This window comes from Pseudomonas sp. BMS12, assembly GCF_001592875.1.
Lineage (GTDB): Bacteria > Pseudomonadota > Gammaproteobacteria > Pseudomonadales > Pseudomonadaceae > Aquipseudomonas.
On the sequence record NZ_LSOF01000030.1, the window covers coordinates 1 to 55,926 of the forward strand.

General features: G+C 62.9%; 59 protein-coding genes (1 of these 59 only partly in view). 31 read left to right on the plus strand and 28 right to left on the minus strand.

Annotated features, from left to right (window positions below; genetic code table 11):
• The 5 genes from hutG to hutC form a co-directional block, all read left to right on the plus strand.
• A partial coding sequence (gene hutG, locus AYB31_RS20275) for a formimidoylglutamase (RefSeq protein ID WP_068830816.1) occupies positions 1–786 on the plus strand: 786 nt, incomplete at its 5' end.
• Between the two features lie 47 nt (positions 787–833).
• Positions 834–2,162, plus strand: coding sequence for a YjiH family protein (locus AYB31_RS20280; RefSeq protein ID WP_068830817.1), 1,329 nt, complete (start codon positions 834–836; stop codon positions 2,160–2,162).
• A gap of 42 nt (positions 2,163–2,204) precedes the next feature.
• Positions 2,205–3,875 carry a urocanate hydratase gene (gene hutU / locus AYB31_RS20285; protein ID WP_068830818.1) on the plus strand — a complete coding sequence of 557 codons (1,671 nt, stop codon included), beginning with the start codon at positions 2,205–2,207 and terminating at the stop codon, positions 3,873–3,875.
• Complete coding sequence (gene hutH / locus AYB31_RS20290) at positions 3,872–5,413, plus strand: histidine ammonia-lyase (protein ID WP_068830819.1); 1,542 nt, start codon at positions 3,872–3,874, stop codon at positions 5,411–5,413. Before hutU ends, hutH begins: the two co-directional genes overlap by 4 nt.
• Positions 5,414–5,501: 88 nt before the next feature.
• The gene (gene hutC, locus AYB31_RS20295) at positions 5,502–6,212 is read left to right on the plus strand and encodes a histidine utilization repressor (RefSeq protein WP_068830820.1); all 711 of its coding nucleotides are present in this window, start codon (positions 5,502–5,504) and stop codon (positions 6,210–6,212) included.
• Positions 6,213–6,423: 211 nt separating this feature from the next.
• On the opposite strand, the gene AYB31_RS20300 is transcribed toward hutC, so the two are convergent.
• Complete coding sequence (locus AYB31_RS20300; protein WP_068830821.1) at positions 6,424–7,605, minus strand: alpha/beta hydrolase; 1,182 nt, start codon at positions 7,603–7,605, stop codon at positions 6,424–6,426.
• A gap of 597 nt (positions 7,606–8,202) precedes the next feature.
• Here AYB31_RS20300 and AYB31_RS20310 point away from each other — a divergent pair.
• The 4 genes from AYB31_RS20310 (at position 8,203) to argE (ending at position 11,905) form a co-directional block, all read left to right on the plus strand.
• Positions 8,203–9,558: a flavin-containing monooxygenase gene (locus tag AYB31_RS20310; RefSeq protein WP_068830823.1), complete on the plus strand. Its 1,356-nt coding sequence runs from the start codon at positions 8,203–8,205 to the stop codon at positions 9,556–9,558.
• On the plus strand, positions 9,558–9,980 hold the full coding sequence (locus AYB31_RS20315; protein WP_068830824.1) for a RidA family protein: 423 nt from the start codon (positions 9,558–9,560) through the stop codon (positions 9,978–9,980). Before AYB31_RS20310 ends, AYB31_RS20315 begins: the two co-directional genes overlap by 1 nt.
• 9 nt (positions 9,981–9,989) lie before the next feature.
• On the plus strand, positions 9,990–10,664 hold the full coding sequence (locus AYB31_RS20320) for a DUF1028 domain-containing protein (protein WP_068830825.1): 675 nt from the start codon (positions 9,990–9,992) through the stop codon (positions 10,662–10,664).
• Positions 10,665–10,741: 77 nt separating this feature from the next.
• Complete coding sequence (gene argE, locus AYB31_RS20325) at positions 10,742–11,905, plus strand: acetylornithine deacetylase (RefSeq protein ID WP_068830826.1); 1,164 nt, start codon at positions 10,742–10,744, stop codon at positions 11,903–11,905.
• 321 nt (positions 11,906–12,226) lie between these two features.
• Here argE and AYB31_RS20330 read toward each other — a convergent pair whose 3' ends face one another.
• From AYB31_RS20330 to AYB31_RS20350, 5 genes are all read right to left on the minus strand, one after another.
• Positions 12,227–12,520, minus strand: a complete 294-nt coding sequence (locus tag AYB31_RS20330; RefSeq protein WP_068830827.1) for a GIY-YIG nuclease family protein — start codon at positions 12,518–12,520, stop codon at positions 12,227–12,229.
• 392 nt (positions 12,521–12,912) lie between these two features.
• Positions 12,913–13,314 carry an MAPEG family protein gene (locus tag AYB31_RS20335; protein WP_068830828.1) on the minus strand — a complete coding sequence of 134 codons (402 nt, stop codon included), beginning with the start codon at positions 13,312–13,314 and terminating at the stop codon, positions 12,913–12,915.
• Positions 13,315–13,497: 183 nt separating this feature from the next.
• Positions 13,498–13,719 carry a transmembrane sensor/regulator PpyR gene (locus AYB31_RS20340; RefSeq protein WP_068830829.1) on the minus strand — a complete coding sequence of 74 codons (222 nt, stop codon included), beginning with the start codon at positions 13,717–13,719 and terminating at the stop codon, positions 13,498–13,500.
• 30 nt (positions 13,720–13,749) lie between these two features.
• Positions 13,750–14,952: an NAD(P)/FAD-dependent oxidoreductase gene (locus AYB31_RS20345; RefSeq protein ID WP_068830830.1), complete on the minus strand. Its 1,203-nt coding sequence runs from the start codon at positions 14,950–14,952 to the stop codon at positions 13,750–13,752.
• 60 nt (positions 14,953–15,012) lie between these two features.
• Positions 15,013–15,372: a hypothetical protein gene (locus AYB31_RS20350; protein ID WP_068830831.1), complete on the minus strand. Its 360-nt coding sequence runs from the start codon at positions 15,370–15,372 to the stop codon at positions 15,013–15,015.
• 245 nt (positions 15,373–15,617) lie between these two features.
• On the opposite strand from AYB31_RS20350, the gene AYB31_RS20355 reads away from it, so the two are divergent.
• A complete protein-coding gene (locus tag AYB31_RS20355) occupies positions 15,618–16,526 on the plus strand; it encodes a LysR family transcriptional regulator (RefSeq protein ID WP_068830832.1) in 909 nt (302 codons plus the stop codon).
• Here AYB31_RS20355 and AYB31_RS20360 read toward each other — a convergent pair.
• Complete coding sequence (locus AYB31_RS20360; protein WP_068830833.1) at positions 16,523–17,029, minus strand: DinB family protein; 507 nt, start codon at positions 17,027–17,029, stop codon at positions 16,523–16,525. The two genes, AYB31_RS20355 and AYB31_RS20360, sit on opposite strands and share 4 nt — an antisense overlap.
• Positions 17,030–17,276: 247 nt before the next feature.
• Between AYB31_RS20360 and AYB31_RS20365 the strand changes: the two genes are divergently transcribed.
• Positions 17,277–18,203, plus strand: coding sequence for an autotransporter outer membrane beta-barrel domain-containing protein (locus tag AYB31_RS20365; RefSeq protein WP_068830834.1), 927 nt, complete (start codon positions 17,277–17,279; stop codon positions 18,201–18,203).
• A gap of 182 nt (positions 18,204–18,385) precedes the next feature.
• The gene (locus AYB31_RS20370; protein ID WP_068830835.1) at positions 18,386–19,933 is read left to right on the plus strand and encodes an arylsulfatase; all 1,548 of its coding nucleotides are present in this window, start codon (positions 18,386–18,388) and stop codon (positions 19,931–19,933) included.
• A 132-nt stretch (positions 19,934–20,065) separates the two neighbouring features.
• Here AYB31_RS20370 and AYB31_RS20375 read toward each other — a convergent pair whose 3' ends face one another.
• On the minus strand, positions 20,066–20,980 hold the full coding sequence (locus tag AYB31_RS20375) for a LysR family transcriptional regulator (protein ID WP_068830836.1): 915 nt from the start codon (positions 20,978–20,980) through the stop codon (positions 20,066–20,068).
• A gap of 412 nt (positions 20,981–21,392) precedes the next feature.
• Between AYB31_RS20375 and AYB31_RS20380 the strand changes: the two genes are divergently transcribed.
• From AYB31_RS20380 to AYB31_RS20405, 6 genes are all read left to right on the plus strand, one after another.
• Positions 21,393–22,886, plus strand: a complete 1,494-nt coding sequence (locus AYB31_RS20380; protein WP_068830899.1) for an aldehyde dehydrogenase — start codon at positions 21,393–21,395, stop codon at positions 22,884–22,886.
• A 67-nt stretch (positions 22,887–22,953) separates the two neighbouring features.
• Entirely contained in the window at positions 22,954–24,378 is a 1,425-nt protein-coding gene (locus tag AYB31_RS20385) for an APC family permease (RefSeq protein ID WP_068830837.1), read from the plus strand.
• A 61-nt stretch (positions 24,379–24,439) separates the two neighbouring features.
• On the plus strand, positions 24,440–25,822 hold the full coding sequence (locus AYB31_RS20390; RefSeq protein ID WP_068830838.1) for an aspartate aminotransferase family protein: 1,383 nt from the start codon (positions 24,440–24,442) through the stop codon (positions 25,820–25,822).
• A gap of 170 nt (positions 25,823–25,992) precedes the next feature.
• Positions 25,993–26,982: an ABC transporter substrate-binding protein gene (locus tag AYB31_RS20395; RefSeq protein WP_068830839.1), complete on the plus strand. Its 990-nt coding sequence runs from the start codon at positions 25,993–25,995 to the stop codon at positions 26,980–26,982.
• A gap of 248 nt (positions 26,983–27,230) precedes the next feature.
• Positions 27,231–28,034, plus strand: a complete 804-nt coding sequence (locus AYB31_RS20400) for an ABC transporter permease (protein WP_068830840.1) — start codon at positions 27,231–27,233, stop codon at positions 28,032–28,034.
• Positions 28,022–28,855, plus strand: a complete 834-nt coding sequence (locus AYB31_RS20405) for an ABC transporter ATP-binding protein (RefSeq protein WP_068830841.1) — start codon at positions 28,022–28,024, stop codon at positions 28,853–28,855. Before AYB31_RS20400 ends, AYB31_RS20405 begins: the two co-directional genes overlap by 13 nt.
• Before the next feature lie 46 nt (positions 28,856–28,901).
• Here AYB31_RS20405 and AYB31_RS20410 read toward each other — a convergent pair whose 3' ends face one another.
• Both AYB31_RS20410 and AYB31_RS20415 read right to left on the minus strand, forming a co-directional pair.
• Positions 28,902–30,017 carry a DmpA family aminopeptidase gene (locus tag AYB31_RS20410; RefSeq protein ID WP_068830842.1) on the minus strand — a complete coding sequence of 372 codons (1,116 nt, stop codon included), beginning with the start codon at positions 30,015–30,017 and terminating at the stop codon, positions 28,902–28,904.
• A 70-nt stretch (positions 30,018–30,087) separates the two neighbouring features.
• Positions 30,088–31,188, minus strand: a complete 1,101-nt coding sequence (locus AYB31_RS20415) for a polyamine ABC transporter substrate-binding protein (protein ID WP_068830843.1) — start codon at positions 31,186–31,188, stop codon at positions 30,088–30,090.
• A 107-nt stretch (positions 31,189–31,295) separates the two neighbouring features.
• Between AYB31_RS20415 and AYB31_RS20420 the strand changes: the two genes are divergently transcribed.
• The 9 genes from AYB31_RS20420 to AYB31_RS20455 all read left to right on the plus strand — a co-directional run bounded on the left by AYB31_RS20420 (position 31,296) and on the right by AYB31_RS20455 (position 37,858).
• On the plus strand, positions 31,296–32,078 hold the full coding sequence (locus tag AYB31_RS20420; protein WP_068830844.1) for a helix-turn-helix transcriptional regulator: 783 nt from the start codon (positions 31,296–31,298) through the stop codon (positions 32,076–32,078).
• Positions 32,079–32,198: 120 nt separating this feature from the next.
• Positions 32,199–33,434, plus strand: coding sequence for an RNA polymerase sigma factor (locus tag AYB31_RS20425; protein ID WP_068830845.1), 1,236 nt, complete (start codon positions 32,199–32,201; stop codon positions 33,432–33,434).
• A gap of 87 nt (positions 33,435–33,521) precedes the next feature.
• Positions 33,522–33,872, plus strand: a complete 351-nt coding sequence (locus tag AYB31_RS20430; RefSeq protein ID WP_068830846.1) for a YciI family protein — start codon at positions 33,522–33,524, stop codon at positions 33,870–33,872.
• 4 nt (positions 33,873–33,876) lie between these two features.
• Positions 33,877–33,999 carry a hypothetical protein gene (locus AYB31_RS22135; RefSeq protein WP_269085737.1) on the plus strand — a complete coding sequence of 41 codons (123 nt, stop codon included), beginning with the start codon at positions 33,877–33,879 and terminating at the stop codon, positions 33,997–33,999.
• Complete coding sequence (locus AYB31_RS20435; RefSeq protein WP_068830847.1) at positions 33,989–34,762, plus strand: DUF899 domain-containing protein; 774 nt, start codon at positions 33,989–33,991, stop codon at positions 34,760–34,762. Before AYB31_RS22135 ends, AYB31_RS20435 begins: the two co-directional genes overlap by 11 nt.
• 17 nt (positions 34,763–34,779) lie before the next feature.
• Complete coding sequence (locus AYB31_RS20440; RefSeq protein WP_068830848.1) at positions 34,780–35,208, plus strand: YybH family protein; 429 nt, start codon at positions 34,780–34,782, stop codon at positions 35,206–35,208.
• A 230-nt stretch (positions 35,209–35,438) separates the two neighbouring features.
• On the plus strand, positions 35,439–35,963 hold the full coding sequence (locus AYB31_RS20445) for an SRPBCC family protein (protein ID WP_068830849.1): 525 nt from the start codon (positions 35,439–35,441) through the stop codon (positions 35,961–35,963).
• A 204-nt stretch (positions 35,964–36,167) separates the two neighbouring features.
• Positions 36,168–37,100: an ABC transporter ATP-binding protein gene (locus tag AYB31_RS20450; RefSeq protein WP_068830850.1), complete on the plus strand. Its 933-nt coding sequence runs from the start codon at positions 36,168–36,170 to the stop codon at positions 37,098–37,100.
• On the plus strand, positions 37,097–37,858 hold the full coding sequence (locus tag AYB31_RS20455; protein WP_068830851.1) for an ABC transporter permease: 762 nt from the start codon (positions 37,097–37,099) through the stop codon (positions 37,856–37,858). The genes AYB31_RS20450 and AYB31_RS20455 overlap by 4 nt, the downstream gene beginning before the upstream one ends.
• Before the next feature lie 57 nt (positions 37,859–37,915).
• Here AYB31_RS20455 and AYB31_RS20460 read toward each other — a convergent pair whose 3' ends face one another.
• Entirely contained in the window at positions 37,916–38,335 is a 420-nt protein-coding gene (locus AYB31_RS20460) for a VOC family protein (protein WP_068830852.1), read from the minus strand.
• Positions 38,336–38,393: 58 nt separating this feature from the next.
• On the opposite strand from AYB31_RS20460, the gene AYB31_RS20465 reads away from it, so the two are divergent.
• Positions 38,394–38,696 carry a putative quinol monooxygenase gene (locus tag AYB31_RS20465; RefSeq protein WP_068830853.1) on the plus strand — a complete coding sequence of 101 codons (303 nt, stop codon included), beginning with the start codon at positions 38,394–38,396 and terminating at the stop codon, positions 38,694–38,696.
• A gap of 7 nt (positions 38,697–38,703) precedes the next feature.
• Here the strand turns inward: AYB31_RS20465 and AYB31_RS20470 are convergent, their stop codons facing one another.
• Together AYB31_RS20470 and AYB31_RS20475 are read right to left on the minus strand one after the other, a co-directional pair.
• Entirely contained in the window at positions 38,704–39,960 is a 1,257-nt protein-coding gene (locus AYB31_RS20470) for a Zn-dependent hydrolase (protein ID WP_068830854.1), read from the minus strand.
• A 47-nt stretch (positions 39,961–40,007) separates the two neighbouring features.
• Entirely contained in the window at positions 40,008–41,498 is a 1,491-nt protein-coding gene (locus tag AYB31_RS20475; RefSeq protein WP_068830855.1) for an NCS1 family nucleobase:cation symporter-1, read from the minus strand.
• Between the two features lie 519 nt (positions 41,499–42,017).
• On the opposite strand from AYB31_RS20475, the gene hydA reads away from it, so the two are divergent.
• The 3 genes from hydA (at position 42,018) to preA (ending at position 46,208) form a co-directional block, all read left to right on the plus strand.
• Positions 42,018–43,457, plus strand: coding sequence for a dihydropyrimidinase (hydA, locus tag AYB31_RS20480; protein ID WP_068830856.1), 1,440 nt, complete (start codon positions 42,018–42,020; stop codon positions 43,455–43,457).
• 112 nt (positions 43,458–43,569) lie between these two features.
• Complete coding sequence (locus AYB31_RS20485) at positions 43,570–44,934, plus strand: NAD(P)-dependent oxidoreductase (protein WP_068830857.1); 1,365 nt, start codon at positions 43,570–43,572, stop codon at positions 44,932–44,934.
• Positions 44,931–46,208 carry an NAD-dependent dihydropyrimidine dehydrogenase subunit PreA gene (gene preA, locus AYB31_RS20490; protein ID WP_153020762.1) on the plus strand — a complete coding sequence of 426 codons (1,278 nt, stop codon included), beginning with the start codon at positions 44,931–44,933 and terminating at the stop codon, positions 46,206–46,208. The genes AYB31_RS20485 and preA overlap by 4 nt, the downstream gene beginning before the upstream one ends.
• A gap of 206 nt (positions 46,209–46,414) precedes the next feature.
• Here the strand turns inward: preA and AYB31_RS21595 are convergent, their stop codons facing one another.
• The 15 genes from AYB31_RS21595 to AYB31_RS20520 form a co-directional block, all read right to left on the minus strand.
• The gene (locus tag AYB31_RS21595) at positions 46,415–46,723 is read right to left on the minus strand and encodes a hypothetical protein (RefSeq protein ID WP_153020763.1); all 309 of its coding nucleotides are present in this window, start codon (positions 46,721–46,723) and stop codon (positions 46,415–46,417) included.
• A gap of 205 nt (positions 46,724–46,928) precedes the next feature.
• Positions 46,929–47,294 (minus strand): hypothetical protein, encoded by a 366-nt coding sequence (locus tag AYB31_RS21600; RefSeq protein WP_153020764.1) that lies wholly within the window; start codon positions 47,292–47,294, stop codon positions 46,929–46,931.
• Positions 47,295–47,387: 93 nt separating this feature from the next.
• The gene (locus AYB31_RS20495) at positions 47,388–48,158 is read right to left on the minus strand and encodes a hypothetical protein (RefSeq protein ID WP_068830859.1); all 771 of its coding nucleotides are present in this window, start codon (positions 48,156–48,158) and stop codon (positions 47,388–47,390) included.
• Between the two features lie 101 nt (positions 48,159–48,259).
• A complete protein-coding gene (locus tag AYB31_RS21605; RefSeq protein ID WP_153020765.1) occupies positions 48,260–48,595 on the minus strand; it encodes a hypothetical protein in 336 nt (111 codons plus the stop codon).
• The gene (locus AYB31_RS21610) at positions 48,585–48,893 is read right to left on the minus strand and encodes a hypothetical protein (protein WP_153020766.1); all 309 of its coding nucleotides are present in this window, start codon (positions 48,891–48,893) and stop codon (positions 48,585–48,587) included. Before AYB31_RS21610 ends, AYB31_RS21605 begins: the two co-directional genes overlap by 11 nt.
• 99 nt (positions 48,894–48,992) lie before the next feature.
• The gene (locus tag AYB31_RS20500; RefSeq protein WP_068830860.1) at positions 48,993–49,640 is read right to left on the minus strand and encodes a response regulator; all 648 of its coding nucleotides are present in this window, start codon (positions 49,638–49,640) and stop codon (positions 48,993–48,995) included.
• 482 nt (positions 49,641–50,122) lie between these two features.
• Positions 50,123–50,512, minus strand: coding sequence for a hypothetical protein (locus AYB31_RS21615; protein ID WP_153020767.1), 390 nt, complete (start codon positions 50,510–50,512; stop codon positions 50,123–50,125).
• Between the two features lie 71 nt (positions 50,513–50,583).
• Complete coding sequence (locus tag AYB31_RS21620) at positions 50,584–51,060, minus strand: hypothetical protein (protein ID WP_153020768.1); 477 nt, start codon at positions 51,058–51,060, stop codon at positions 50,584–50,586.
• An 82-nt stretch (positions 51,061–51,142) separates the two neighbouring features.
• Entirely contained in the window at positions 51,143–51,565 is a 423-nt protein-coding gene (locus tag AYB31_RS21625) for a hypothetical protein (protein ID WP_153020769.1), read from the minus strand.
• Positions 51,566–51,669: 104 nt separating this feature from the next.
• Positions 51,670–52,182, minus strand: a complete 513-nt coding sequence (locus AYB31_RS20505) for an MltR family transcriptional regulator (RefSeq protein ID WP_068830861.1) — start codon at positions 52,180–52,182, stop codon at positions 51,670–51,672.
• 86 nt (positions 52,183–52,268) lie between these two features.
• Positions 52,269–52,757 (minus strand): HEPN domain-containing protein, encoded by a 489-nt coding sequence (locus AYB31_RS21310; RefSeq protein ID WP_082805383.1) that lies wholly within the window; start codon positions 52,755–52,757, stop codon positions 52,269–52,271.
• A gap of 595 nt (positions 52,758–53,352) precedes the next feature.
• Positions 53,353–53,805, minus strand: coding sequence for a hypothetical protein (locus AYB31_RS21630; RefSeq protein ID WP_153020770.1), 453 nt, complete (start codon positions 53,803–53,805; stop codon positions 53,353–53,355).
• A gap of 115 nt (positions 53,806–53,920) precedes the next feature.
• Positions 53,921–54,541, minus strand: a complete 621-nt coding sequence (locus tag AYB31_RS20510; RefSeq protein WP_068830862.1) for a TetR/AcrR family transcriptional regulator — start codon at positions 54,539–54,541, stop codon at positions 53,921–53,923.
• A gap of 157 nt (positions 54,542–54,698) precedes the next feature.
• Positions 54,699–55,490: an outer membrane protein OmpK gene (locus AYB31_RS20515; protein ID WP_068830863.1), complete on the minus strand. Its 792-nt coding sequence runs from the start codon at positions 55,488–55,490 to the stop codon at positions 54,699–54,701.
• A gap of 422 nt (positions 55,491–55,912) precedes the next feature.
• Positions 55,913–55,926 carry the 3' end of an adenosine deaminase gene (locus AYB31_RS20520; RefSeq protein WP_068830864.1) on the minus strand. The gene runs 937 nt beyond the window's last position, so the window shows 14 of its 951 coding nt (coding positions 938–951); its start codon lies beyond the right edge, outside the window; its stop codon occupies positions 55,913–55,915.

Genomic DNA, 55,926 nt, shown 5'->3' on the forward strand with positions numbered 1-55,926 from the left:
GGCGCCGCGCAAGGCCCGCTGGCCCTGCGCAAGGCCCTGGCCAACCTGGCCTGGCACCGCGAGGCGCCGGCCTATGACGCCGGTGACGTGACCTGCGAGGACGGCGACCTGGCCGCCGCCCAGGCGCGCCTGGCGCGTGGCGTCTGTGCGCTGCTGGATGCCGGTCACCTGCCGCTGGTGCTCGGTGGCGGCCACGAAGTGGCGTTCGGCAGCTGGTCAGGGTTGGCCGAGCATTTCTCGGGTAGCTCCGCCCCACGGATGGCCGTCCCAAAGATTGGCATCGTCAATTTCGACGCCCACTTCGACCTGCGCGACCCGGCCCATGTGCAGTCCTCCGGCACCCCCTTCGCGCAGATCGCCGAGCAGTGCCAGGCCCGTGGCTGGCCGTTCCGCTACGCCTGCCTGGGCGTCAGCCGCGCCAGCAACACCCGTGCGCTGTTCAACCGCGCCGCTGAACTGGGCGTGCTGGTGCGCGAGGACCGCGAGATGCGCGAGGCCGGTCTGGACGCCATCGCCGCTGAGCTGGACGCCTTCCTCGCCGACTGCGATGCGCTGTACCTGACCATCGACATCGACGTGCTGCCGGCCTGCGAGGCGCCCGGTGTCAGCGCTCCGGCCGCGCGTGGCGTGCCCTTGGCACTGCTCGAACCACTGCTCGAACGCCTGAAGGGCAGCGGCAAGCTGCGCCTGGTGGATTTCGCCGAGCTCAACCCGACCCATGACATCGACAACCGTACTGCCAGGGCGGCGGCGCGCCTGATCCACCTGCTGTCCCTGAACGGCTGAAGCCCAAGGGCATTTCCCGCACAACAACAAGTACCGAGGAAACCCGCATGACCGATGAAACCCTGGCCGTGGTCGCCGGCCACTCGCGCACCCGGGCCCTGGCCCGTCTGTTCGGCTACAGCCTGATCGGGCTGGTGCTGTTCTTCGTGCCGTTCGAGATCGGCGGCCGCTCGACCATCCTCATCGACCACGCCGCCAGCGCCCTGCAGACCCATGCCCGTCCGCTGGTGATCGGTCTGGCCCTGCTGTTCATGCTCTACGGCGCCGTTGCCCCCTGGCTCGATGGCAGCTGGCGCAAGGGCGCCACCCACCTGGTGTTCAGCGTGCTCAAGGGGTTCGGCCTGCTGGTCGGCGTCGCCTACCTGCTCGAACTCGGCCCGCAGGCGCTGTACCAGCCGGGCATGCTGCCCTTCCTGTTCGACAAGCTGGTGCTCAGCCTGGCGCTGATCGTGCCGCTGGGCTCGCTGGCCCTGGTGTTCCTCATCGGCTATGGCCTGCTGGAACTGGTCGGCGTGCTGATGCAGCCGGTGATGCGGCCGATCTGGCGCACCCCGGGCAAGTCGGCCATCGATGCCGTGGCCAGCTTCGTCGGCAGCTATTCGGTCGGTCTGCTGATAACCGACCGCATGTACCAGCAGGGCCACTACAGCCTGCGCGAGGCGGCGATCATCGCCACCGGCTTCTCCACCGTGTCGGCGCCGTTCATGGTGATCATCGCCAAGACCCTGGGCCTGATGCCGGTGTGGAACCTGTATTTCTGGAGCGCCATGGCCGTGACCTTCGCCGTCACCGCGCTCAGCGCCCGCATCTACCCGCTTTCGCGCCTGCCCTCCGAGACCCGTGAGGAGGCGCCGCTACAGGCCGGCGAGAGCCGCCTGGGCAATGCCTGGCGCACCGGCCTGCAGCAGGCGGGCAGTGCCCCGGCGCTGCACCTGGCGCTGCTGGACACCTTCCGCGACGGCCTGCGCATGACCGCGGCGATCCTGCCGAGCATCCTCGCCGTGGGCCTGCTCGGCCTGCTGGCGGCCAAGTACACCCCGCTGTTCGACGCCATCGGCGCGCTGTTCTACCCGATCACCGCGCTGTTCGGCCTGGAGCAGCCGATGGAGGTGGCCCGCGCTCTGGCCTCCGGCCTGGCCGAGATGTTCCTGCCGGCGATGCTGTTGAAGGATGCCGATGTGCTGGTCAAGTTCGTCACCGCCATCGTCTCCGTGAGCAGCGTGCTGTTCCTCTCCGCTTCCATTCCCTGCGTGCTGGCCACGCGAATTCCCCTGAGCCTGGGCCAACTGCTGCTGATCTGGCTGCAGCGCACCCTGCTCAGCCTGGTGCTCAGCATTCCGCTGGCCTACCTGGCGCAATCCTTGGGCTGGCTGTAAGCGCCGCTCGCCTTTACCGATTCGATCGAGGAGACCCCGACCATGACCAAGTTCCGTGACGTCGAAATCCGCGCCCCGCGCGGCACCCAACTGAATGCCAAGAGCTGGCTGACCGAAGCGCCGCTGCGCATGCTGATGAACAACCTCGACCCGGACGTGGCCGAGAACCCCAAGGAACTGGTGGTATACGGCGGCATCGGCCGCGCTGCGCGCAACTGGGAGTGCTACGACAAGATCGTCGAGACCCTGAAGGAACTGAACGACGATGAGACCCTGCTGGTGCAGTCCGGCAAGCCGGTCGGCGTGTTCAAGACCCACAGCAACGCCCCGCGTGTGCTGATCGCCAACTCCAACCTGGTACCGCACTGGGCCAGCTGGGAACACTTCAACGAGCTGGATGCCAAGGGCCTGGCCATGTACGGCCAGATGACCGCCGGCAGCTGGATCTACATCGGCAGCCAGGGCATCGTCCAGGGCACCTACGAGACCTTCGTCGAGGCCGGTCGCCAGCACTACGCCGGCAACCTCAAGGGCCGCTGGGTGCTGACCGCAGGCCTGGGTGGCATGGGTGGCGCCCAGCCGCTGGCCGCGACACTGGCCGGCGCCTGTTCGCTGAACATCGAATGCCAGCAGACCAGCATCGATTTCCGCCTGCGCAGCCGCTACGTCGACGAGCAGGCCACCGACCTCGACGACGCCCTGGCGCGCATCGCCAAGTACACCGGCGAAGGCAAGGCCATCTCCATCGCCCTGCTGGGCAACGCCGCCGAAATCCTGCCGGAGCTGGTCAAGCGTGGCGTGCGTCCGGACATGGTCACCGACCAGACCAGCGCCCACGACCCGCTCAATGGCTACCTGCCGATCGGCTGGACCTGGGCCGAGTACAAGGACCGCGCCATCACCGACCCGCAAGCGGTGGTCAAGGCCGCCAAGCAGTCCATGGCCGTGCACGTGCAGGCCATGCTCGACTTCCAGAAGATGGGCGTACCGACCTTCGACTACGGCAACAACATCCGCCAGATGGCCCAGGAAGAGGGCGTGGCCAACGCCTTCGACTTCCCCGGCTTCGTCCCTGCGTACATCCGTCCGCTGTTCTGCCGCGGTGTCGGCCCGTTCCGCTGGGCGGCGCTGTCCGGCAACCCGGAAGACATCTACAAGACCGACGCCAAGGTCAAGGAACTGATCCCGGACGACGCCCACCTGCACCGCTGGCTGGACATGGCCCGCGAGCGCATCAGCTTCCAGGGTCTGCCGGCGCGTATCTGCTGGGTCGGCCTGGGCCTGCGCGCCAAGCTGGGCCTGGCCTTCAACGAGATGGTTCGCTCCGGTGAGCTGAGCGCGCCCATCGTCATCGGCCGCGACCACCTCGACAGCGGCTCGGTGTCCAGCCCCAACCGCGAGACCGAAGCCATGCAGGACGGCTCCGACGCCGTGTCCGACTGGCCGCTGCTCAACGCCCTGCTCAATACCGCCAGCGGCGCCACCTGGGTTTCCCTGCACCATGGCGGCGGCGTGGGCATGGGCTTCTCCCAGCATTCCGGTATGGTCATCGTCTGCGATGGCACCGATGAAGCCGCCGCGCGCATCGCCCGCGTGCTGACCAACGACCCGGGCACCGGCGTCATGCGCCACGCCGACGCCGGCTACCAGATCGCCATCGATTGCGCCAAAGAGCAGGGCCTGAACCTGCCGATGATTGGCAAAGGAGAATGAAAGTGACTGCCCTGAATCTGCACCCCGGCCAGCTGACCCTGGCCCACCTGCGCGCCGCCTACCAGGCACCCGTGCGCCTGACCCTGAACGCCGCGGCCTATCCGGCCATCGACGCCAGCGTCGCCTGCGTCAACCAGATCATCGCCGAGGGCCGCACCGCCTACGGAATCAACACCGGTTTCGGCCTGCTGGCCTCGACCCGCATCGCCACCGACGACCTGGAAAAGCTGCAGCGTTCGCTGGTGCTGTCGCACGCCGCCGGCATCGGCGAGCCGCTGGACGACGCCATGGTGCGCCTGATCATGTTGCTGAAGATCAACAGCCTGGCGCGTGGCTTCTCCGGCATCCGCCGCCAGGTGATCGAGGCGCTGATCGCCCTGGTCAACGCCGAGGTCTACCCGCATATCCCGCTCAAGGGCTCGGTCGGCGCGTCCGGCGACCTGGCGCCGCTGGCGCACATGTCCCTGGTACTGCTGGGCGAGAGCCAGGCGCGCCATAAAGGCCAGTGGCTGCCGGCCAGCGAGGCCCTGGCCGTTGCCGGCCTGGAGCCGATGACCCTGGCCGCCAAGGAGGGCCTAGCCCTGCTCAACGGTACCCAGGTCTCCACCGCCTACGCCTTGCGCGGGTTGTTCGAGGCCGAGGACCTGTTCGCCGCCGCCAGCGTGTGCGGCAGTCTGACGGTCGAGGCCGCGCTGGGCTCGCGCGCGCCCTTCGATGCACGTATCCATGCCGCCCGTGGGCAGAAAGGCCAGATCGATGCCGCCGCCACCTACCGTCACCTGCTCGGCGCCAGCAGCGAAGTCGGTCGCTCCCACGAGGCCTGCGACAAGGTGCAGGACCCCTACTCCCTGCGCTGCCAGCCGCAGGTCATGGGCGCCTGCCTGACCCAGCTGCGCCAGGCTGCCGAAGTGCTGGCGGTGGAGGCCAACGCGGTGTCGGACAACCCGCTGGTGTTCGCCGCCGAAGGCGACGTGATTTCCGGCGGCAACTTCCACGCCGAGCCGGTGGCCATGGCCGCCGACAACATCGCCCTGGCCATCGCCGAGATCGGCTCGCTGTCCGAGCGGCGCATCTCGCTGATGATGGACAAGCACATGTCGCAGCTGCCGCCGTTCCTGGTGGCCAACGGTGGCGTCAACTCCGGCTTCATGATCGCCCAGGTCACGGCCGCGGCCCTGGCCAGCGACAACAAGGCCCTGGCTCACCCGCACAGCGTCGACAGCCTGCCGACCTCGGCCAATCAGGAAGACCACGTGTCGATGGCGCCCAATGCCGGCAAGCGCCTGTGGGACATGGCCGCCAACACCCGTGGCGTGCTCGCCGTGGAATGGCTGGGCGCCTGCCAGGGCCTGGACTTCCGCGAGGGCCTGAAGAGTTCGCCGGTGCTGGAACAGGCCCGTGAGATCCTGCGGGCCGAGGTGCCGTACTACGTCGAGGACCGCTTCTTCGCCCCGGACATCGCTGCGGCCGATGCGCTGCTCGCCGAGCGGGTGCTGACCCCGCTGCTGCCGGCCGGCCTGTTGCCGTCGGTAGGCTGAGGCTGGCGACGCCGCGCTCCCCAGGCTGGGAGTGCGGCGTCGTGCTCGGCTATCATCCGTGGCAACCGGGTCATCCCAAGGAGCTGTCGTGACCAGCAACACCCCACGCTACAAGGCGATCGAGGATTTCCTCCTCGAGCGCATCCACGACGGCACCTACCCGGTCAATCACCAGATTCCCCCCGAAGAACAACTGGCGCGTGATTTCGGCGTCAGCCGCATGACCGCCAACAAGGCCATCCAGCATCTGGTGCAGCAGGGCTACCTGCTGCGTCAGGCCGGGCTCGGCACCTTCGTCACCGACCGCAAGGCCGAGTCCTCGCTGCACGACGTGCTCAACATCGCCACCGAGGTGCGTGCCCGTGGCCATGTCTACAGCAACGACGTGCTGCGCTGCGAGGCCGTTGCCGCCGACGACGAAGTGGCCCTGCGCCTCGGCCTGCGCCTGGGCGCCGAGGTGTTCCACAGCATCCTGGTGCACCGCGAGAACGGCGTGCCGATCCAGCTGGAAGACCGCTTCGTCAATCCGCGCTGGGTGCCGCACTACCTGGATGCCGACTTCAGCCGGCAGACGCCCAACGAGGTGCTGGTCGCCAGTTGCCCGATCTCCGACGTGGAGCATGTGGTCGAGGCCGTGCTGGTCGATGCGCAGACCGCCGCCTGGCTGGACATGCAGCCGAGCATGCCGTGCCTGTCGATGATCCGGCGCACCTGGTCGGACGAGCATCTGATCAGCTACGCCCGCCTGATCCACCCCGGCGAGCGTTACAAGCTGCGTTCCAACACCAAGCGTCGCTAGTGGCCTGTTTGGCTAATTCAAATACGCAACTTCGGCGCCAGGCTTCACCATGCGTCGTTGCCACTCCTCGCCGTAGCCCTGCTACGACTCGTCGCGGCGCCTAACCTGGCAAACCCTGACACTCGAATTTGAGTGCATGAATTAACCGCACAAGCCACTAGCCACGGCGAACCATTGTGCGTGGCGACCCCGCCGCAGCGGGGCGCGCGTGCTACCTGAGCTTGCGCAGGATGAAGTCGGTCATGCTCTCGTTGCTGTCGGCCAGCTTCAGCGCCGGCACGTTGGCGCTGGCCTTGAGGCCCACGGCGCGGGCTTTGTCGCGCAGCGTGCGTACATGGTAGGGGTGGTGGTAGAGGATGCCGGTGCTGCTCGGTGCCTTCACCGGCACGCCATCGGTGGCCAGCCAGATTTCCGGGTCGCTGGCGTCCATCATGCCGAGGAAGTCGACTTCCTGGCGGTAGGCGACGGTCGCGGCCGTATACAGGTCGGCGCTGCTGCTGGCGCCGTAGAAGTTCGGCGCACCGCTGCCCATGTCGTCGACCGACCAGTTGTATTCGGCGAACACCGGTTCCCAGCCGACCACGTCGAGCGTCGCTTGCGTCTGGGTTGCCGCAACACCCTGCACACGAGTGGACTGCTGCGCCACCGGATCGCTGCTGCCGAGGTCGGCCATGTCGTCATGGAAGGCCAGCCATAGCGCGGTGCTGGCGCCGGCAGAAGAGCCCAGCAGCACCACGCGGTTCGGGTCGATGTTGTAGCGCGGCTCGTACTTCAGGTACTGCAGGGCGCGCTGCGAGCCCCTGAGCGACTTGAGCAGGCCGTCTTTCTCGTTCTTCTTGCTGATCAGCGGGTAGTTGATGGTGGCGAATGCCACGCCCTGCGCCAGCAGGGCCTTGATCATCTTCTGGTTGCTGCTGCTATAGGCCTTTTCCTTCTCGCCGGAGGAGAAGCCGCCGCCATGGATGAAGATCGCCAGGGGCAGGCGAGTCTGGCGGTCGTAGCTGTTCTTGGGCAGGAAGATGTCGAAACGGTGGCGCTGGTCCGGCCCGTAGGCGGCGTCCTTCACGAAGTAGGCGTTGTCGCCGTCCAGCGTGAACGGCGGCTTCGCCAGTTGCAGGGCCGAGCTGTTGGCATCGGGGTTCCAGTCGCCTGGGCTGGTCGGCTGCGCGGGCGTGCTCGGAGTGCTCGGCGCGGTGGGATGGGTGGTGTCAGTGTTGGCGCCGGAGCCGTTCAGGCGCGCCTCGAGTAGTGCGCGCAGGCGCTGGGACAGGGCGGACTCGGCCTCGGCCGCCGGCGCGACCAGCGTGGCCCCGATTAGGGCGATCAGTGCGGCGCAGGTGATGCGGCGGGGCAGTGGCAAGCGGGTGGTGCGCGAAGCGGGGGCAGTTTTCATAACGGGTCTCGGTACGCTGAGAACCGCTCAGTCGAAGCACATCTCGTCCACGAGTTGGTACGGCATCCAGGCTGGTACATCGAAGCGGTGGGTTGTCGGGAAGCCCGGTGCAAGCCGGGCGGGGCGGATTGTGTGGGCGAGCCTGGCTGGCGTGGTAGAGCGCTACTTCACAGTTTTTTCGCGTCAGAATTCAGTGATTTCGCCACACCTCGCCCGGCCTGGAGGGGGCATGGCGCATGGCTAGCACGGCCAAGTGGCTGCCCTTTCTGCTTATTCCGAATGGCTATTGGATATTTGGCGCCGAAAATTTGGCGAAATCGGAATTCCGAGTCCATTTTGCGCAGCTTTTGCACGATTCGGCTTCGGACGAACGGTCGGGCTTTCTTGGCCGAGGCGTGTCGTGCAGGAGGTTCCAGCGGGTCGTCCGGCTGCAGGGCGCGCTGCGCGGCCCATGCCCGGGGCGCGTGCAGCTTTTTCCTAGCCAGCAACTACAAAAAACATAATTTCGCTAATCCCCGGTGCTGAACAGAATGCGGCCAACACCTTAGATGGTCGCACTAGAAGAACCGCAATGTTTCGAGCCCGAGGAAGCAAGCCATGACCGACCTGAATCAAGCCGCCTTGCAGCAGCGCATGGGCAGCAAGGTTGTCCCTACCGAGATTGATACGCTGGTAATCGGCGCTGGCCAGGCCGGCGTCGCCATGAGCGAGCACCTGAGCAAGCTCGGCGTGCCGCACCTGGTGCTGGAGAAGAACCGCATCGCCGAAGCCTGGCGCAGCGGGCGCTGGGATTCGCTGGTTGCCAACGGCCCGGCCTGGCATGACCGCTTCCCCGGCATGGAATTCGACCTCGATCCGGATGCGTTCGCCCCGAAAGATATGGTGGCGAACTACTTCGAGGCTTACGCCAAGCAGTTCAACGCGCCGATCCGCACCGGGGTCGAGGTCAGGAAGGTCACCCGCAACAGTGATCGTCCGGGCTTCACCGTGGAGACTTCCGTCGGCGTGATCCAGGCCAACCGCGTGGTGTCGGCGACCGGCCCGTTCCAGCGCCCGGTCATCCCGGCCATCGCGCCGCAGGACGGAGCTCTGTACCAGATCCACTCCGCCGCCTATTTCAACCCGCAGCAGCTGCCCGAAGGTGGCGTGCTGGTGGTCGGTGCCGGTTCTTCCGGGGTGCAGATCGCCGACGAGCTGAACCGCTCGGGCCGCCAGGTCTACCTCTCCGTGGGGGCGCATGACCGTCCGCCGCGCAGCTACCGCAACCGCGACTTCTGCTGGTGGTTGGGAGTGCTCGGCCTGTGGGACATGGAAGCCGCCCAGCCGGGCAAGGAGCACGTGACCATCGCCGTCAGCGGGGCACGTGGCGGCGAGACCATCGACTTCCGCCGCCTGGCCGGCGAAGGCATCACCCTGGTGGGGCTGACCAAGGCCTTCCACAACGGTGGCGTCAGCTTCCAGAACGATCTGGCCGATAACCTGGCCCGTGGCGACGAGAACTACCTGTCGCTGCTTGATGCCGCCGATGCCTATATCGCCCGCAATGGTCTGGATCTGCCGGAAGAGCCGGAGGCGCGCCGGGTGTACGAGGATGCCGAGTGCATTCGCCAGCCGATTCTCGAATTGGACCTGGCCGCAGCCGGCATCCGCTCGATCATCTGGGCTACCGGCTATGCCGTGGACTTCAGCTGGCTGCAGGTCGACGCCTTCGACGCACAGGGCAAGCCGCAGCACCAGCGCGGCGTGTCCAGCGAGCCCGGGGTGTACTTCGTCGGCCTGCCGTGGCTGTCGCGCCGGGGCTCCACCTTTATCTGGGGGGTATGGCACGACGCCAAGCACGTCGCCGACCACATCGCCACCCAGCGCAAATATGCCGAATACCGTGACGCGTCGCAGCGCCAGGCCGAGGCCGTCGAGCCGGCCCAGAAAGTCAGTCTTCCAGGAGTACGTTGATGCCTACCCACACCCGCATCCGCATGTTCAACACCAAGGACACCTATCCCAACCAGTCCCTGGACAATGACCTGTGCCAGGCCGTGCGCGCCGGCAACACCGTGTACGTGCGCGGCCAGGTCGGCACCGACTTCAACGGCAACCTGGTCGGCCTCGGTGACCCGGCTGCCCAGGCCGAGCAGGCCATGAAGAACGTCAAGCAGCTGCTCGAAGAGGCGGGCAGCGACCTGTCGCACATCGTCAAGACCACCACCTACCTGATCGATCCGCGCTACCGTGAGCCGGTCTACCGCGAGGTCGGCAAATGGCTCAAGGGCGTGTTCCCGATCTCCACCGGGCTGGTGGTGTCGGCCCTCGGCCAGCCGCAATGGCTGATGGAGATCGACGTGATCGCGGTGATCCCCGATGACTGGAACCAGTAAGGAGCGCGTATGACCTTTTCCATCGTCGGCCGCTGTGCCGAGACCGGGCAGCTGGGCATCGCCATCAGTTCCTCCAGCATCGCCGTCGGCGCCCGCTGCCCCTGGCTGCGGGCCGGCGTTGGCGCTGTGTCGACGCAGAACATCACCCTGCCGGCGCTCGGGCCGCAGATCCTCGACCTGCTGGAGGCCGGGCTCGCGCCCGGCGCCGCACTGGACAAGGCCCTGGGCAGCAACGGCCATGGCCGCTTCCGCCAGGTCAGCGTGCTCGACAGCCACGGCGCCACGGCCCTGTTCACCGGCAGCGAGGCGCTTGGTGTGCATCACGCCAGGGCCGGCGAGCAATGCGTGGCAGCTGGCAACCTGTTGTCCGCGCCGACGGTGATCGACGCCATGGTGGCGGCCTTCGAGACGGCCGGCGGTTGCCTGGCCGAGCGTCTGCTGGCTGCCATGCAGGCGGCGATGGTCGCCGGTGGCGAAGCCGGGCCGGTGCATTCGGCGGCGCTCAAGGTGGTGGGCGAGCTGGTCTGGCCGATCATCGACCTGCGCGTCGACTGGGCCGACGAGGACCCCATCGGCGAGCTGGCCGGGCTGTGGCAGGCCTACCAGCCGCAGATGCAGGACTACATCACCCGAGCCCTCGACCCGACCGCCGCGCCGAGTTATGGCGTGCCGGGCGATGAATGAACTCGTGGGAGCGGCTTTCGCCGCGATGATCCTAATCGCGGCTGAAGCCGCTCCCACTTATCCGAGGAAACCCTGCAATGCCTGATAGCCGCGCCATCCTCGCCGACCTGATCGCCTTCGACACCACCAGCCGCGAATCGAACCTGGCACTGATCGAGTTCGTGCGCGACTACCTGGGCGCTTTCGGTATCGCCAGCGAGCTGATCTTCAATAGCGAGCGAAGCAAGGCCAATCTGCACGCGCGCCTCGGCCCGGCGGGGCCGGGCGGCGTGATGCTGTCCGGCCACAGCGACGTGGTGCCGGCCGATGGCCAGGCCTGGAGCGTGCCGCCGTTCAGCCTGAGCGAGCGCGACGGCAAGCTGTACGGCCGTGGCACCGCGGACATGAAGGGCTACATCGCCTGCGTGCTGGCCGCCGTGCCGCGCTTTGTCGAGCAACCCTTGCGCCTGCCGCTGCACATCGCCATCTCCTACGACGAGGAAGTCGGCTGCCTGGGCGTGCGCAGTCTGGTCGAGCAATTGCGTGCCAGTCCGGAGCGCCCGGCCATCTGCATCATCGGCGAGCCGACCGAGATGCGCCCGGTGCTCGGCCACAAGGGCAAGCTGGCGATGCGCTGCGAGGTACACGGCGCGGCCTGCCATTCGGCCTATGCGCCGCAGGGGGTCAACGCCATCGAATACGCGGCGCGGCTGATCGGCAAGCTGGGTGAGATAGGTGCCCGGCTGGCCGCACCGGAGCGTCACGACGCCCGTTTCGATCCGCCGTACTCCACCGTGCAGACCGGGGTGATCCAGGGCGGCCGCGCACTCAACATCGTGCCGGCCGAATGCCGGTTCGACTTCGAGGTGCGCGCCTTGCCGGCGGACGACCCGCAACAGGTGGCGGCTGAACTGCAGGGCTACGCCGAGCGCGAACTGCTGCCACGCATGCGCGCGGTGCAGGCCGACACGGCGATCCGCTTCACTCCGCTGAGCGCCTACCCCGGCCTGTTCACCGACGCCCGCAGCGAAGCCGCCGAGCTGCTGGCGCTGCTCAGTGGCTCGCGGGATTTTTCGACGGTGGCCTTCGGTACCGAGGGCGGCCTGTTCGACGAAGCCGGCATCGCCACCGTGATCTGCGGCCCTGGCAGCATGGACCAGGGGCACAAGCCGGACGAGTTCGTCAGCCTCGATCAGCTCGCCCAGTGCGATGCCATGTTGGCGCGGCTGTGCGACTGGCTGCAGGTGTCGGCAGGGCGGTAGGCGGCAGCTTTGGGTGAGCCGGCGGCGGACTGGAGTCGCACTGTCCTGTGCCTGGATCGGTCCCCTTCGGCGCAGTGGCAGTGCTGTTGCCTGTGGGGTGCCTCTGGTTGATGCGAGTACGTTCGCTAGCGTATCTGGGGGACCAAATCTACATTTGCATCGCCTGCCTGGATTCCCGCCTGCGCGGGAATGACGAGGTAGGGGATGCAGCACCGTGTTTACCGCCCACTCCGTCATTCCCGCGCAGGCGGGAATCCAGTGCTGCCAGCACCAGACCCGCAGGGGCGCAATTCAGATGCGCCAAGCCCCTGCTTCCAAGATCTACCCGACTATATCCACCCACAAATCCCGCCACTGGGGATTCCCCGCTTCGATCAATCTCAACTTCCACTCGCGCCGCCACTTCTTCAGCTGCTTTTCCCGCGCGATGGCGGCCAGCATGCTCTCGTGCATTTCATAGTGAACCAGCTGGTGCACGCCATAGCGTCGCGTGAAGCCCTCGATACAGTCGTTACGGTGCTCCCAGATGCGTTTGGCTAGGTCGGAAGTGACGCCGATGTAGAGGGTGCCATTGCGCTGACTGGCGAGGATATAGACGGCGGGTTGCCTGAGCATTGCGTGTCCTTCCTGGACCTTGTTGTTCCCTTGAGCACGAGTTTAGTGGCTGGCGGGTGAAGTGCGGGTTGCGCTGCTGCCCAGGGCGCCGTTGTTAAGGCAAGTCTGGTCGCAGCGATTCTGGTTTACCTCACGGGCTCAGGTCGGTGCAGGAGCTGCCTGCCTGGATTCCTGCCTGCGCGGGAATGACGGAGTGGGTGGGACGACTTTGTTCCACACCTTCAGTCCACCACGCCTGCTGCCTGTACGACGACCAAGGAGTCGCTGAGATGACGCTGCGCTACTCCTTCAACCCCATCATTCCCGCGCAGGCGGGAATCCAGCGGTGCCACGGCCAGCGCGGCAGGCCTGCCCAGGGTTGCCGCCGCTCTTGCCGTAGCGGGGGCGCAGCGTTACCCGGTATGTGCCTGCAGCAGCACACCCCACAGCCCGAGCGTGGCCAGGAAATTGATGGTGAACACCAGCCCGCGCAGGCGGATGTTGTGGGTGAAGATCTGCACGCCGCTGTGGATCAGGCGTCCGCCGATGAAGACCCAGGCCAGCACGAGCGCCGCGGGATTCTGCACCTGGCCCTGGATCAGCAGCAGGCAGGCTGCATAAAAGAACAGCGGCCACTCGAACTGGTTGGACAGGTTGGCACTGATGCGCGGTTCGATGGCGGCCCAGGGATTGGAGCCATCCGCCCGTTGGCCGATGCCCCAGATTTTGGGTGCCCGGGCGACGGTGAGCAGTGCGTAGAGCAGCGTGGCGAGTGCCACATGGGCAGCCATTGGCAGAAGCAGGGATTGCGGCATGTGCTCTCCATGAGCCGGTACTGGTGCGTCCGGCACGACAGGCCGGACGCTACTGTTTCGTCTGCAGGCTGTCCACCGCTGCAACCGGGCAAGCGCCTCGATAGCCGGGAAGGAGAACGACCCGCCAGCGCAAGAGCGGGGCGGGTCGCGAGCTTGTTAGCCGGTGAGCTTCTGCGCTGCCGGCTAGCGTCGGCTGAGTACCTGCAGGCGCAGCACGTAGCCGAGCTTGATGGCGGTCGGGCCGAGTATGGTCAGCAGGTGCGCAGCCAGTAGCACCGGCAGCGTCAGGTAGCTGTCCAGACCGTAGGCCAGCAGTACCCCGAGCAGCAGTCCGGCCAGCCCACCGGCCAGCAGCAGGTGGGCGCACTGCAAGGCCCGCTCGGGGTTGCCAAGGAGACTGGCCATGGCGCCGGCCTGCTCCCCAGGCGTTGCCACTCAGGCCACCGGAATCAGCGGGTCCGCCGCTGCCAGGGCGGTGGCGCGGTCCGCTGCCGGCGGGTAGATCCACACGCTGTTGATCTGCGACTTCAGGGTCTTGGCCTCCTCGCGGACCAGCTTGAGCTGGCGGTCCCAGCCTTCGGTGTACACCGCACCCCAGGCTCCGAGGTCGAGGCAGGTCACGTACTTGGGCTGGCTGTAGGGCTTGGGCGCAACGCCGAGCAGGTCGGCGGCGACGTTGTTGCCGGCATGGCGGCCGAGGGAAATGGCGTGCTGGCAGGACATGGCGGCGAAATTGCCCAGCTCGTCCGTGGCGGCGTAGGCGACGTCACCCGCGGCGTAGACGTTGGTCTGGCCGAAGACTTTCAGGTTCTCGTCGACATGCAGTCGCCCCTGGGCATCGCGCGCGCTGGTCAGTTGTTCGGTCAGCGCGCTGGCGCGGAAGCCGGCAGTCCAGATCACCGTCTGCGCATCGATACGGGCACCGTCGGAAAGGTTCACCCCGCCGGCATCGACCGAGGCGACACCGGTGCCGACTATCCACTCGACGCCCAGCTGCTCGGAGGCCTCGATGATCGGTCGGCGAATCTCGTCGCCCATCACGGCGGCGATCTGTGGGCCGCGGTCGACGATGACCACGCGGACCTTGGCATTGTCGCCGAGGATGGCGCGCAGGCGGGCTGGCATCTCGGTCGCCGTTTCGATGCCGGTGAAGCCGCCGCCTGCCACCACCACGGTGTTGCGAGCCGCGCTCTCGGGCAGCCTGTGCAGCGAGTGCAGGTGTCGCTCCAGGCGGGTTGCCGACTCGATCTGGTCGACGTCGAAGGCATAGGCCTGCAGCCCCGGAACGGCCGGGCGGTTCAGCTGGCTACCGGCGGCAAGGATCAGGCGGTCGAAGGCCAGCGTCTGCGCAAGACCGGAGGCATCGGTGTAGCCGACGGTGTTTTCCTGTTCGTCGATCTGCGTCGCCACACCCTGGACGAAACGCACGCCGACGACATCCAGCAAGGCATCCAGCTCGGCGTACATGCTGTGCACCTGCGGCTCGTAGAACCGCGGGCGGATGCGTAGCTCGGCCTGGGGCGCCATTAGCGTGATGGCTATGTCGTGGCGGCCGTGCTGGTCCAGCAGGCGGGCGGCGCTGAGGGCGCTCCAGAGGCCGGCAAAGCCTGCGCCGATGATCACAATGTGCTGTTGCATGGTGGTTCTCCCGAAATCATGTTTGAGCCCGTCGTCTGAGCGAGCGGGTGAGGGTGCCGCTTAGCTGTTGGCGCAGAGCTGCGCCGCGTTGACCAGTCCGCCGCGGTCCTGCCAGGCGTTGGTCTGGTAGAGGCTGAAGTGCATGCCCTCAGCGCGTTCCTCGACCTGCACGCGACCGCTGGCCTGTTGCGGATCGGCACTGCCGACCAGCAACTCGCCGCTGCGCTCGCTGAAGGTGAGATAGGTGGGGCCCGAGGAAACCTTGCTGCTGACGCAGTCCAGATAGGCCCAATGGCTCTGCTGGGACGTGGCCGCAGGGCGCTCCCAGCTGAGCCTGGTCGCCTCGTGACTGGCGCAACCGGCGAGGCCGGCAGCGAGCAACAGGATGCAGGCGTTGCGGTGGAGGGGGTTGTTGTTCATGTGAGCCGTCCTCTCTGATCGGGCTGATGGGCCCTGGGGACAGATGCTCCTGGCTGACCCGTGGCCGGAAAACTCAATCCGATTGATAGCTGCTCTTCGTCGAAATGATGCTGCGGACAGCCCGTGCGCAGGGACAATTACCTGGCATGCGCGCGCGCCGTGCCCCGCAGCCGAGCGATTTGGCAGGCGGCATTGGAGTAGGTGCTGCTTAAATGGAGGCTCGGGCGAAGCAGAAGGGCTCTGGAATGAATCGCAACGAATTACGCCGCGTCGACATGAACCTGCTGGTGGTCTTCGAAACCCTGATGTTCGAACGCAACCTGACCCGCGCGGCGGAAAAGCTGTTCCTCGGCCAACCGGCCGTCAGTGCTGCCCTGGCGCGCCTGCGCGAGCTGTTCAACGACCCGCTGCTGGTGCGTAACGGCCGCTGCCTGGAGCCCACCGCGCGGGCCCTGGTGATTCTCAAGGAGCTGCAGCCGGCCATGGACACCATCTCCTGCGCCGTCAGCCGCGCCCGCGAATTCAGCCCGAGCCTCGACCATGGCACCTTCCGCATCGGCCTGTCCGACGACGCCGAGTTCGGCCTGTTTCCGCCGCTGCTCAAACAGCTGCGCGAGGAAGCGCCGAATGTGGTGATCGTGGTGCGCCGCGTGCACTTCCTGCTGATCACGCCGATGCTGGTCTCGGGCGAGATTTCCGTGGGCATCAGCTACACCACCGAGCTACCGGCCAACGCCAAGCGCCGCAAGCTGCGCGAGATGAGGGTCAAGATACTGCGCGGCGACGATCGCCCCGGCCCGCTGACCCTGGACGACTACTGCGCGCGGCCCCACGCGCTGGTGTCGTTCTCCGGCGACCTGAGCGGCAATATCGACAACGACCTGGCGCGGGTTGGCAGGTCACGTCGCGTGGTGCTGGCGGTGCCGCAGTTCAGCGGACTGCGCTCGATACTGCCCGGCACCGAGTTGCTGGCGGCGGTGCCGGACTACGCGGCGGCGGCGCTGATCGAGGGCACCGGCTTGCGCGCCGATGATCCGCCCTTTCCCATCGTCACCTCCGACCTGTGCATGGTCTGGGGCGAGGGCAGCGACGCCGATCCGGCCGAGAGCTGGCTGCGCAGCCGGATCATCGAAGCCATGGGCGCGCGGGATTAGCCGTTGGCGACTTCGGTGGCATAGATCGAGAGGTCGGTCATCGGTGGCATGGCGGGAATCTGGAAGTACATCTGCACCAGCCAGCCGCGGTGATAGCTCATGTGATTGATCACATGCAGCAGCATGGCGCCGGCGCTCATGCTGCCGGGGTTGCCGGAGACAAAGCTGAAGTCGATGGTCGTGGCGAGTGACGCCTCCGTTTGCTGCGCACTCCAGGCCACGAACCAGTCGTCGACCTCTTGTTGCGCCGGCCACAGCTGTTGCAGAACCGGATAGGGCACTTCCTGGCGTGAGCGAAAGCCGTGCTCCCGGCCCTGCAGGTGCGCCTGCCAGATGCGATCCACCACATACATGTGGTTCAGGGTGTCGATGATGCTGCTGATCGGGCCGGGGCGCTCACGGGTGAGTTCCTCGGGCGGCAGGGTGGCCAGGCTGTCGAAGAACAGCCGATCGGCCCAGCGCTTGTACTGGGTCAGCAGGTTGGCTGTCGCAACATTGAGCATGGAATGCCCCTCCTTCTGGACCTGTTGAATAGTAAGCCTTGGTCGTGTCCGAGGGGTGTCAGGTGACTGACGGCGCCCTTGTATGGCGTGCCGGGAGCACGCGATGGCCGCCATTGTCGCCGTTCGTCTTGCCGCGCGCCTAGCGGCAGAGGCCTGCGGGACGCTCCGCTATTCTGCAGTAAGCGCCTGTAGTCCATGGGGGAGGCCCGGCCGGGTTGGCCGAAGAGTGCTCGCAAGGGATATCGGCATGCGTAGAAAAGTTGTCTGGCTGGGCTTGTTGTTGGCGCTGGAGGTTCAGGCCGAGCCGTTGCGGCTCACCGAGGTCGATCTGGAGGACAAGGTCAACGGTGTGCTGGCCCTGATGTCCTTCTCGGTGGTGCCGGACCTGGCGTCCAGTTCGCTGAGCTTCAACGATGCGCAGAGCGACAACCCGGACCTGACCATGGTCCAGTTCGGCGGCGGCGCCACCATGGGCGATGATTTTCCGCTCTACCTGGAGGGCTCGGCCGCCTACAGCCGCTATGACCCGCGCTTCGTCCTCAGCAATGGCCAGGAGTCGCGGCGCGTGCCGCTGAAGTGGACCACGGTGTCGGCCACCGGCGGCATCGGCTGGGACTTCGCCCTCAACGACGAGTGGGTGCTGCGGCCCATCGCGAACTTCTCGCTGGGCTACATGAGCAGCGACATCAACCTGGCCCGGGTCTTCGTCAACCAGCGCTTCGACCGTGACATCGAGTTCCTCGACGATGGCCACATGAAGGTCGGCGGCCTCGGTGGTTCGCTGATGCTCGACTGGGAGCGGGTACGCCCCGATTACGAGGTCGATCTGGAACTGCGCTACAGCAACATCGAGCTGCACAACATCGGCGGCGACCGCGGGATCGATGGCTCGGTCAATGCCGAGGCCACCAACCTGTGGGCCCGCTGGCGGGCGCCGACCGGTATCGTCGCGTTGAAGCGGCCGCTGCGTTATGTGCTGGAGCACTCCTATTCCGAATACCTGGGCGACCAGCGCGGCGTGCTCGGCTTCGATCGGCTGTTCACTGTCGGTGCCGGCCTGGAACTGGACTCCAGTGCCTATGACGTGATCATCAGCCGCACCCGCCTGGTGATGCGCTACATGTGGGGCAGCAATGTCTACGGCACCTCGGTGGGGCTGGCCGTGAGCTTCTGAGTGGTGGGTGGAATCTGTGGTGGGCGTGAGTGCCCTGTCCGCCAGGGGGAATGCCGCCGATAAGCTGCATGAATAATTGTAGCCCTCTGGCTAGCGCTTCTGGATGGCCTGGCGCTTGGTGCATTCGCGTCTAGGCTCAAACTGCTCTCAGTATTCGAGTGCACTATCAGGGAGATGGCGTGATGCGACTATTCAAACAACTCACGCTGGTTGCTGCCGCGCTTGTGGCAACGACCGCAGTAGCGGCGGATAAACCCAATATTCTGGTGATCTGGGGCGACGACATCGGCACCTGGAATATCAGCCACAACAACCGCGGCATGATGGGCTACGAGACGCCCAATATCGACCGTATCGCCAACGAAGGGCTGTCCTTCACCGATTACTACGGCCAGCAGAGCTGCACCGCCGGCCGCGCGGCCTTCATTGGCGGCAATGTGCCGGTGCGCACCGGCATGACCAAGGTCGGCCTGCCGGGCGCCAAGGAGGGCTGGCAGAAGACCGATGTGACCATGGCTACCGTGCTCAAGAGCCAGGGCTACGCCACCGGTCAGTTCGGCAAGAACCACCAGGGTGACCGCGACGAGCACCTGCCGACTCAGCATGGTTTCGACGAGTTTCTCGGCAACCTCTACCACCTCAATGCCGAGGAGGAGCCGGAGAATCGCGACTATCCAGGGGACATGAAACTGCCCAACGGCAAGACCTTCCGCGAGCAGTTCGGCCCGCGCGGGGTGCTGCATGCCACCGCCGACGGCAAGATCGAGGACACCGGCCCGCTGACCAAGAAGCGCATGGAGACCATCGACGAGGAAACCGTTGCCGCAGCCATCAACTTCATCAAGAAGCAGAAAGAAGCGGACAAGCCGTTCTTCGTCTGGTGGAACGCCACCCGCATGCACTTCCGCACTCATGTGAAGGAAGCCAACAAGGGCATTTCCGGCCCCAGCGGCGACGAGTACCACGATGGCATGGTCGAGCACGACCGGATGGTCGGCGAACTGCTCAAGACCCTGGATGATCTCGGTATCGCCGAAAACACCGTGGTGATGTACTCGACCGACAATGGTCCGCACTACAACACCTGGCCGGATGCTGCCACCACCCCGTTCCGCAGCGAGAAGAACTCCAACTGGGAAGGCGCCTACCGGGTGCCGGCTTTCATTCGTTGGCCCGGCAAGTTCCCGGCAGGCAAGACCCTCAATGGCATCGTCAGCCACGAGGACTGGCTGCCGACCTTCGCCAGTATTGCCGGCGCTCCGGACATCAAGGACAAGCTGCTCAAGGGTGTGGAGTTGAACGGGCGCAAGTACCGCAACTACATCGACGGCTACGACCAGACAGCCTACCTGGAAGGCAAGGGTGAGGATCCGCGCAAGGAGTTCTGGTACGTCAATGACGATGGCCAGGTAGTGGCCGCGCGTTACAACGACTGGAAGGTGGTGTTCCTGGAAAACCGTGGTCAGGCGTTTGAGGTGTGGCGCGAGCCCTTCACCGAGCTGCGTGTGCCGTTGTTGTTCAACCTGCGCCGCGACCCGTTCGAGAAGGCGCAGCACAATGCCAACACCTACAACGACTGGTTCCTGGATCATGCCTTCATCATCGTACCGATCCAGGGGCTGGCGGCGCATTTCCTGCAGACCATGAAGGACTATCCGCCCAGCCAGACGCCAGGCTCCTTCAACCTCACCAAGATCGAAGAGCAGTTGAAGGCAGGTACGGGTAACTGACCTGCATGTAATGGCGCCAGCAGGGCCGGGCAATCCACCTGCTGGCGTTTTCATTTCCCCTGTCATTGGCTGAGAGCCCGCTTTTAACGACGCATGGGCGTCGCGCAGCAGACCTTGAACAGGTTCTGAGCGCTATTGCGTTGCGGCAGGCGCCAGCTGCTCCTTGCAGTACTCGACGAACAGCTGCGCCGGCTTGGTCAGCTGGGCGCGCTTCAGCCAGCCGGCGACCAGGGCGGAGCCGGTGACTTCTTCGGTAATGTCCACGCATACCACCTGCTTGCCGTCGTAGGTGTACTGCGAGTGCGGGCGGGTGACCAGCACCGAGAAGCCGAAGCCCTGGCCGACCATGCCGCGTACCATTTCGATGGAGGGCGAGCCGAAGACGATGTTGGGCGTCAGGCCCAGCTCCTCGAACAGGCTGACGAAGTAGGTGCGACTGGGTTGCACGTCGAGCAGGATCATCGGTTCCAGCGCCAGGTCGCGCAGCGATACCTGGGCCTGGTTGGCGAAGCGATGATCTGCCGGCAGCAGGGCGTAGGGCGGTTGCGCCGGCATCAGCGGCTCGGTCTCTATGGTGCCGTCGAGGTCGTGTTCGTAGAAGATCGCCAGGTCGAAGCGTCCACCGGTCAGGCCTTGCACCAGCTCCTGTTGCTCGCCGTCGTGCAGGCGGATTTCCACGCCCGGGTAGCGCTCGCGGAAACCGGCGATCAGGCGTGGCAGGTACAGCGGTGCGACGGTCTCGAAGCAGCCGATGTCGATCTGCCCGGCCACCACATCGTTGTCGGCCAGGGCGTTCTGCTCGAACTCCTTGGCCATGCGCAGCAGCTCCTGGGCCTTGCGGTAGAAGCGTGCGCCACTGGGCGTGAGCGATACCCCCTGGGCATGGTGACGGATGAACAGCTGCACGCCGAAGCTCTCTTCCAGGCCCTTGATCGCCGTGGAAATCGACGGCTGGGCGATGTACAGCTTGCGCGACGCCTCGGCGACGCTGCCGCATTCCACTGTGGTGACGAAGTACTTGAGCTGGCGCAGGGTGTAGGAAGCCACGACAAACCTCGGTCGATCTTGTTGTGCCATCCACCTTAACCCGTTCGGGCTGTGGCGGCTGGGCTGGCGAGTGAGCAATTTGCTGGCCAGCGACGATATTTTTCCTGTGACGCGCCATCCGTAGCGGCGCCGCCCGGTGCGCGCTTGTCGCCTGCGCCCCGTTCTGGGGCGTCAGTAGTCCCGTGCCGCGTCGCTGGCGTGGTGGCCGTTTCGCCGGCAAGTGCCGCCGGCGGCGCAATGGCCCGAGTAATGCGCTGCGCTTGCACAACAATCCGGCAGGCGGCACCGGGGTGGTGCGCTACAAGCCAGCTTTTTCGTATGTCCCGATGACATTTTTAATATTTTTCCTATGCAGCCGCTTCGGCCACCATCGACTCGCAACAGCAATTCAACCGCGAGAAAGGGGATGGTGGTGTACGAACTCAGCGACTGGCAAAAGCGTGCCGCCGAACAGCGCTTCATCGATCGCGCAATCATCAATGGTCGTCCGGTAGCAGCCGCGTCGGGGGCCACCTTCGCCTCGCGCAATCCCGCCACCGGCGAGCTGCTGGCCAATGTCAGCGCCTGCGGCGCCGCCGAGGTCGACCTGGCCGTGCGCGCCGCCCGTGAATCCTTCGAGGCCGGCAGCTGGTCGCAGTGCGCGCCGAGCGAGCGCAAGGCCGTGCTGCTCAAGCTGGCCGAGCTGATCCTGGCCAATCGCGACGAGCTGGCGCTGCTCGACTCGCTGAACATGGGCAAGCCGGTGATGGATGCCTGGAACATCGACGTACCGGGCGCCGCCGGCGTGTTCCGCTGGTACGCCGAAAGCCTCGACAAACTGTATGACGAAGTGGCGCCGAGCGCGCCCAACGTGCTGGCCACCATCACCCGCGAGGCGCTGGGCGTGGTCGCCGCGGTGGTGCCGTGGAACTTCCCGCTGGACATGGCCGCCTGGAAACTGGCCCCGGCCCTGGCCGCCGGCAACTCGGTGGTGCTCAAGCCGGCCGAACAGTCGCCGTTTTCCGCCTTGCGCCTGGCCGAGCTGGCCCTTGAGGCAGGCATCCCGGCGGGAGTATTCAACGTGGTGCCGGGCCTGGGCGAAGACGCCGGCAAGGCCCTTGGCCTGCATATGGATGTCGACTGCCTGGCCTTTACCGGCTCCACCGAGGTGGGCAAGTACTTCATGGCCTACGCCGCGCAGTCCAACCTCAAGCAGGTCTGGCTGGAGTGCGGCGGCAAGAGCGCCAACCTGGTGTTCGCCGACTGCCAGGATCTCGACCTGGCGGCGGAGAAGGCGGCGTTCGGCATCTTCTTCAACCAGGGCGAGGTGTGCTCGGCCAACTCGCGTCTGCTGGTGCAGCGCGAGATTCATGACCAATTCGTCGAGCGCCTGATCGCCAAGGCCCAGGCCTGGCTGCCGGGCGACCCGCTGAACCCGGCCAACGCTGCCGGCGCCATCGTCGACGAGCGTCAGGCGGCGCGGGTCATGGAGTTCATTCGCGGTGCCCAGGCCGAGGGCGCGACCCTGGCCTGCGGCGGTCGCCAGCTGAGCTTCAACGGCTCCAGCAACTTCATCGAGCCGACCATCTTCACCGGCGTGCGGCCCGACATGCGCCTGGCCCGCGACGAAGTGTTCGGCCCGGTGCTGGCGGTGCTGCCCTTCGACAGCGAGGACGAGGCGGTGCGCCTGGCCAACGACAGCATCTACGGCCTGGCCGCCTCGGTGTGGAGCGACGACCTCAACCGTGCCCATCGCGTGGCGCGCCGACTCAAGGCCGGCACCGTGTCGGTCAACACCGTCGACGCGCTGGATGTCAGCGTGCCCTTCGGCGGCGGCAAGCAGTCCGGCTTCGGCCGCGACCTGTCGCTGCACTCCTTCGACAAGTACACCCAACTGAAGACCACCTGGTTCCAGCTGCGTCCCTGACCGAGCGCCGCCGTCCGCGTGCTTTGTTCACTCCATGCACAACAACAAGATCGCAGGAGAACTCCACATGATTGACCCCGATATCACCCTGGGCTCGTTGCCTGCCGGCCAGGGTGCTGCCACCGGCAAGCTGAGCAAGACCCTGGGCCTGGGCGCATTGCTGTCGGTTTCCATCGGCCTGGTCGTTTCGCAAGGCGTGATGGTGCTGATGCTGCAAGGCGCCGGCATTGCCGGTCCGGCATTCCTGCTGCCACTGGGCCTGGCGTTCCTGCTGGCGCTGACCTATGCGTTCTCCTTCTCCGAGCTGTCGCTGATGATTCCGCGGGCCGGCAGCCTGAGCAGCTACACCGAAGTGGCCCTGGGGCATTTCGCGGCCATCGTCTCGACCTTCTCCGGCTACGTGGTGGTGGCGATGTTCGCCCTGTCGGCTGAACTGCTGCTGCTCGACCAGATCATCAGCGAGGTCTATCCCGGGGTGTTTCCGCACATGAGCGTGGCTTTCGGCGTGCTGCTGGTGTTCACCCTGCTCAACCTGCTCGGCATCGATATCTTCGCCCGCCTGCAGACCGCCCTGGCCACGGTGATGGTCATCGTCCTGCTGGCCCTGGGCCTGTCGGCCATTACGGGCAGCGGTAGCGAGCCGGCCCTGAGCAGTGGTCTGCCGCAGGTCTGGAACCCGATGGGCGCCAGCGTGCTGACTCTGGTGGCGCTGGCCATCTGGGGCTTCGTCGGCGCCGAGTTCGTCTGCCCGCTGGTCGAGGAGTCGCGTCGTCCCGAGCGCAACATTCCCTGGGCGATGATCCTGGGCATCTCGATGATCTTCGTCACCATCGCCCTGTACGCCATCGGCGCCCTCTACTACGTGCCGCAGGAAGAACTGGCCAGCGCCGCGCTGCCGCACTACCTGTATGCCACCGCGCTGTTCGGCGAAACCGGCAGGCATGTGCTGGTGATCGCCGCGCTCACTGCCACCTGCAGCACCCTCAACACCTCGCTGGCGGCCATTCCGCGCATGCTCTACGGCATGGCCAAGAACGGTCAGGCCTTCCCCCAGTTCCAATGGCTCAGCCGTGGCTTCAACACTCCGTGGGTGGCCGTGCTGTTCGTCGCCGCCATCACCGGCCTGCCGATCCTGTTCATGGGCGATGACCCGGGCACCGTCAACATGCTGCTGATCGCCGCAGCGATTGCCTGGCTGCTGGCCTACATCGTCTGCCATCTGGATGTGATCGCCCTGCGTCGCCGCTATCCGGATCTGCCGCGCCCGTTCCGCACGCCGTTCTATCCGTTGCCACAACTGTTCGGCATCGGCGGCATGCTGGTGTCCATCTACTACGCCTCGCCGACTCCGGAAATGACCGAGGCGATCTTCACCAGCGCGGGCGTCGTACTGGGCCTGGTGTCGCTGATCGCGGTGCTGTGGATCAAGCTGGTGATGCGCAAGCCGCTGTTCACCCCGGAACCGCTCGAAAACGTATTGAACCGTCAATGAAATCCCGCCGGGGCTCGCGCCCCGGCCATTTGCTCACAGCTAAACAGGCGAGGCCGCTGTCATGACTCTCCCCAACAATTCCGCTCGTTCCACCCGCGAATACCAGGCTCTGGACGCAGCCCACCACATCCACGCCTTCCTCGACCAGAAGGCGCTCAACGAGAAGGGCGCCCTGGTGATCGCCAAGGGCCAGGGCCTGAACCTGTGGGACACCGAGGGCAAGCGTTACCTGGACGGCATGTCCGGCCTGTGGTGCACCGCCCTCGGCTACGGTCGCGCCGACCTCAACGCCGCCGCCAGCCGTCAGTTGGAAGAGCTGCCCTATTACAACCTGTTCTTCCACACCACCCACCCGCGGGTGATCGAGCTGTCTGAACTGCTGTTCAGCCTGCTGCCGGACCACTACAGCCACGCCATCTACACCAACTCCGGCTCCGAGGCCAACGAGGTGCTGATCCGCAGCGTGCGCCGCTACTGGCAGGTGGTCGGCAAGCCGCAGAAGAAGATCATGATCGGGCGCTGGAACGGCTACCACGGCTCCACCCTGGGCAGCACCGCGCTCGGCGGCATGGGCTTCATGCACGAGATGGGCGGCATGCTGCCGGACTTCGCCCATATCGGTGAGCCCTACTACTTCGCCGAAGGCGGCGACCTGAGCGAAGAGGCCTTCGGCCTCAAGGCCGCCCGTGAGCTGGAAGACAAGATTCTCGAACTGGGCGCCGAGAACGTCGCCGCCTTCGTCGCCGAGCCGTTCCAGGGCGCTGGTGGCATGATCTTCCCGCCGGCCAGCTACTGGGCCGAAGTGCAGCGCATCTGCCGCCAGTACGACGTGCTGCTGTGCGCCGACGAAGTGATCGGTGGCTTCGGCCGCACCGGCGAGTGGTTCGCCCACCAGCACTTCGGTTTCCAGCCGGACACCCTGACCATCGCCAAGGGCCTGACCAGTGGCTACATCCCCATGGGCGGCCTGGTGCTGGGCAAGCGCATCGCCGACGCGCTGGTGCAGGAAGGCGGCGTGTTCGCCCACGGCCTGACCTATGCCGGCCACCCGGTCGCCGCCGCCGTGGCCATCGCCAACCTCACCGCGCTGCGCGACGAGGGCATCGTCACCCAGGTGAAGAACGATACCGGTCCGTACCTGCAGCAGCTGCTGCGCGAGACCTTCCAGGATCACCCGCTGATCGGTGACGTGCAGGGCGCCGGCCTGGTCGCCGCGCTGCAGTTCGCCGAGGACAAGGTCAGCCGCAAGCGCTTCGCCAACGAGAACGACATCGCCTGGCACTGCCGCACCGTGGGCTTCGACGAGGGCCTGATCATCCGCTCCACCCTGGGCCGCATGATCATGGCGCCGGCGCTGGTGGCCACCCGTGCCGAGCTGGAGGAGCTGGTGGACAAGACCCGCCGCGCCGTGGACCGCACCGGCCGCGACCTGAACCTGATGTAAGCCACGACCGCCCTCCCGTGACCGGGAGGGCATCTAGCCAGGCCCCGCAGAGGGTCGCACGACAAGATGCGCCGCTGCTCGCAGCGGTGTGCAGGAGTTGCTTGGGCCGGATTCGGCCGTACTGCCCCGAGATTTCAATAACTACAGCCAACAGGCTAAGGGAGTGCTCCATGAACAAGACCTTGCGTCAACGCATCGCCCGCTCTTTCGCATGTACCGCTCTGGCCGCCGGCATGGCCGCCACGGCCCAGGCCGGCACGCTGTCCATCGGTCACACCACCTGGGTCGGCTACGGCACCCTGTACCTGGCCCGCGACCTGGGCTACTTCAAGGAACAGGGCCTGGATGTCGACTTCAGCGTGATCGAGGAATCGGCCATGTACATGGCCGCCCAGGCCTCGGGCAAGCTGTCCGGCTCGGCCTCGACCATCGACGAAATCCTCAAGTACCGCTCCAAGGACTTCTGCTTCAAGGCCGTGGCTGCGCTGGACGAGTCCCATGGCGGTGACGGTGTGCTGGTCGGCAACGACGTGACCAGCCTGGAGCAGCTCAAGGGCCAGTCGGTGGCGGTCAACGAGGGCTCGGTGTCGCAGTTCTGGCTGAGCTACCTGCTCAAGCAAAAGGGTATGAGCATGAGCGACCTCGACGTGCAGAACATGACCGCCGACGACGCGGCCACCGCCTTCATCGCCGGGCGCATTCCGGCGGCCGTGACCTGGGAACCGCACCTGTCGATGGTGCGCCAGAAGGGCCAGGGCAAGGTGCTGATCGACTCCAGCGAAACCCCCGGCGTGATCGTCGACGTGGTGGCGCTGAGCTGCGACGTGATCGAGCAGCAGCCGGAAGATGTGAAGGCGCTGGTCAGCGGCCTGTACAAGGCCGTGCAGTACACCAAGGAGCATCCGCAGGAAGCCTACGCCCTCATGGCCAAGGGTGTTGGCGGTTACCTCTCCGACCCCAAGGACCTGGCCGAGGCGGCGCAGGGCGTGAAGTTCTACGACCAGGCCATGAGCGAGAAGCTGCTCGGTACCGCCGGCAAGCAGGGTGATATCGCCGAGATCATCAGCCTGGCCAACGACACCTGGACCAGCCTGCAGGGCAAGACCTACGACGCCAAGTACGAAGACCTGGTGGATACCCGTTTCGTGACGCCCGAGTGATCGGCTACTGACTCTTCGGCCCGGCCCCCGGTTGTTAGGGAAGCACGGAGCAACCGTCATTCCGAATCGTCGGACCGCCGCGTAGGCGGGAATCCAGATGCTCCGTGGCACCTGGGCTCCCGCCTATGCGGGAGCGACGGTAAATGAGTTGTTCGGCGTTTGCCTGGTTCGAGAAGTCATGAAGTACCCGCGCCGCCGCACCCTTCGAGGTGTGCGGCGGATATTCCCGCTGTCGATGTGGAGGTCTCATGGCCACGCAAAAATTCTGGCTGCAACGCTGCCTGACCCCGAAGGTCGAGCTGCCCGGCCGACTCATTCTGGGCGCCAGCACTCTCTGCTGGTTGTTGGTGATCGGCCTGTGGGCCGGCCTCTCCTACGGCGGCGTGGTGCCGTCGATGTTCCTGCCGACTCCCGGCGACGTACTGAGCGCCGCCGTGCGCCTGGCCGGTGACGGCACCCTGGGCAAGCACGTGTGGGCCAGCATCGAGGTGGTGCTGATCGGTTTCATCGTCTCGTCGCTGATCGCCGTGCCGCTGGGCCTGCTGATGGGCAGCTTCCGCATCGTCCAGGCCTTCATCGAGCCGCTGGTCAACTTCATCCGCTACCTGCCGGTGACCTCCTTCGTGCCGCTGTTCATCCTGTGGATCGGCATCGGCCTGGAGCAGCGCGTGGCGGTGATCATCTTCGGCGTGTTCTTCCAGCAGCTGGTGATGATCGCCGACGTCTCCAAGGGCGTGTCCAAGGACCTGATCAACGCCAGCTACACCCTCGGCGCCAGCCGCCGCGACGTGATCTTGCACGTACTCGGCCCGGCCTCGCTGCCCGGCGTGCTGGATACCCTGCGCGTGACCATGGGCTGGGCCTGGACCTACCTGGTGGTGGCCGAGCTGGTCGCTGCATCGAGTGGCCTCGGTTACATCAGCCTCAAGGCCATGCGCGGCTTCCAGGTCGACGTGATCTTCCTGGCCATCGCCATCATCGGCTTGCTCGGTCTGGTGACCGACCAGCTGTTCCGTCTGCTTCGACTGAGGATTGCCGCATGGGCGCAGTAGCCAGCAAACCCCATCTTCTGCCGGTGCAGGAATCGCCCACCAGTGCCGCGGCGCGGCTCAAGGTCGAGAACGTCAGCCTGCGCTATCAGTCGCCCGACGGTAAGACCTTCACCGCGCTGGACAACGTCTCCTTCGAGGTTCCGGACCAGCAGTTCGCCGTGATTGTCGGCCCGTCCGGCTGCGGCAAGTCGAGCCTGCTGTACCTCACCGCCGGCCTGGCCGAACCCAGCGACGGCGCCATCCATGTCGGTGGGCAGAAGGTCGAAGGGCCGGGCGCCGACCGTGGCATGGTGTTCCAGAGCTACACCCTGTTCCCCTGGCTGACGGTGCGGCAGAACATCGAATTCGGTCTCAAGCGGCGCAAGCTGCCGGCCAACGAGATCCGTTCCATCGTCGACTTCTACCTGGGTGAAGTGGGCCTGGCCAAGTTCGCCGAGCATTATCCCAAGCAGCTTTCCGGCGGCATGATGCAGCGCGTGGCCATCGCCCGGGCGCTGGCCAACGACCCGCAGATCCTGCTGATGGACGAGCCGTTCGGCGCGCTGGACAGTCAGACCCGCCTGCAGATGCAGCAACTGTTGTTGCAGGTCTGGGGCCACAGCAAGAAGACCGTGGTGTTCGTCACCCACGACATCGACGAGGCCATCCTGCTGGCCGACCGCATCTACGTGATGGGCGCGCGGCCCGGGCGGATCAAGGAAGTGCTGGACGTCCCCATCGAACGCCCGCGCAACCTCGATGTGGTCATGGAGCCCGAGTTCATCCGCATGAAGCGCCACATCCTCGGCCTGTTGCACGACGACCTGGCCGAGGTGCACTGAACGGGCCGCGCCACCGGCCGGGACGGTCTGAGCGCGGTCCATGGGCTCAGCGTGCGCCGGGCCAGCCGGCCTGGCGCAGTGCGTCAAGCAGCGCCGCGCCGCTCAGCGCCGGTACCTCGTGGCCGTTGCCCTGGGTGTCGCTGGCCGCCAGCAGTGCATTGACGATGGCTTCCTCCACCGCTTCGGCGGCGGCCAGGAACAGCTCGCTGAGGTGATCGTTGTTGACCATCTGCAGCGTGCTGGTGAACTCACCCTTGCGCGCATAGTCTGCCGGGCGCAGGGCATCGTTGCCGGTGGCGAAGGCGATGAAGATGTCGCCGCTGCTGTCCTCGGTCCCCCCGCCGGTGCGGGCGATGCCGATGCTGGCGCGCTGTGCCAGGCGGGTGCACTGATGCGGCAGCAGCGGGGCATCGGTGGCCAGGCAGACCACGATCGAACCCATGCCGGGATGCGGCAATGCTGCCGCGGCAAAGGGCGATGCGCCCTGTTTCAGATAACGTCCCACCGGATAGCCGTCGACCCGCAGCTCGCGCCGCTTGCCATGATTGGCCTGGACGATGGCCCCCACCGTCCAGCCGCCCTGGTCCGCATGCAGGCGGCGCGAGGCGGTGCCGCTGCCGCCCTTGAACTCGTGGCAGATCATGCCGGTGCCGCCACCGACCGCACCTTCCGCCACTGCACCGCCGCGAGCCGCTTGTTGCGCGGCGGCGACATGCTCGGCGTTGACGTGAAAGCCATTGATGTCGTTGAGCAGGCCATCGAAGGTCTCCATCACCACCGGCATGCTCCAGTACAGGCGCTCGTCGTCACCCGCCGCTGCACGCTCCAGGGCGATCAGCGCATCGCGCACGGTGCCGATGCTGTGGGTGTTGGTGAAGGCGATCGGGCTGGCCAGCAGGCCGGCTTCGCGGACCCACTCCAGGCCCGTGGCATCGCCGTTACCGTTGAGTACATGCACGCCGGCGAAGCAGGGTTGCTGGCTGGCCGCACCGGCGCGCGGCTCGATCAGGGTGACGCCGGTGTTGATGTGCTTGCCGCTGGCTGCCGTGCCCTGCACGGTGGCGTGACCGACGCGCACGCCGGGTACGTCGGTGATGGCGTTGAGCGGGCCGGGTTGCAGCTGGCCGAAGGTGATTCCCAGGTCGCGGGCACGTGGTTTCATACACAAACTCTCTGGCAGTTGGGGCTTAAGGCGCAGGCCCAATGGACACTGCGCACGCATGGCAGGGGCCTTATTGGCCGCTTTTGATGGCGCTCCACGCACGCGTGCGGACGCGCTCGATGGCATGGCTTTGCGGCTGCAGGATGAACAGCTTGGCGATCTGCTCATCGCTGGGGTAGATCCCCGGGTTGTCGCGGACTGCGGCGGCAAGCAGGGCGGTGGCGTCCTGGTTGGCATTGGCCGTCAGGACCCAATCGGTAGCGGTGGCGACCACTTCGGGGCGCAGCAGGTAGTTGATGAAACTCAGGCCCTGCGCCGGGTGCTGGCTGTCCTTGACCATCACCAGGTTGTCGACCCACAACGGGGCGCCTTCGATCGGGATGCTGTATTCCACGTGGACACCCTTGCCGGCTTCGTCGGCGGCCTGCTTCGCGCTGTGCACCGTGCCAGACCAGGCGATGGCCAGGCAGACATCGCCGTTGCTCAGATCGCTCTGGATCTTCGACGAGTCGAAGTAGGTGATATAGGGGCGCAGCTTGAGCATCAGCGCCTGGGCCTTCTTGTAGTCATCTGGGTTGCTGCTGTTGGGCGGCAGGCCGAGGTAGTGCAGGGCAATCGGCATGATCTCGGCGGGGGCGTCGAGCATGGCGACACCGCATTGGCTGAGCTTGGCGAGGTTTTCTTCCTTGAACAGCAGGTCCCAGGAATTCACCGGTGCGTCTTCACCGAGGGCGGCCTTGACCTTGTCGACGTTGTAGCCGAGGCCATCGGTTCCCCACAGGTAAGGCACGGCGTAGAGGTTGTCGGGGTCATTGGCGCGTAGCTTCTCCAGCAGCAGCGGGCTGAGGTGCTTGAGGTTGGGCAACTGACTGCGATCGAGCTTCTGGATCGCGCCGGCCTTGATCAGCCCGGGCAGGATGAAGTTGCTGGCCACCACCACGTCGTAGCCGCTGTGCCCGGTGAGCATCTTGGCTTCCAGGACTTCGCCACTGTCGAAGGTGTCGTAGACCGGCAGGATGCCGGTGTCGCGCTGGAAGTCCTTGAGGGTGGTCGGGCCGATGTAGTCGTACCAGTTGTACACGTGCACGCTGGGGGCATCGGCGGCGCTGGCCAGGCCGGCATGCAGGCTGGTGACCAGGGCGAGGTTGAGCAAGGCGGGGCGGCGAAGCATGATGGGGCTCTCCTGCGACGGGACGGCTGTCGTCCGGGTAGGGTCAGACTAGGGCGCCCTGTTGCGCCTACCAATTCCCATCAAGGGTTACTCGAAAGGGGTAGTGCGTGGATGCGTTGTTGAAGGAGTTGCCGATCCACCAGCGTCTGGCCGGGGTCTTCGCGGCGATCGGCACGGACGCTTTCTGGCGCGGCCTGGTAGACACCCTGCGTCTGCTGTTGCCGGTCGACAATGCCCTGGTGGTACTGATGCAGCGCGAGCGGGCGCCTCTGCTGCTGGCCGACTTCGACTTCAGCGGACGTGACGAGGGCGATGAGCTCAACGACTACGGCGCCGGCATGTACCTGCTCGACCCTTTCCACCAGGCGGCCTGCGCCGGTATCGCCGACGGTGTGCACTGGCTGGAAACACTGGCGCCGGACCAGTTTCGCCAGAGCGAGTACTACCTGAGCTATTTCCAGCGCGTCGTGGGCTGCGAGGAAGTGCAGTTCATGCTCAACCACCAGGGTGCGGTGCTGGGCCTGTCGCTGGGCAGTCACAGCCCCTGGTCGGCGGAGCAGTGCGGGGCACTGCTGTGCGTACGTGACTGGGTACTGGCAGCGATGCGCCGGCATCTGCAACTGCAGGGTATCGAGGCGCCGGCAGCGGAGGGGCTGCTGGCAGCGCGCGTGGAGCACTTTACGGCGGGGTTGTCGGAGCGCGAGAGCGAGACCGCGCGGTTGATCCTGCAGGGCTTTTCGAGCAAGGCCATCGCCCAGCGCCTGGGAATCTCCCCGGAAACGGTGAAAGTGCATCGACGCAACCTCTATCACAAGCTCAATGTGGCCAGCCACGCCGAGCTGTTCGCGCTGTTTCTGCAGCAGGGCGAGCAGGACTTCAAGCCGCTCTGAACAGGCGTCGGGCGGGGCTGGGAACCGCCCGTCAGTCTCGGCCATCTTGGTTCACGGCTTGGGTAGGCTTGGCTGAGCTACAGTAGTCTGTCGCCCGCCCGAGCTCGCACGAGAACACCGATGGACCTGTCCGCAAAGCAATTGGAACTGCACCTGGCGCGCCTTTACCGCGAGGAATCGCGGCGGGTGCTGGCCACCCTGATTCGCCTGCTGGGCGATTTCGACCTGGCCGAGGAGGCCCTGCACGAGGCTTTTCGTGCCGCCCTGGAACAGTGGCCGGAGCAGGGCGTGCCGGCCAACCCGCGGGCCTGGCTGGTGTCCGCCGGGCGCTTCAAGGCCATCGACCAGTTGCGTCGCCAGGCGCGTTTCCAGGCGCTGGACGAAAACGCCGAGTTTGCCGGCGAGGAGGCCTGGGATGGCGAACACCTGGAAGACGACCGCCTGCGCCTGGTCTTCACCTGCTGCCACCCGGCGCTGGCGTCCGATGCTCAGGTGGCGCTGACCCTGCGCGAAGTCTGCGACCTCACCACCGAGGCGATCGCCAGCGCCTTCCTGGCCACGCCCTCGACCATCGCCCAGCGCATCGTGCGGGCCAAGAACAAGATCCGTGATGCGCGCATCCCCTACGAGGTGCCGGGTCGCCGCGAGCTGCCCGAGCGCCTGGAATCGGTGCTGCGGGTGGTCTACCTGGTGTTCAACGAAGGCTATTTCGCCAGCAGTGGCGATGCACTGACCCGCCAGCACCTGAGCGCCGAAGCCATCCGCCTCGGCCGCCTGCTCTGTGAGCTGTTGCCCGAGGCCGAGGTGCGCGGGCTGCTGGCGCTGATGCTGCTGCACGAGTCGCGCCGCGCCGCGCGCAGCGACGCCGAGGGCATGCCGATCCTGCTGGAAGAGCAGGATCGTTCCTTGTGGGACCGCACGCTGATCGCCGAAGGCGAGGCGCAGGTGCAGGCCGCTTTCGCCTCCGGCGAGATCGGCCCCTACAGCCTGCAGGCGGCCATCGCTGCCGTGCATGCCGAGGCGGCGAGCGTCGAGGCCACCGACTGGGCGCAGATCGTCGGCCTGTACGAGGTGCTGCTGGCCAGCAACCCGTCGCCGGTGATCGAGCTCAACCGCGCCGTGGCTCTGGCCATGCGTGATGGCGCCGAGGCCGGGCTGCGCCAGGTGGAGGCCATACTCGAGCGCGGTGAACTGGCCGACTACCACCTGGCGCACGCCGCCCGTGCCGACCTCAACCGCCGCCTGGGGCGCTGGAGCCAGGCGCGCGGCGCCTACCAGCGTGCGCTGGAACTGAGCCAGCAGGGCATGGATCGGCAGTTCCTCGAACGCCGCCTGGCCGAGTTGCCGCTCGCCTGAAATTTTTTTCGCGGCGTTGTCGATTCGCCGAGACGCCGTTCGACCACTGGGTAAGGCAGCCCGTCACGCTGCCAGGGAGAGCCACCGATGAAATACCTGTGCCTGATCTACAGCGACGAAAACGCCCTGCACAACTCGCCGGACAGCCCGCACGACGGCGAGTGCTACGACTACTTCCTGAGTGTGCAGCAGAGCGGCCGCATGCTCGCCGCCGAGCCGCTGGAACCGGTCGCCACGGCCACCACGGTGCGCGTGCGCGGCGGCAAGCTGAGCATCACCGACGGCCCCTTCGCCGAAACCAAGGAGCAGCTGGCGGGCTTCTATCTGATCGAGGCACGTGACCTCAACGAGGCGCTGCAGATCGCCGGCGGCATTCCCGCCGCACGGGTCGGCAGCGTTGAAGTGCGGCCGGTGCGCGAGCTGCAACTGGAGGGCTGAGGTCATGTGCCCATTCTGTCTGGCCGCCCTGGCCCTGGGCGGCGCCAGCGTCGCCGGTGCCGGCGGTCTCGGCCTGTGGCTCGGCTGCCGCCGCGCCGCCACAAGGAGAAACAGCGATGAAGCCTGATTACCCGCAAGTCGCCAGCCGCGAGCAGTGGCTGGCCGCCCGTCTGCAGCTGCTGGAGCAGGAGAAGGCCCTGACCCGCCAGCGCGATGCGCTCAACGCCCAGCGCCGCGCCTTGCCGATGGTGGAAGTCGAGGCGGACTACCGCTTCACCGGCCCCGAGGGCGAGGTCGGCCTGGCCGAACTGTTCGCCGGCCGCAGCCAGCTGATCGTCTACCACTTCATGTACCACCGCGACAAAGGCGCGGGCTGCCCCGGTTGCTCGTTCCTCGCCGACAACATTGGTCACCTGGCCCATCTGCACGCCCGCGACACCAGCCTGGTTCTGGTTTCCAACGCGCCACTGGCGGAGCTGGAGGCGTTCAAGCGGCGCATGGGCTGGAACCTGCCCTGGTACTCCTCGTTCGGCAGTCGCTTCAACTACGACTTCCACGTGACCATCGACGCCAGCCAGGCACCGGTCGAGTACAACTACCAGGATGAGGCCGAGCTCAAGCGCATGGGGCGGCTGGACATGGTCAAGGGCGAGCTGCCCGGTGCCAGCGTGTTCCTGCGCGACGGCGCGCGCGTATTCCACACCTATTCCACCTACGCCCGTGGCCTGGACATGCTGATGAACGCCTACCACTACCTCGACCTCACACCTTTCGGGCGTGGCGAGGGCTGGGGCGGCATGGCCAACCTGCAGGGCAAGGGCATGAACTGGACGCGCCTGCACGACCAGTACGAAAACGCGCCGGCAGCCAAGCACGATTGCTGCGCCTGAGCGCTAGGAGAGCATCCATGAACAGCGCAAACAGCGAACTGAAAGCCCTGGTCGACAGCTGGGAGGCGGCCAACCGCGCCCGCGATGTCGACGCCATCCTCGACCACTATGCCGACGACCTGGTCGCCTTCGATGCCATCCTGCAACTGCAGTTCAAGGGGCGCGAAGTCTACAAGGCGCACTGGAAGAGCTGCCTGGAGATGTGTGGCGGCCCCATGACGTTCGAGGTGCACCAGTTGCAGCAGTGGGGCGAGGGCGACGTGGGTTTCGGCCACTTCCTCTGCCATTGCGGCGGCACCGATACCGAAGGCATTACGCACAACTGCTGGATGCGCGTGACCCAGGGCTACCGGCGCATCGGTGGGCGGTGGCGCATCGTCCATGACCACTTCTCCGCGCCATTCGACCCGGAGAGCGGCCAGGCGCTGTTCGAGTTGCAACCCTGACGGAGTGGGCTCTGTGGGAGCGGCTTTAGCCGCGATGAGATCGACGGAAGAGCATCGCGGCTAAAGCGGATGGCCGCCCCGCCGTTCCCACGGTGTTCGGCGTCAGTACCTGCTGGGTGCGGGGCGGCTATCCGCCTTGGCCGCGACCTAGGCAACTAAGAAGCTTTGCGGGCGAGGTTTAGGCTCCGGACGCTCCATTGGAGACAACCACAATGCAAGGAAGGAAAAGCATGACCATTCTGATGATCCTGGTGCTACTGGTCGCCGGTCTGGCGGTTTTCATCGCTACCCGGCCGGACGAGTTTCGCGTCGAACGCTCGACACTGATCCAGGCCCCAGCCGAGGGGGTGTTCGCCAAGGTCAACGACTTCCGTCAGTGGCCACAGTGGTCGCCCTGGGCCAAGCGCGACCCGGCCATGCAGGTCGCCTACGCGGGCGCCGAGCAGGGCGTCGGTGCCACCCAGCGCTGGGCCGGCAACAAGGAAGTGGGCAAGGGCAGCGCGACCATCATCGACAGCGTGCCGGCCGAGCGGGTGGCTATCCAGTTGGAGTTCATCGAGCCGTTTCAGGCCAGCAACATCGCCGAGTTCCGCTTCCAGCCCGAAGCCGGCGGCACCCGGGTGAGCTGGAGCATGAGCGGGCGCAACGGCTTCATGGGCAAGGCCATGGGCCTGATCTTCAACATGGACAAGATGGTGGGCGGCGACTTCGACAAGGGCCTGGCCAGCCTCAAGGCGCTGGCGGAAGCCGGGTAGGCGCGGCATCCCCTCTCATGTGGAAGCGGCTGGCTGCAGAGCATCGCGGCTGAAGCCGCTCCCACAAGCTAGCCCCAGGGCTACAGAGGCCGTTGCAGGGCTCCGATCTTGTTAAGAACCGCCTGACCAAAGCGTCAGCCTTGCGAGCGGAGCCGGCGCTTCCTGCTCTACAATCGGCGTTTTCCGTCAGACCAAGGAGCAGCCGTGCACTCGGTAATCGCGGTCGAGAATCTGAGCAAAACCTACAAGTCCGGCCATCCGGCCCTGCAGAACATCAACCTGGACATTCGCCAGGGCGAGATATTCGCCTTGCTCGGGCCCAATGGCGCCGGCAAGACCACCCTGATCAGCATCATCTGCGGCATCGTCAATCCGGGCGAGGGCAAGGTGCGCGTGGCCGGGCATGACATCAAGTCCGCCTACCGCGCGGCGCGCTCGGCCATCGGCCTGGTGCCGCAGGAGCTGGTCAACGACGTGTTCGAAACCGTGTGGGCCACGGTGCGCTTCAGCCGTGGACTGTTCGGCAAGAAGCCGGACGATGCCTATCTGGAACGCCTGCTCAAGGATCTGTCGCTGTGGGACAAGCGCGAGGCCAAGATCTTCGAACTGTCCGGCGGCATGAAGCGCAGGGTGATGATCGCCAAGGCGCTTTCCCACGAGCCGCAGATCCTGTTTCTCGACGAGCCCACTGCCGGGGTCGACGTCGAGCTGCGCCGCGACATGTGGAACATGGTGCGCCAGCTGCGCGAGCGTGGCGTGACCATCATCCTCACCACCCACTACATCGAAGAAGCCGAGGAGATGGCCGACCGCATCGGCGTGATCCGCAAGGGCGAGATTCTGCTGGTGGAAGACAAGCAGACCCTGATGCATCGCCTCGGCAAGAAGCAGCTCCTGCTGCAGCTCAAGCAGCCGCTGGCCTGCGTGCCGGCCGAGCTGGAGAGCTACGGCCTGGAACTGGTCGACGAGGGTCATGCGCTGGTGTTCACCTTCGACGCCCAGCGCGAGCACACCGGCATCGCCGAGCTGCTCAAGGAGCTGGCCCAGCACGGCATCGACTTCAAGGACCTGCAGTCCAGCGAGAGCTCGCTGGAAGACATCTTCGTCAGCCTGGTGCACGAGAAGGAACGCGCATGAACCTGCAAGCCATCAAGTCCATCTATCTGTTCGAGCTGCACCGCACCTGGCGCACCCTGCTGCAGAGCATCGCCACCCCGGTGATCTCCACCTCGCTGTACTTCGTGGTGTTCGGCTCGGCCATCGGTTCGAGCATGACCGAGGTGCACGGCGTCAGCTACGGCGCCTTCATCGTGCCGGGCCTGATCATGCTGGCGCTGCTCACCGAGAGCATCGGCAACGCCTCGTTCGGCATCTACATGCCCAAGTACTCGGGCACCATCTACGAGTTGCTGTCGGCGCCGGTGTCGTTCTTCGAGATCCTGGTCGGCTACGTCGGCGCGGCGGCGACCAAGTCGGTGATCCTCGGCCTGATCATCTTCCTCACCTCGCGGCTGTTCGTCGACTTCGAGGTGGCCCACCCGGTCTGGGCGCTGGCGCTGCTGATCCTCACCGCCATCACCTTCTGCCTGTTCGGCTTCATCATCGGCGTGTGGGCCGATGGCTGGGAGAAGCTGCAGGTGGTGCCTGCGCTGATCGTCACCCCGCTGGCCTTCCTCGGCGGCAGCTTCTACTCGATCAGCATGCTGCCGGAGCTGTGGCAGAAGCTGACCCTGTTCAACCCGGTGGTGTACCTGATCAGTGCGTTCCGCTGGGCCTTCTTCGGCGTGGCCGACGTTAGCCTCGGCCTGAGCCTGGGGATGATCTTCGGCTTCCTGCTGGCCTGCGTGGCGGTGGTCAGCTGGATCTTCAAGACCGGCTATCGCCTGCGCCAGTGATCGCCGTTACCGAGCTGGCCTGTAGTGGCCAGCTCCCATACGCCAGGCAAGCTGGCGTCAAACGCCCTGCGGTGCGCTGAAGCGCTGCCCGGAAATCGCCGGGTGATAGATCGGCTGGATCTTGTTCCCCGCCGGGTCCAGCAGGTGGAAGCTGTGGGCGCCGTCGCCATGGGCGAACGGGCGGTCGAGCAGGGTCACCCCGCATTCCTTGAAATAGGCATACCAGGCGTGCAGCTCGTCGAGGCTGTCGACCACGAAACCATAGTGGTCGACCACCTGCACGCCGCTGCTCGGCGCAAAGGCGCGGCCCAGTGACAGGTTGTCGTTGCCGCAGGTCAGGTACACCAGGTCCTCGTTGGCGCGGTTGAGCACCTGCATGCCCAGCACGTCGACATAGAAGCGCTCGCACGCCTCCAGGTTGGGCACGAGGATCGCCACATGGCGCAGGCCGTTGAGTCTTCCGGGGCGGTTGGGCATCATGACTCTCCAATTTTGTATACAAAATAAAGTCGATATTCGTACAAAAGGAGAGATCATGTACAGCATCCTGCTCAAGACCCGCCTGCGTCCCGGCAGCCTCGACGCCTTCATGGACGCCATGCGCGTCAACGCCGCCGCCTCGGTGCGCGACGAACCGGGCTGCCTGGCCTTCGATGTGCTGCGCGACCGCCACGAGGCGGATCTGGTCTGGCTGTACGAGGTGTACACCGACGAAGCCGCGCTGGATGCCCATATGCAAACCCCGCACTTCCTGGCCAGCCGGCCCCTGGTGGAGCCGCTGATCCTGGAACAGCAGGTGATCGAGGCGGACGTGCTGGCCTTCAACCCGCGCGGTTGAGCAGCGTTCAGCCGGCGCTGCGCAGCATGGCGCGCAGCAGCACTTCGCAGCCGGCGCCAAGGTGCTCGGGGTCGGCGTTCTCGATCTCGTTGTGGCTGATGCCGCCTTCGCAGGGCACGAAGATCATCCCGGCTGGCGCCAGCTCGGCGAGGAAGATGGCGTCGTGGCCGGCGCCGCTGACGATGTCCATGTGCGACAGGCCGACCTCGGCGGCCGATTGGCGCACCGCCTCGACGCATTCGCCGTTGAAGTACAGCGGCGGGAAGTCGGCGGTAGGCGTCAGCTCGTAGCTCAGGCCGTGGCGCGCGCAGCTGGCCTCGATGACCTGGCGGATCTCGCCGACCATGTCGTCCAGTTGGGCCGGGTCGAGGTGGCGCATGTCCAGGGTCATCCACACTTCGCCGGGAATCACGTTGCGCGAGCCGGGGCGCAGGTTGAGGCAGCCGACCGTACCGCAGGCGTGCGGCTGGTGGCTGTGAGCGATGCGGTTGAGCGCGCTGACGATTTCCGCGGCGCCAACCAGGGCGTCCTTGCGCAGGTGCATCGGCGTGGGGCCAGCATGGGCCTCGACGCCGCACAGGTGCAGGTCGAACCATTTCTGCCCCAGTGCGCCGAGCACCACGCCGATGGTCTTGGCCTGGTCTTCGAGGATCGGCCCCTGCTCGATATGCGCCTCGTAGTAGGCGCCTACGGCATGGCCGCTGGGCTCGCGCGATCCGGCGTAGCCGATGGCCTGCAGCGCCTCGCCGACCGTGGTGCCGTCGGCATCGCGAATGGCCAGGGTCTCGGCCAGGCTGAATTTCTCGGCGAACACGCCGGAGCCCATCATGCACGGGGCGAAGCGCGAGCCTTCCTCGTTGGTCCACACCACCACTTCCAGCGGCGCTTCGGTCTGCACATCGAGGTCGTTGAGGGTGCGCAGCACTTCCAGGCCGGCCATCACGCCGAAGCAGCCGTCGAACTTGCCGCCGGTGGGTTGGGTGTCGATGTGGCTGCCGGTCATCACCGGGGCCAGCGCCGGATTGCGCCCGGCGCGGCGGGCGAAGATGTTGCCGATGGCGTCGACGCTGACCGTGCAGCCGGCGGCTTCGCACCAGCGCACGAACAGGTCGCGGGCCTGGCTGTCGAGGTCGGTCAGGGCCAGGCGGCACACGCCGCCCTTGGCGGTGGCGCCGAGCTGGGCCAGGTCCATCAGCGATTGCCACAGGCGTGCGCTGTCGATATGCCGGGCAGGGCTGCCCAGCACGCTGTCGAGTGTGTTCATGGTCGCTCTCCGAGAAGCCGGCGCCGAGCGGCGCCGGCAGGGGTGGATCAGGCGGCGGCTTTGCTGGCGCCGCTCAGGCTGCCCAGCTTGAGGCCGGCACAGAGGTAGTAGAGGACGCCACCGAGCAGCGAGCCGGTGAACCAGCCGTAGCTGTAGAACCAGCTGAGCAGGCCGGTGGCCATGGCCAGCACGGTCAGCGCCACCGGCACGCCGAGGGCGATGAAGCCGGCCCAGTTGACCGCCGGGTAGGCGCCGCCGTCGAGGTACAGCGAAGGCAGGTCGAGCTTCTGCCGGCGCACCAGGAAGTAGTCGACCACCATGATCCCGGCAATCGGTCCGAGCAGGCTGGAGTAGCCCAGCAGCCAGTTGGAGTAGAGGCTTTCCAGGCTCACGTCGGAGGTGATCAGACCGGCCTTCTTCAGCAGTTCATGGCCCATCAGCAGCAGGCCGACCAGGCCGGTGAGCAGCACCGCCTTGGTACGGTTGATCAGCTTCGGCGCGATGTTCTGGAAGTCGTTGGTCGGCGACACGATGTTGGCTGCGGTGTTGGTCGACAGGGTGGCGATGATGATCAGCGCCATGGCGATGGCGACCCAGACCGGGCTGTCGATATGGCCGATCAGGCTGACCGGGTCGGCCACGGTTTCACCGACCAGCGAGGCGGAGGCGGCGGTCATCACCACGCCGAGCGCGGCGAACAGGAACATGGTCACCGGCAGGCCGACGACCTGGCCGATGATCTGGTCCTTCTGGCTGCGCGCATAGCGGCTGAAGTCGGGAATGTTCAGCGACAGGGTGGCCCAGAAGCCGACCATGGCGGTGAGGCCGGCGAAGAAGTAGCTGGCCACGCCGTCACCCTCGGGGCGCTTCGGCGGCTGCGCCAGCAACTCGCTCAGCGACACGTGCGGCATGGCCCAGGCCAGCAGGCCGACGCCGACGGCCAGCAGCAGCGGGGCGGACAGGGTTTCCAGCCACTTGATCGACTCGGCGCCGCGGATCACCACCCACAGGTTGAGGGCCCAGAATGCGAAGAAGCCGATCACCTCGCCGACGCCGCCGAGGGCCTTCCACTCGGGGAAGATCGAGCCGAGGAACAGGTGAATGGCCAGGCCGCCGAACATGGTCTGGATGCCGAACCAGCCGCAGGCCACTACCGCACGCACCAGGCACGGCACGTTGGAGCCGAGGATGCCGAACGAGGAGCGCAGCACCACCGGGAAGGGGATGCCGTACTTGGTGCCGGGGAAGGCGTTGAGGGTCAGCGGGATCAGCACCACGATGTTGGCCAGCAGGATGGTCAGCAACGCTTCGCCAACCGACAGGCCGAAGTAGGCGGTGAGCACGCCGCCCAGGGTGTAGGTCGGCACGCAGATGGCCATGCCCACCCACAGCGCGGCGATGTGCACGCTGCGCCAGCTGCGCTCGGCCACCTTGGTCGGGGCGATGTCCTCGTTGTAGCGCGGGCTGTCGAGCACCTCCGCGCCGGCGTTCATTTCGTAGAGCCCGTCTTGGGCCGTGACCTCGGTTCTGCTGTGCATGGGGCCTCTCCAGTGTCGTCATATCGCTGTTCTTATGCGTGCGGCAGAGCCTTCACGCTGACGGCTGAGGCCACAGTCAATAAGCGTGCCGAAATTCGAAAAATACTGTCCGATCGGTCGGAAATGCCCGCCATGTCCAGGCAATACGGGCTCTTGCGGCTAGCGGCCTGGCAGCCATGCAACACCATCCCCGGCCATTCTGGCAATGCTGTCCTTCGCGTCAGGTTTCAAACTGGTGCGTGAAAATATTTTTTGCCCGCCCAGCGTTCCCGGCGCTTTCGGGCAACTGCCTGTTTTGGCTGGACTTTCAGTGTTTCAAGGAAAAGCTGACAGCTGGGTCAAACTGGTGCAGGGGTCTCACCATTTTGGTGATTTAAGAATAAAAGTTAATAAAAACATATAGTTATGTTGTTTGTAGGATGGTTTGTACCTGTCTTGCGTGAATCGATTTGTGCGGATAGCTTTTGATCCTGTCTTGCGCGACAGGTTTGATTCGCGCCGCTCATTGAGGACTGCGAGATGACGCTACTGATCCGCGGGGGCACGGTGGTGACCCACGAAGAAAGTTACCGGTCCGATGTGCTGTGCGGTGACGGCCGCATCCTGGCCATCGGTGAAAACCTCGAGCTGCCGGCCGGCGCCGAGGTGCTGGAGGCCGGTGACCTGCTGGTGATGCCGGGCGGCATCGATCCGCATACGCACATGGAGCTGCCCTTCATGGGCACCGTGGCCAGCGAGGACTTCTTCAGCGGCACGGCGGCCGGCCTGGCTGGCGGCACCACTTCGATCATCGACTTCGTCATCCCCAACCCACAGCAATCGCTGCTGGAAGCGTTCCAGCAGTGGCGCGGCTGGGCCGAGAAATCCGCCGCCGACTATGGCTTCCACGTTGCCGTGACCTGGTGGAGCGAGCAGGTTAGCGAGGAGATGGGCGTGCTGGTGCGCGAGCACGGCATCAACAGCTTCAAACACTTCATGGCCTACAAGAACGCCATCATGGCTGCCGATGACACCCTGGTGGCCAGCTTCGAGCGCTGCCTGGAACTCGGTGCGATGCCCACCGTGCACGCCGAAAACGGCGAGCTGGTCGACCACCTGCAACGCAAGCTGCTGGGCATGGGCATCACCGGCCCCGAGGCGCATCCGCTGTCGCGCCCGGCGCAGGTCGAGGGCGAGGCCGCCAGCCGCGCCATCAGCATCGCCGGCACCCTCGGCGTACCGCTGTACCTGGTGCATGTGTCCACCGAGGACGCGGTGGAGCAGATCCGCCTGGCGCGGCGCAACGGTCAGCCGGTGTACGGCGAAGTGCTGCCCGGCCACCTGCTGCTCGACGATGGCGTGTACCAGAGCGCCGATTGGCAGTTCGCCGCCGGCCATGTGATGAGCCCGCCATTCCGCCCGGCCCACCACCAGCGCGCGCTGTGGCAGGGCCTGCAAAGCGGCGACCTGCAGACCACTGCCACCGACCACTGCTGCTTCTGCGCCGAGCAGAAAGCGGCCGGGCGCGACGACTTCAGCAAGATCCCCAACGGCACCGCCGGCATCGAAGACCGCATGGCCGTGCTGTGGGACGCCGGGGTCAACAGCGGCAAGCTGTCGATGCACGAGTTCGTCGCCATCACCAGCACCAACACCGCCAAGCTGTTCAACCTCTACCCGCGCAAGGGTGCGGTGCGCGTTGGCGCCGATGCCGACCTGGTGCTGTGGGACCCGCAGGGCACGCGCACCATCTCCGCCAGCACTCACCACCAGAACGTCGACTTCAACATCTTCGAGGGTCGCCAGGTGCTCGGCGTACCGCGTCACACCATCAGCCAGGGCCGCCTGGTCTGGTGCGACGGCGACCTGCGCGCCGTGCGCGGCGCCGGCCGTTACCTGCCGCGCCCCGCCTGGCCGAGCGCCTATCAGGCCCTGCAACGCCGCGCCGAACAGCAGCAGCCGCTGCCGGTCGCCCGCTAAGCCGTACCTTTGCGGACTGCGCCGCAGAGCGCAGCCGTCGTTCATTTCCTAGCTGCCTTGCCCGCCGCCTCGCCGCGGCGCACCGATAACAACAGCACCAGAGGCAAGCACCGTGATCGACCTCGACCATCTACCCCGGCCCTCGGCCACCCATGCCGAGCTGGCCAGCCAGTTCGGCGACCTCACGCCGCCGCTCAACGCACGCCAGGCGCAGCTCGAAAGCGAGCGCTGCCTGTACTGCTACGACGCGCCGTGTGTCACCGCCTGTCCCAGCGAGATCAACATCCCCTCGTTCATCCGCAACATCGCCCAGGACAACGTGCGCGGCGCCGCGCAGACCATTCTCGAAGCCAATATCCTCGGCGGCAGCTGCGCCCGCGTATGCCCCACCGAGATCCTCTGCCAGCAGGCCTGCGTGCGTAACAACGCCCAGGAATGCGCGCCGGTGCTGATCGGCCAGCTGCAGCGCTATGCCCTGGACAACAGCGACTTCAGCGAGCACCCGTTCCAGCGCGCCGAGTCCAGCGGCCGGCGCATCGCCGTGGTCGGCGCCGGCCCGGCCGGGCTGTCCTGCGCCCATCGCCTGGCCATGCTCGGCCACGACGTGGTGCTGTTCGAGGCCGAGGCCAAGGCTGGCGGCCTGAACCAGTACGGCATCGCCCAGTACAAGCTGCCGGACGACTTCGCCCAGCGCGAGGTGGAGTTCCTCCTCGGCATCGGCGGCATCGAGCTGCGCACCGGCCAGCGCCTGGGCGACAACCTCGACCTCGGTGCGTTGTACCGCGAATACGATGCGGTGTTCCTCGGCCTCGGCCTGGGTGCCAGCCGCCAGCTCGGCCTGACCGGCGAGGATGCCCCCGGCCTGGCCGCCGCCACCCAGTGGATCAAGGCGCTGCGGCAGAGCGACGACTACGCCAGCTTACCGCTGGCGCGCCAGTGCCTGGTGCTCGGCGCCGGCAACACCGCCATCGACATGGCCGTGCAGATGAAGCGCCTCGGCGCCGAGGAGGTGACCCTGGTCTACCGCCGTGGCTTCGCCGAAATGGGCGCCACCGGCCACGAGCAGGAAATCGCCAAGGCCAATGGCGTACGCCTGCTGACCTGGGCGCGTCCGCAGCAGGTGCTGCTCGACGCGCAGGGCCGCGTGCGCGGCATGCGCTTCGCCCGCACCGAGCTGGTCGAGGGCCGCCTGCAGGACAGCGGCGAGCAGTTTGAACTGCCCGCCAGCGGCATCTTCAAGGCCATCGGTCAGGCCTTCGATCCGGCGGCGTTGAGCGACGCCACGGCCAGCGAACTGCGCCGCGACGGCGAGCGCATCTGGGTCGACGCCGCGTTCCGCACCAGCCTGCCCGGCGTATACGCCGGCGGCGACTGCGTGCAGCCGGGCCAAGACCTCACCGTACAGGCCGTGCAGCACGGCAAGCTGGCCGCCCAGGCCATTCACCAGGACCAAATGACTCAAGCGGAGGTGGCGTGATGGCTGACCTGTCGATCGATTTCGCCGGCATCAAGGCGCCCAACCCCTTCTGGCTGGCCTCCGCGCCGCCTACCGACAAGTCCTACAACGTCGAGCGCGCCTTCGAGGCGGGCTGGGGCGGGGTGGTGTGGAAAACCCTCGGCGAGGACCCGGCGGCGGTCAACGTCTCCTCGCGCTACTCGGCGCACTACGGCAAGAACCGCGAGGTGCTGGGCTTCAACAACATCGAGCTGATCACCGACCGCAGCCTGGAGATCAACCTGCGCGAAATCGAGCAGGTGAAGAAGAGCTGGCCCGACCGCGCGCTGATCGTCTCGCTGATGGTGCCGTGCGAAGAGGAGTCGTGGAAATTCATCCTGCCGCTGGTCGAAGCCACCGGCGCCGACGCCATTGAGCTCAACTTCGGCTGCCCGCACGGCATGCCCGAGCGCGGCATGGGCGCGGCCGTGGGCCAGGTGCCTCAGTACGTGGAGATGGTCACCCGCTGGTGCAAGACCTACTGCCGCCTGCCGGTGATCGTCAAACTCACCCCCAACATCACCGACGTGCGCATGCCGGCCCGCGCCGCCCTGGCCGGCGGCGCCGACGCGGTGTCGCTGATCAACACCATCAACTCGATCACCTCGCTCGACCTCGACGCCATGGTCGCCCGGCCCATCGTTGGCGGACGCAGCACCCACGGCGGCTACTGCGGCTCGGCAGTCAAACCCATCGCCCTGAACATGGTCGCCGAGATCGCCCGTGATCCGACCACCCACGGTTTGCCGATCTCCGGGATCGGCGGTATCGGCAGCTGGCGCGACGCCGCCGAATTCATCGCCCTCGGCTGCGGTTCGGTGCAGGTGTGCACGGCGGCCATGCTGCATGGCTTCCGCATTGTCGAGGAGATGGCGGACGGCCTCAGCCGCTGGATGGACGAGAAGGGCTATGCGCGCATCAGCGACTTCGCCGGCAAGGCGGTGGCCAACACCACCGACTGGAAGTACCTGAACATGAACTACCAGGTCATCGCCAAGATCGACCAGGACGCCTGCATCGGCTGCGGCCGCTGCTTCATCGCCTGCGAGGACACCTCGCACCAGGCCATCGAAAGCCTGGCCAAGGCCGAAGGCGGGCGCCTGTATGAGGTCAAGGACGAGGAGTGCGTGGGCTGCAACCTGTGCCAGATCACCTGCCCGGTGGAAGGCTGCATCACCATGGTTGAGCAGCCCACCGATAAGCCGTACATGAACTGGACGCAGGACCCGCGTAATCCCTATCGGGAGGTGGTGTAGCGCGGGAGTAAACCGGCAGAGCTGCGGCTCCAGCTTTTTTGTGGGAGCGGCTTTAGCCGCGATTGGGTGCGACTCGGAGTGCCCTGCTTATCGCGGCTGAAGCCGCATCCACTAGAGCGCTGCTTCGTTTGGTTAAGGGGGCCGGCTTTAGCCGGTCCCGAGTGAGCGAAGCGAGCGACTTGAACCAATTGTTATAGGGAAATAACTCAGCAGTTGATTCCAGCTCTTTTGGCGGCACGGTAGACGATTACAGTTATTGTTATAAAGACGACTGACATCCCGCAAAGAACAGGGTCAATTTTGCCCTTTGCTATATAAAAATAAATTGCTGCTGATACCATTACTGCGGAAAGCAGAAGCCAAACCATTACGCCGCTTGCTAGTTTGTTGGTTTTATATTGTCCTATGCCGTAGATTCGCTTTCCGCGCTCGTTCATTTCAATTATTTCTTTGGCATCCTGCTCGCACTCAGGAGAGCAGGCTATTCCTTTGGTGAATGAAATAGTGCATTCCATGCAAACGGCCTTATTGCAGGACTTGCAAATGCCTACGGCGTCAGTTCCTTTGTGTTCGAAGCACTGCATTTGAGTTTTTCCTATAACGTTTGGTTAAGGGGCGGGCTTTAGCCCGTCCCAGTGAGCGAAGCGAACGGTTTGAACCAATTGTTATGTGCTAGCACCCCCAGTCATCCTTCTCAAGATACGAATCAATTTCTTTGTGTCAAATAGATGCCTTTTCGCTATCTACTCCCCTCTTAGTGGGAAATTCCTCTCTAAGGGAAATCACATCACAGATTACAGGGTTAATGTCTGTGATTAGGTATGAGGTCGCCAAATAATCGAATTCTGAAAGTGTATGCGTGTGAGCGTCAATCAATGAGTCTGCGAGTTTTTCAGCTTTATCATAGTCGCGCTCTTTTATTGCGCGCTGAATTTTAGTGAAACCTTTTAAGTATGCTGCTTCGTATTTGAGGCGATCGTTAAATTCCAATGCAAAAAAAGCGTAAGAGGAAATTCCAACTCCGATTGCAATACATATGCATGCTCCAAGAGCGGTTGCTAAAGCCAAAATCACTTTTTGCTTCATGGAGTTACCCCTCTAGCACATAACGATTAAGCTAAGGGGCCGGCTTCGCCGGTCCCAGCGAACGGAGTGAGCGCTTTGAGCGCATTGTTAGAGTTACAACTCCGCGTCCTTTTTGAGCTCCTCAATAATTTGGAGCCCCATGTAAATTGCTTCATGTGCATGAGGTTCTGAAACCTGTTGCGCATGAATGGCAGCGTTGCAAATTTTTAGAATGTAATCAAACGAACTTCGCATATGACTGTACTTTGGGTAGCTAACGGTTAGCTCCCTAAATAGCTGCCTTGCAGATAGAAATTTCTCCACCATTTTTGATGGGTCTGGCGTGATAGTTCTTTTTCCAAGAATATTCCGGAGATTTTGCTCTAGCTCCATTCTTAGTTTTGCTAATGCGAAGTTGTAATCGCCACCTGCTTGAGCAATAAATGCCGAAACATCGTCTTCTATTGTTCCTGGCTCATCAGGTTTTTCGATTGCCGCTTCTAGGTCTTCTTTGGCTTGGCGTGCTTCTTCTGGGTTCGGGTAATGTACGTTTACCGTTTGTTGTACTGTGTTTGAAATGGTGTTTAGCATGCTGCTATAAACACCAAGAAATTCTCTGGTTTCAGATTTAAATTCTTTTACCTCGCCAGCAATTTTCTCAACTTCTTTTTCAAAAGAAATTAGTTTACCAATTGAAATTTTCTTGGCGATTGGGAGTAGCAGGAAAAATATTGAGAAAACAAGAAGGGTTAATGCAGTGGTTCCTATGTTCTCTGTAGGAGGGAACCCTATATTCGTGAGTGCCATTGCAAGAAGTGCACAGGCCACTAGTCGACATAGAAATGGAAAAATATCGAATGATAGGATTTTTCCTATGGGTGGCACGTAAACCTCCTTGTGACTCTAACGTTTGGTTAAGGGGCCGGCTTTAGCCGGTCCCGAGTGAGCGAAGCGAACGACTTGAACCATTTGTTATGTTCATGGCGCTACTGCCCATTTGCTAGATTTTCTGCTGTGTTTGCACTTGCGCCAATTACTTTTTCTAACAGTACAGGCAAGCTTGCTCCTAGGTACAAAGCAGCCAGCCAATCATTGATGCTGTTAAAGGCCACGGCAAATATCGTAACGACTAAAGCTAGAAATGGAGTTAAAAGTGACTTTACAAGGAAAAATTCAAGATTTAGTTCTATTTTTAGCTGTGGCGGCATTTTTTGACGAGTTAGCAGGTCGTAGAAGAATGGAAAGAATCCGCCAAATGTGCCCGCGAGAACGTAAAGTATTTTTACTAGAGAAATACCAAAAATCAGGGTTTCAGTAGACACGATTTATCACTGCCCCCATAAATTTTTCTTTTAATGAGGCTTTTTTCTTATAGTGCGTGCGTGTTGTTAATAGAGCCTCGCCGTTCTGTCCCTTTCTGAAAAGAAATACTATTTCATCCGAGTGCTCTCGAACTGCCTTCTCTACAGCCTCAATGCTTACATGCGCCTCGTTGGACACACCTTTCAATGTGCGATATTTGTATTTCGGATTCTCTAGCGCCTTTTTTATCTCCTCAAATATTTGAGTTGAGTTTTTGTCTTTTTTCTTCCGTCTTACATTTGAAGGTTTCAGGCTCATTTTTGCTCCATGCTTTGGGTGGAAGAGGAACATAACGTTTGGTTAAGGGGCGGGCTTTAGCCCGTCCCAGTGAGCGCAGCGAACGATTTGAATCATTTGTTAGCTGGTGCTCTCTAGTGGCAGTAGGCTCAAAAGCGTTGTTCCGGATGATGTTATTTCAGTGACTCCTGCTGAAAGAGCCTCTTGGCGCATGTTTTTTGAGGCCCAGCTTCCGCAGTAGATATAAACGGGGACGTCGGAGTTATATGTTCTTATTTTCTCTGCTAAATCGATGCCGGCTCTGTCGTTTTCGGGTCTTCCCATGTCAGAAATAACTGCATCATATGTGCGATTTCTGAACTGTGAAATTCCATCAGTTGTCGTTAGCGCTATATCTACTTCGTGTCCGCGCTCTTGAAGAGTGGCAACAAGAAAGCTGTTGTTCTTAGGGTTGTCATCCACCCAGAGGATACGTCTACGTGTGATTGTTGAGGGAGGGGGTTCTGACAGTGTTACTGTCTGCCCAGACGCTAAGCTCCTCTCTAGCTCTGCAAGCTTTGATTGAATATCTGCGGTAATTATTCTTTGCTGCTCTGACGCCTCTTCAACGCTTAACTCGTTGTCGCCAACTTTTATCGTGAGTTTTCGGCCGCGGAAGGAGTCAATGAGCCCTTTAAGAGGCTCAAAAAACTTGAATGAAAATATGGCGACTAATGCGGGCCAGGCCAGGTTGGCAAGAGCAGAAATTAATTCGGAAAAGCTCTCCAATGTGGTGTCCTCTGTTGACAGCTAACGTTTGGTTAAGGGGCCGGCTTTAGCCGGTCCCGAGTGAGCGAAGCGAACGGCTTTGAACCAATTGTTAGAGCTTTTGCACATTGTAAAGCCCCACTTCATTGATGATTGGAAAGAAGTGACTTGCAATGAAAAGTGCTGCTAACACTGAAGCCAGGATGGCTACATTGATGCAGCACTCGGCAAAATGCGTCGATCCGGAACTTAGCATTTGCCCGATTAGGTATGCGACAGCCACAACTCCTGGAGCAACTGCAAAGCTTGCTTCAAGAAAATATGATACGAGAGCGCTAAGTATTAAAAATGCTGCGAGGCTTAGGGCTGACACTCTCATGGCTTGATTGCTCTAACGATTAAGCTAACGGGCGGACAAAAGCGCAGCTTTTGGACGTCCAGCGAACGAAGTGAGCGACAGTTGAGCGCATTGTTAGGCACTTCGCACATGAAGTAACAAGGCATTACTCAATATCAATGTATTCGGTGTGTGCATGTATGCCGCAAGGGCAGCACTCTTTCGGCGACCAGCGGACGGCGATATAGGGCTTTCCATTTCCCTTCTTTTCTACTGTGAATTCTGCGCTAGCCGCCTCAGATGTGAAGCTGGGTTTAAGCGTTTCGTACGGTTCGGAAGTGGAGATGCCTTTAGCGTTACTCTCGGTATATGCGAGAATTATTATTGGATCATCTAAATCTTCCAGCTTTCGCGGGACTGTGACTCTGTACTTGTTTAAGCCAGAAAGCTTTTCAAGCTTTATTAGGTCGTCAAATTCTTGCCCGCTCCTTGGTGCGTAGCATGCTAGAGAGGCTTGTGAGAGCAGGAGGCTGATAATGATTATGAGAGTACGCATGTTTTGCCTAACGTTTGGTTAAGGGGCGGGCTTTAGCCCGTCCCAGTGAGCGCAGCGAACGATTTGAACCACTAGTTAGGTATTTTCTTGCAAACCAACTCCAATGCTCCGCATAACACTATCGCAATCAGGATGTATTTATCCTTTGGCTCCAACCCTTGATATTTAGATATCCCTGATTCGGGAAGCTGCTTGCGAGTTTTGTCAAGAGAAACTTGCAGAACTTTCTTATCGTTCTCGCCAAGGCATGCGTATAAATTATTTACATCTTGCGCTGAGATTACTGGCCGAAGATTGTGAGCAAAATCATTTCGCAATGTACCTAGAGCGTTCAAAGGTTTTTCAAGGCGAGAGTCAAGCCCTAGAGAAATAGCTAGCTTAATCGTGTCGTGATAATCTAATTTTATCTTCTTGTAATGCGCGATACTTTCCAGTTTTGATTCAATAATTTTATTTAAATATTGCTCAACAATTATATGGGATCGTATGACAACGCCAAGGTCATCTTCACCCTGAAGGGTGTTTAATAAATCTGACTTGAGTTCCATGTCTATACCTAACGTTTGGTTAAGGGGCCGGCTTTAGCCGGTCCCAGTGAGCGGAGCGAGCGATTTGAACCAATTGTTATGCCTAGGTTATTTTAGACCAAGCATTTTCTAACGAAATTATTTGCTCACTGCCGTTCAAGTCTTGAGGTATGTACCATGACCTAGACTTATTTGTTCGGTCTGGGTTTTCTGCTGAAAGCAGATTTTCAATTTCTTGTTTGGTGCAAACCAAATATCGACTATGTGGCTGTTTAAGATTTAAAAGAACGACAACTAGAAAGTCAAATTTTAAGCTGTTGCTTACTGTGACAGTTCGTTGGTCTTTCTCAGGCCATCCAATGGTTTTAACTTGAACTCTTTGAATGCTCTGGCCGGAAATTACTACAATATCCCAACCTTTTTGTGTTGGGCCATGTGCAATATATGCTTCATGGCCGCGCTTAAGAAGCTCAGCTAAAATAAGGCTCTCGCCGATTGCACATTTGACAGATTTATCTATTTCCAATTTAGACTCTTACTTAGTGGGGCGCACGAGGCATAACGTTGGAATTCAGCCGCCCGCATTAGCGGGTAGGCTGGGATGACTTTTTATGCCGCAACTCCTTCATTTTATGATCTTGCGGCATTTGACCATTTCTTTAGGGTGCGCCGCTCTTGTTGAACAAGACGTACTCGCCACATAAAGTCTATGAGCAATATTGCTACGGCGAAGTTAAACCTTACTCTCTCGTTTGATGAGGACTCTAATTCTGCTGGGCCCAACCAAGGTAAATTTTTGCATAGATCTTTTATGTTTTGGGATTCGAAGCTAACGCCTTTCCAGCTATGGCCAAACTCATTCCTTATTTTTCTTATTATATTTAATTCTTCATACTCATTTTTCTGAATAAGGCCCATTGCGAATGCTGCTTTAATTCTGGAAGAGAATGTGCCAAGAGGAGCATTAAAGCCATCTATTAGCTCTGCTGCATCGCGGCTTTCTATTAGAAATGCCGAAATTATTTCTCCCAGCCTTTCATCTAGATATGAGCCTGCCGTTAATACTGCTCCGCGATCACTTTCATCGTTAAACTCTTTAAGAAAGTCAGCAAGATCTTTGTATTCTGGGAGTAACTCACTCATCTCTCGGCCTCATCGGCATAACGATTAAGCTAAGGGGCGGGCTTTAGCCCGTCCCAGTGAGCGAAGCGAACGATTTGAGCGCATTGTTATACGACATCGTTACATTCTGTACTGACTATTTTGTTAAGCAACTTTCTAGCGGACTTTATATCGTTGTATAGCTCTTGAAAAAATGCTATGCCATGGTGCTCGCGTGCTCTAAGAAGTGAGAGATCAAAATCTTCACCCTTTGTACTTACAGGGTATTTTAGACTTTGGAAGTAAAAGTCCATAGTGATGTCAGATGCTTTGCAGAATTCTTGGATTACTAAAGGAGATTTATCTAGATGAATATATTTTCCGTAAAAGCAAAGTAGCTCTTCGGATTGGTAAAGTTCACTTACTGCTTGCAGCAATTCGGTAAGTTTGTGATTTTTTTCGATTTCATTACCTTTGGCCAATATTAGGGATTTTAGGCTTAGCTCAATGCCATGGTAAAAATTAAAGAGAACTGGTTCGGCTATATTGGAGTCCGACCATTTTGTATGTTCTTCGAACTCTTCATCGCTTGGCCAGTGCCAGCCTTCGTAAGACATGGAGCTAAAATTTCCAGCTTTAATCAATTCGGATGAAGCGTTAAGAGTAAGCTGCCAAAAATTAAGACAGAGTCCGTAGAATCGTATGGCTTGAAATTTATCCAAGGTTCAGCCCTTGTTCGTATAACGTTTGGTTAAGGGGCCGGCTTTAGCCGGTCCCGAGTGAGCGAAGCGAACGGCTTGAACCAGTAGTTAGGTGAACCATCGCCACCTACTAGAAATGCCGGAATATGCTTTTTCTGCTGTGTTCTTAACCTGTTCAATTGAGTCTCCGCCACCAGCGGCAAGGACCTCCCACTGCTCATTGCAATAGAAAAGGAGATAGTCATCCTCTCCTGGGTTCTGGCATATAGAGAGTTTTGGTACCGGCCCTATAAGGTTTCCATCTACGTATGTGGAAATTCTGCCTGTATAGGTAACAGATTCATCAACTATGGCAAAGGCTATTACCTTCGCGGAGTCTTGAGTGGCGGGCGGCTTAGGTCTGTCCATGGTTACCTAACGGTTAAGCTAACGGGCGGCCAAAAGCGTAGCTTTTGGACGTCCAGCGAACGAAGTGAGCGACAGTTGAGCGTATTGTTAGGAGATGCATGCACTAAGCTCCGCTTTCATGAAAATAGCGACGCCACTCGGCCATGCATTCTTCGGCCAATGCAAAGCAACACTCTTCTCCACGCTCTGTCTCTATTTTGGCCTCGTCAAGGCTCTCTATTGCACCGCCTGGGTAGGGGAGGATTGTGCTTGTTGATTTTAATTTAAATACCCCTAGCTCCGAATTGCTTCTATGTTTGCGCAGCTTGCCATGTTTTAGCGTATTGCATATGTCGGCGCAGACCCTTAGAGCGGGGCTAGAATTTATAAATACTTCAACATCGTTGAATGATGAATATTCTGGACTTTCTTTGATCCAGTCTTTTAGGTGGTAGCAAATTTCAAAGAAGGAGAAGAGCTCAAACTCAGTATTTCCACCGAACTGTGGGGATATTCCTTCTCGAATCGGACGGAGCTTGTTGTACTGATACTGGAGTCTGGCGCGCTGATATTCCACAGCTTCTCCTAACTAGTGTTTATACGACATGCCTAGGTCTAGGCATTGTGTTTGATACTGGGTGCAATGTCCGAATCTAGGCATGTTTTATATCCATATATAGCCATCCGCTCCCTTACGCATCCAACCCAATCCCCCTCAGCACCACCCCCGTCACCGTCTGCACCGCATGTTCGAACTGCAGATCCGACAGCGCCTGGTCATCGTTGAGCAGGGCGATCTGGTAGTTGAAGTCAGCGTAGTGCTGAGTCGAGGCCCAGATCAGGTACAGCAGGTAGTCGGGCGCCACAGGCAGGATGCGTTTGCTGTCGACCCATTCGCGGATCTTGGCTTCCTTGAGCTTGGCCCAGTCGTAGAGGGCTTCGCGCAGTTTTTCGCCGAGGATCGGGGCGTTCTGCATCACTTCGCTGGCCCACACCTTGGAGCCGTGAGGGCGCGTGCGCGAGTGGTTCATCTTGGCGCGGATGTAGGTGGTGAGCACCACGCGCGGGTCGTCGTAGAGTTCGAAGCACAGGGCGTCCTGCTTCCACACGTCGAGCAGGTTGAACAGCACGGCGCGGTACAGCTCTTCCTTGGTCTTGAAGTAGTAGTGCAGGTTGGATTTGGGCAGTTCGACCAGTTGGGCGATGTCCTGCATGGCGGTGCCGGCGAAGCCGCGTTCGGCGAAGACCTGTTCGGCGGCGAGGAGAATCTTTTCGGTGTTCTTCAGACGGATGCCGAGCTTGCGGTTGGTCATCGCGGTTCCATGCTGCGCGAGTAAGGCGGGGCCTCACGATAGCATCGAACGAAACCTGTCGCAGCAGGCGGGAAGAGGCCCGCCGCGCCGAAGGAGAAGCAGCGCGGCGAGAAGGCAGATGCGCGGGCCAGAGCGTCTGGCATCTGCCGGTACAGGCTTAGAAGTGAGCCTTGAGCAGCAGGCTGATGGCGCTCTGGTCGGTGCCACCGAGGATCTCGTCGCCGAGGAAGCTGTCGTCGTCGATACCGTACTTGTCGCTCCAGTAGTCGTATTCCACGCCCACGTAGACCTTCTGCCCGAAGCCGAAGGCCTTGGCCACGTCGTACTTGATCTGCGGGTTGAAGTGCAGGTTGGCGTGGTAGCTGTCGTCGTTGTCGACGACCCAGTCCATGAAGCCGTCGATGACCAGGTCGGAGTTGCCGACCGGGATGGTGTAGCTCCACACCGGAGTGATCTGCCAGACGTTGTCGCCGTCGCGCTTGCCGTCGGTGGTGCGCAGGTAGGTATTGATCTGGAAGTAGTCGAAGCCCGGGATGGCCAGGTCGACGGCTGGGCCGATCAGGTAGGACTCGACATCGTCTTCGCCGAATTCGTAGGTGGTGGAGATCAGCACGTCCTTGACGATACCGAAGGACAGGTCGGAACCGGTCATCTTGCCCAGGGAGAAGCGCGGGCTGAATTCGCCGTAGAAGGTGTGGCCGTCGCCGGCGCCGTTGGTGGCCTCGGTGTTGTACTTGATGCCGTCGACGAAGAAGAACAGGTCACCAAAGCTCCAGCCGCTGGCGTGCTCGAAGGTCACGGTCTGCTGCTTGGGTGGGTCGACGGTGAAGTCGATGCCGTTGAGGTAGGTGAGGCTGTTGTCCTGCCATTGCAGGAGGTCGCCGGCGTGGCTTTGTTGGGCGGCGAACAGGCTGCCGAGCAGCAGCAACGAGGTGGTGGTGCGCTTCATTCACATGCTCCTAAAGGATCGGGGTCGGTTTCTCTGAACCTGTCTTATTGGTCAGCCTTTTCCCTTGAGCAAGAACGCTGCCAATTCCTGTCGAAATGGACAGAAATCGTCAAAAGTCTTGGCTTTTTTCCGTGCTTGCCGGGAGAGCCGCGCCACGGCCGGTGCCGCTGGGTAGCGGCGTCGGTCAATCCTTCCGGGGCGGGGGCTGGCAGCGCCGGTCAAGGCGCTGCGGATGCCACACAATGGCGCAGGTTGGCGCCTTCATGTAGCGGGGCGGTGCTTAGAGCCTGTTCAAAGGCTGCTGTGCGTCGGGTCTGCTGCGTTAAAAGCAGGCTCTGATGCTCATTTACTCTTTGTAAACTGCGCTTCTTCGTCTGCTTTTGCCTTGCATACCGCTAGCTCGCGAGCCTTTGGTTCAGGCTCTAGCGCACCAGGC

Bases quoted from the DNA above. Each gene is read 5' to 3' on its own strand.
- AYB31_RS21595 (WP_153020763.1), bottom strand. From the start codon at position 46,723: ATGGAATGCACTATTTCATTCACCAAAGGAATAGCCTGCTCTCCTGAG.
- AYB31_RS20370 (WP_068830835.1), top strand. From the start codon at position 18,386: ATGCGACTATTCAAACAACTCACGCTGGTTGCTGCCGCGCTTGTGGCA.
- AYB31_RS20470 (WP_068830854.1), bottom strand. From the start codon at position 39,960: ATGAACACACTCGACAGCGTGCTGGGCAGCCCTGCCCGGCATATCGAC.
- AYB31_RS20410 (WP_068830842.1), bottom strand. From the start codon at position 30,017: ATGAAACCACGTGCCCGCGACCTGGGAATCACCTTCGGCCAGCTGCAA.
- AYB31_RS20445 (WP_068830849.1), top strand. From the start codon at position 35,439: ATGACCATTCTGATGATCCTGGTGCTACTGGTCGCCGGTCTGGCGGTT.
- AYB31_RS20310 (WP_068830823.1), top strand. From the start codon at position 8,203: ATGACCGACCTGAATCAAGCCGCCTTGCAGCAGCGCATGGGCAGCAAG.
- AYB31_RS20390 (WP_068830838.1), top strand. From the start codon at position 24,440: ATGACTCTCCCCAACAATTCCGCTCGTTCCACCCGCGAATACCAGGCT.
- AYB31_RS21615 (WP_153020767.1), bottom strand. From the start codon at position 50,512: ATGCGTACTCTCATAATCATTATCAGCCTCCTGCTCTCACAAGCCTCT.
- AYB31_RS20385 (WP_068830837.1), top strand. From the start codon at position 22,954: ATGATTGACCCCGATATCACCCTGGGCTCGTTGCCTGCCGGCCAGGGT.
- AYB31_RS22135 (WP_269085737.1), top strand. From the start codon at position 33,877: ATGTGCCCATTCTGTCTGGCCGCCCTGGCCCTGGGCGGCGCCAGCGTC.
- AYB31_RS20460 (WP_068830852.1), bottom strand. From the start codon at position 38,335: ATGCCCAACCGCCCCGGAAGACTCAACGGCCTGCGCCATGTGGCGATC.
- AYB31_RS20515 (WP_068830863.1), bottom strand. From the start codon at position 55,490: ATGAAGCGCACCACCACCTCGTTGCTGCTGCTCGGCAGCCTGTTCGCC.
- AYB31_RS20350 (WP_068830831.1), bottom strand. From the start codon at position 15,372: ATGAACAACAACCCCCTCCACCGCAACGCCTGCATCCTGTTGCTCGCT.
- AYB31_RS20315 (WP_068830824.1), top strand. From the start codon at position 9,558: ATGCCTACCCACACCCGCATCCGCATGTTCAACACCAAGGACACCTAT.
- AYB31_RS20360 (WP_068830833.1), bottom strand. From the start codon at position 17,029: ATGCTCAATGTTGCGACAGCCAACCTGCTGACCCAGTACAAGCGCTGG.
- AYB31_RS20435 (WP_068830847.1), top strand. From the start codon at position 33,989: ATGAAGCCTGATTACCCGCAAGTCGCCAGCCGCGAGCAGTGGCTGGCC.
- argE (WP_068830826.1), top strand. From the start codon at position 10,742: ATGCCTGATAGCCGCGCCATCCTCGCCGACCTGATCGCCTTCGACACC.
- AYB31_RS21600 (WP_153020764.1), bottom strand. From the start codon at position 47,294: ATGAAGCAAAAAGTGATTTTGGCTTTAGCAACCGCTCTTGGAGCATGC.
- AYB31_RS20280 (WP_068830817.1), top strand. From the start codon at position 834: ATGACCGATGAAACCCTGGCCGTGGTCGCCGGCCACTCGCGCACCCGG.
- AYB31_RS20330 (WP_068830827.1), bottom strand. From the start codon at position 12,520: ATGCTCAGGCAACCCGCCGTCTATATCCTCGCCAGTCAGCGCAATGGC.
- hutH (WP_068830819.1), top strand. From the start codon at position 3,872: ATGAAAGTGACTGCCCTGAATCTGCACCCCGGCCAGCTGACCCTGGCC.
- AYB31_RS20400 (WP_068830840.1), top strand. From the start codon at position 27,231: ATGGCCACGCAAAAATTCTGGCTGCAACGCTGCCTGACCCCGAAGGTC.
- AYB31_RS20455 (WP_068830851.1), top strand. From the start codon at position 37,097: ATGAACCTGCAAGCCATCAAGTCCATCTATCTGTTCGAGCTGCACCGC.
- AYB31_RS20345 (WP_068830830.1), bottom strand. From the start codon at position 14,952: ATGCAACAGCACATTGTGATCATCGGCGCAGGCTTTGCCGGCCTCTGG.
- AYB31_RS20355 (WP_068830832.1), top strand. From the start codon at position 15,618: ATGAATCGCAACGAATTACGCCGCGTCGACATGAACCTGCTGGTGGTC.
- AYB31_RS20365 (WP_068830834.1), top strand. From the start codon at position 17,277: ATGCGTAGAAAAGTTGTCTGGCTGGGCTTGTTGTTGGCGCTGGAGGTT.
- AYB31_RS21620 (WP_153020768.1), bottom strand. From the start codon at position 51,060: ATGGAACTCAAGTCAGATTTATTAAACACCCTTCAGGGTGAAGATGAC.
- AYB31_RS21310 (WP_082805383.1), bottom strand. From the start codon at position 52,757: ATGTCTTACGAAGGCTGGCACTGGCCAAGCGATGAAGAGTTCGAAGAA.
- AYB31_RS20340 (WP_068830829.1), bottom strand. From the start codon at position 13,719: ATGGCCAGTCTCCTTGGCAACCCCGAGCGGGCCTTGCAGTGCGCCCAC.
- AYB31_RS20475 (WP_068830855.1), bottom strand. From the start codon at position 41,498: ATGCACAGCAGAACCGAGGTCACGGCCCAAGACGGGCTCTACGAAATG.
- AYB31_RS20405 (WP_068830841.1), top strand. From the start codon at position 28,022: ATGGGCGCAGTAGCCAGCAAACCCCATCTTCTGCCGGTGCAGGAATCG.
- AYB31_RS20395 (WP_068830839.1), top strand. From the start codon at position 25,993: ATGAACAAGACCTTGCGTCAACGCATCGCCCGCTCTTTCGCATGTACC.
- AYB31_RS20425 (WP_068830845.1), top strand. From the start codon at position 32,199: ATGGACCTGTCCGCAAAGCAATTGGAACTGCACCTGGCGCGCCTTTAC.
- hutU (WP_068830818.1), top strand. From the start codon at position 2,205: ATGACCAAGTTCCGTGACGTCGAAATCCGCGCCCCGCGCGGCACCCAA.
- AYB31_RS20430 (WP_068830846.1), top strand. From the start codon at position 33,522: ATGAAATACCTGTGCCTGATCTACAGCGACGAAAACGCCCTGCACAAC.
- AYB31_RS20415 (WP_068830843.1), bottom strand. From the start codon at position 31,188: ATGCTTCGCCGCCCCGCCTTGCTCAACCTCGCCCTGGTCACCAGCCTG.
- hydA (WP_068830856.1), top strand. From the start codon at position 42,018: ATGACGCTACTGATCCGCGGGGGCACGGTGGTGACCCACGAAGAAAGT.
- AYB31_RS21610 (WP_153020766.1), bottom strand. From the start codon at position 48,893: ATGAGCCTGAAACCTTCAAATGTAAGACGGAAGAAAAAAGACAAAAAC.
- AYB31_RS20440 (WP_068830848.1), top strand. From the start codon at position 34,780: ATGAACAGCGCAAACAGCGAACTGAAAGCCCTGGTCGACAGCTGGGAG.
- AYB31_RS20335 (WP_068830828.1), bottom strand. From the start codon at position 13,314: ATGCCGCAATCCCTGCTTCTGCCAATGGCTGCCCATGTGGCACTCGCC.
- AYB31_RS20505 (WP_068830861.1), bottom strand. From the start codon at position 52,182: ATGAGTGAGTTACTCCCAGAATACAAAGATCTTGCTGACTTTCTTAAA.
- AYB31_RS20300 (WP_068830821.1), bottom strand. From the start codon at position 7,605: ATGAAAACTGCCCCCGCTTCGCGCACCACCCGCTTGCCACTGCCCCGC.
- AYB31_RS20465 (WP_068830853.1), top strand. From the start codon at position 38,394: ATGTACAGCATCCTGCTCAAGACCCGCCTGCGTCCCGGCAGCCTCGAC.
- AYB31_RS20320 (WP_068830825.1), top strand. From the start codon at position 9,990: ATGACCTTTTCCATCGTCGGCCGCTGTGCCGAGACCGGGCAGCTGGGC.
- AYB31_RS20510 (WP_068830862.1), bottom strand. From the start codon at position 54,541: ATGACCAACCGCAAGCTCGGCATCCGTCTGAAGAACACCGAAAAGATT.